Annotated in this window: 63 protein-coding genes and 2 pseudogenes (2 of these 65 cut by a window edge); 8 read left to right on the top strand and 57 right to left on the bottom strand. The window is 30.2% G+C overall.

Annotated elements, in window-relative coordinates; genetic code table 11:
• A protein-coding gene (locus L8U37_RS03910) for a tetratricopeptide repeat protein (RefSeq protein ID WP_263728643.1) crosses the window boundary here: on the bottom strand, positions 1-36 show its 5' end (the start). 693 nt of this gene lie to the left of the window's left edge; the window shows 36 of its 729 coding nt (coding positions 1-36); its start codon is at positions 34-36; its stop codon lies off the left edge, out of view.
• Between the two features lie 128 nt (positions 37-164).
• On the opposite strand from L8U37_RS03910, the gene L8U37_RS03915 reads away from it, so the two are divergent.
• Positions 165-1,433 (top strand): adenosylmethionine--8-amino-7-oxononanoate transaminase, encoded by a 1,269-nt coding sequence (locus tag L8U37_RS03915; protein WP_263666605.1) that lies wholly within the window; start codon positions 165-167, stop codon positions 1,431-1,433.
• On the opposite strand, the gene bioD is transcribed toward L8U37_RS03915, so the two are convergent.
• From bioD to L8U37_RS08210, 5 genes and pseudogenes are all read right to left on the bottom strand, one after another.
• Positions 1,407-1,979: a dethiobiotin synthase gene (gene bioD, locus L8U37_RS03920; protein ID WP_263728644.1), complete on the bottom strand. Its 573-nt coding sequence runs from the start codon at positions 1,977-1,979 to the stop codon at positions 1,407-1,409. The two genes, L8U37_RS03915 and bioD, sit on opposite strands and share 27 nt — an antisense overlap.
• Before the next feature lie 7 nt (positions 1,980-1,986).
• A complete protein-coding gene (locus L8U37_RS03925; RefSeq protein WP_087699706.1) occupies positions 1,987-2,301 on the bottom strand; it encodes a DMT family transporter in 315 nt (104 codons plus the stop codon).
• Complete coding sequence (locus L8U37_RS03930; protein WP_263666603.1) at positions 2,301-2,648, bottom strand: DMT family transporter; 348 nt, start codon at positions 2,646-2,648, stop codon at positions 2,301-2,303. The genes L8U37_RS03925 and L8U37_RS03930 overlap by 1 nt, the downstream gene beginning before the upstream one ends.
• A 63-nt stretch (positions 2,649-2,711) precedes the next feature.
• Positions 2,712-3,905 (bottom strand): methyl-accepting chemotaxis protein, encoded by a 1,194-nt coding sequence (locus L8U37_RS08205; RefSeq protein WP_404842198.1) that lies wholly within the window; start codon positions 3,903-3,905, stop codon positions 2,712-2,714.
• A gap of 21 nt (positions 3,906-3,926) precedes the next feature.
• A pseudogene (locus tag L8U37_RS08210) lies at positions 3,927-4,703 on the bottom strand (cache domain-containing protein); the annotation flags it as partial.
• A 189-nt stretch (positions 4,704-4,892) separates the two neighbouring features.
• Between L8U37_RS08210 and L8U37_RS03945 the strand changes: the two are divergent.
• The gene (locus L8U37_RS03945) at positions 4,893-5,927 is read left to right on the top strand and encodes an isoaspartyl peptidase/L-asparaginase family protein (protein ID WP_220566560.1); all 1,035 of its coding nucleotides are present in this window, start codon (positions 4,893-4,895) and stop codon (positions 5,925-5,927) included.
• Here L8U37_RS03945 and L8U37_RS03950 read toward each other — a convergent pair.
• The 11 genes and pseudogenes from L8U37_RS03950 to L8U37_RS04000 form a co-directional block, all read right to left on the bottom strand.
• Complete coding sequence (locus L8U37_RS03950; RefSeq protein WP_133319514.1) at positions 5,924-6,346, bottom strand: Sua5 YciO YrdC YwlC family protein; 423 nt, start codon at positions 6,344-6,346, stop codon at positions 5,924-5,926. The genes L8U37_RS03945 and L8U37_RS03950 overlap by 4 nt on opposite strands.
• On the bottom strand, positions 6,343-9,606 hold the full coding sequence (carB, locus tag L8U37_RS03955; RefSeq protein ID WP_263728645.1) for a carbamoyl-phosphate synthase large subunit: 3,264 nt from the start codon (positions 9,604-9,606) through the stop codon (positions 6,343-6,345). The genes L8U37_RS03950 and carB overlap by 4 nt, the downstream gene beginning before the upstream one ends.
• A 97-nt stretch (positions 9,607-9,703) precedes the next feature.
• A pseudogene (locus tag L8U37_RS03960) lies at positions 9,704-10,676 on the bottom strand (catalase).
• Between the two features lie 89 nt (positions 10,677-10,765).
• A complete protein-coding gene (gene mreC, locus L8U37_RS03965; RefSeq protein ID WP_133319511.1) occupies positions 10,766-11,509 on the bottom strand; it encodes a rod shape-determining protein MreC in 744 nt (247 codons plus the stop codon).
• Complete coding sequence (locus L8U37_RS03970) at positions 11,499-12,536, bottom strand: rod shape-determining protein (protein ID WP_012662095.1); 1,038 nt, start codon at positions 12,534-12,536, stop codon at positions 11,499-11,501. The genes mreC and L8U37_RS03970 overlap by 11 nt, the downstream gene beginning before the upstream one ends.
• A 2-nt stretch (positions 12,537-12,538) precedes the next feature.
• Positions 12,539-13,768, bottom strand: coding sequence for an ATP-dependent Clp protease ATP-binding subunit ClpX (gene clpX, locus L8U37_RS03975; protein ID WP_263728647.1), 1,230 nt, complete (start codon positions 13,766-13,768; stop codon positions 12,539-12,541).
• The gene (lpxA, locus tag L8U37_RS03980; protein ID WP_263728680.1) at positions 13,761-14,552 is read right to left on the bottom strand and encodes an acyl-ACP--UDP-N-acetylglucosamine O-acyltransferase; all 792 of its coding nucleotides are present in this window, start codon (positions 14,550-14,552) and stop codon (positions 13,761-13,763) included. Before lpxA ends, clpX begins: the two co-directional genes overlap by 8 nt.
• Positions 14,552-14,992 (bottom strand): 3-hydroxyacyl-ACP dehydratase FabZ, encoded by a 441-nt coding sequence (gene fabZ, locus L8U37_RS03985; RefSeq protein ID WP_263728649.1) that lies wholly within the window; start codon positions 14,990-14,992, stop codon positions 14,552-14,554. The genes lpxA and fabZ overlap by 1 nt, the downstream gene beginning before the upstream one ends.
• A gap of 68 nt (positions 14,993-15,060) precedes the next feature.
• The gene (locus L8U37_RS03990) at positions 15,061-16,134 is read right to left on the bottom strand and encodes an epoxyqueuosine reductase QueH (RefSeq protein ID WP_263728651.1); all 1,074 of its coding nucleotides are present in this window, start codon (positions 16,132-16,134) and stop codon (positions 15,061-15,063) included.
• On the bottom strand, positions 16,128-16,589 hold the full coding sequence (gene bcp, locus L8U37_RS03995; RefSeq protein ID WP_263728653.1) for a thioredoxin-dependent thiol peroxidase: 462 nt from the start codon (positions 16,587-16,589) through the stop codon (positions 16,128-16,130). Before bcp ends, L8U37_RS03990 begins: the two co-directional genes overlap by 7 nt.
• Positions 16,586-16,792: a tautomerase family protein gene (locus L8U37_RS04000; protein WP_133319508.1), complete on the bottom strand. Its 207-nt coding sequence runs from the start codon at positions 16,790-16,792 to the stop codon at positions 16,586-16,588. The genes bcp and L8U37_RS04000 overlap by 4 nt, the downstream gene beginning before the upstream one ends.
• Positions 16,793-16,892: 100 nt before the next feature.
• On the opposite strand from L8U37_RS04000, the gene ilvE reads away from it, so the two are divergent.
• Genes ilvE through L8U37_RS04020 form a run of 4 tightly spaced genes read left to right on the top strand, consistent with a single transcriptional unit; the run spans position 16,893 to position 19,974 of the window.
• Positions 16,893-17,807: a branched-chain-amino-acid transaminase gene (ilvE, locus tag L8U37_RS04005; protein ID WP_133319507.1), complete on the top strand. Its 915-nt coding sequence runs from the start codon at positions 16,893-16,895 to the stop codon at positions 17,805-17,807.
• 12 nt (positions 17,808-17,819) lie between these two features.
• On the top strand, positions 17,820-18,890 hold the full coding sequence (locus L8U37_RS04010; RefSeq protein ID WP_263709215.1) for a prohibitin family protein: 1,071 nt from the start codon (positions 17,820-17,822) through the stop codon (positions 18,888-18,890).
• A 17-nt stretch (positions 18,891-18,907) separates the two neighbouring features.
• Positions 18,908-19,444, top strand: a complete 537-nt coding sequence (locus L8U37_RS04015) for a DUF2393 family protein (protein WP_133319505.1) — start codon at positions 18,908-18,910, stop codon at positions 19,442-19,444.
• 41 nt (positions 19,445-19,485) lie between these two features.
• The gene (locus tag L8U37_RS04020; RefSeq protein WP_259443337.1) at positions 19,486-19,974 is read left to right on the top strand and encodes a DUF2393 domain-containing protein; all 489 of its coding nucleotides are present in this window, start codon (positions 19,486-19,488) and stop codon (positions 19,972-19,974) included.
• 3 nt (positions 19,975-19,977) lie between these two features.
• On the opposite strand, the gene purF is transcribed toward L8U37_RS04020, so the two are convergent.
• Both purF and dapB read right to left on the bottom strand, forming a co-directional pair.
• The gene (gene purF / locus L8U37_RS04025) at positions 19,978-21,318 is read right to left on the bottom strand and encodes an amidophosphoribosyltransferase (protein ID WP_133319503.1); all 1,341 of its coding nucleotides are present in this window, start codon (positions 21,316-21,318) and stop codon (positions 19,978-19,980) included.
• Complete coding sequence (gene dapB, locus L8U37_RS04030; RefSeq protein WP_263661500.1) at positions 21,319-22,047, bottom strand: 4-hydroxy-tetrahydrodipicolinate reductase; 729 nt, start codon at positions 22,045-22,047, stop codon at positions 21,319-21,321. It lies immediately after the preceding gene.
• Between the two features lie 135 nt (positions 22,048-22,182).
• On the opposite strand from dapB, the gene L8U37_RS04035 reads away from it, so the two are divergent.
• The gene (locus tag L8U37_RS04035) at positions 22,183-23,964 is read left to right on the top strand and encodes a PhoX family protein (protein ID WP_263728654.1); all 1,782 of its coding nucleotides are present in this window, start codon (positions 22,183-22,185) and stop codon (positions 23,962-23,964) included.
• Between the two features lie 19 nt (positions 23,965-23,983).
• Here the strand turns inward: L8U37_RS04035 and trxB are convergent, their stop codons facing one another.
• From trxB to mqnP, 19 genes are all read right to left on the bottom strand, one after another.
• On the bottom strand, positions 23,984-24,922 hold the full coding sequence (gene trxB / locus L8U37_RS04040) for a thioredoxin-disulfide reductase (protein ID WP_263728656.1): 939 nt from the start codon (positions 24,920-24,922) through the stop codon (positions 23,984-23,986).
• Positions 24,923-25,039: 117 nt separating this feature from the next.
• On the bottom strand, positions 25,040-25,354 hold the full coding sequence (gene trxA / locus L8U37_RS04045; protein WP_039619298.1) for a thioredoxin: 315 nt from the start codon (positions 25,352-25,354) through the stop codon (positions 25,040-25,042).
• 51 nt (positions 25,355-25,405) lie between these two features.
• Entirely contained in the window at positions 25,406-25,744 is a 339-nt protein-coding gene (locus L8U37_RS04050) for a YraN family protein (RefSeq protein ID WP_133319499.1), read from the bottom strand.
• The gene (locus L8U37_RS04055; RefSeq protein WP_220566551.1) at positions 25,744-26,997 is read right to left on the bottom strand and encodes a homoserine dehydrogenase; all 1,254 of its coding nucleotides are present in this window, start codon (positions 26,995-26,997) and stop codon (positions 25,744-25,746) included. Before L8U37_RS04055 ends, L8U37_RS04050 begins: the two co-directional genes overlap by 1 nt.
• Position 26,998: 1 nt before the next feature.
• Positions 26,999-28,201, bottom strand: a complete 1,203-nt coding sequence (locus tag L8U37_RS04060; protein ID WP_220566550.1) for an LL-diaminopimelate aminotransferase — start codon at positions 28,199-28,201, stop codon at positions 26,999-27,001.
• Between the two features lie 12 nt (positions 28,202-28,213).
• Positions 28,214-29,020, bottom strand: coding sequence for a hypothetical protein (locus L8U37_RS04065; protein ID WP_263659525.1), 807 nt, complete (start codon positions 29,018-29,020; stop codon positions 28,214-28,216).
• Positions 29,014-29,886, bottom strand: a complete 873-nt coding sequence (locus tag L8U37_RS04070) for a hypothetical protein (protein WP_133319495.1) — start codon at positions 29,884-29,886, stop codon at positions 29,014-29,016. Before L8U37_RS04070 ends, L8U37_RS04065 begins: the two co-directional genes overlap by 7 nt.
• Entirely contained in the window at positions 29,879-30,559 is a 681-nt protein-coding gene (gene rlmB / locus L8U37_RS04075; RefSeq protein ID WP_263709213.1) for a 23S rRNA (guanosine(2251)-2'-O)-methyltransferase RlmB, read from the bottom strand. The genes L8U37_RS04070 and rlmB overlap by 8 nt, the downstream gene beginning before the upstream one ends.
• 19 nt (positions 30,560-30,578) lie before the next feature.
• Complete coding sequence (gene rsmI, locus L8U37_RS04080; RefSeq protein WP_263709212.1) at positions 30,579-31,397, bottom strand: 16S rRNA (cytidine(1402)-2'-O)-methyltransferase; 819 nt, start codon at positions 31,395-31,397, stop codon at positions 30,579-30,581.
• Positions 31,397-31,597 (bottom strand): 50S ribosomal protein L31, encoded by a 201-nt coding sequence (gene rpmE / locus L8U37_RS04085; protein WP_039664588.1) that lies wholly within the window; start codon positions 31,595-31,597, stop codon positions 31,397-31,399. Before rpmE ends, rsmI begins: the two co-directional genes overlap by 1 nt.
• Positions 31,598-31,674: 77 nt before the next feature.
• Positions 31,675-32,337: a 16S rRNA (uracil(1498)-N(3))-methyltransferase gene (locus tag L8U37_RS04090; RefSeq protein WP_263728657.1), complete on the bottom strand. Its 663-nt coding sequence runs from the start codon at positions 32,335-32,337 to the stop codon at positions 31,675-31,677.
• A complete protein-coding gene (locus L8U37_RS04095) occupies positions 32,337-32,747 on the bottom strand; it encodes a hypothetical protein (RefSeq protein ID WP_220566545.1) in 411 nt (136 codons plus the stop codon). The genes L8U37_RS04090 and L8U37_RS04095 overlap by 1 nt, the downstream gene beginning before the upstream one ends.
• Entirely contained in the window at positions 32,747-32,947 is a 201-nt protein-coding gene (locus L8U37_RS04100; protein WP_133319490.1) for a cytochrome C, read from the bottom strand. Before L8U37_RS04100 ends, L8U37_RS04095 begins: the two co-directional genes overlap by 1 nt.
• Positions 32,947-33,531: a 6-pyruvoyl trahydropterin synthase family protein gene (locus L8U37_RS04105; protein ID WP_263728658.1), complete on the bottom strand. Its 585-nt coding sequence runs from the start codon at positions 33,529-33,531 to the stop codon at positions 32,947-32,949. Before L8U37_RS04105 ends, L8U37_RS04100 begins: the two co-directional genes overlap by 1 nt.
• Entirely contained in the window at positions 33,528-34,277 is a 750-nt protein-coding gene (locus L8U37_RS04110; RefSeq protein ID WP_263728660.1) for a 7-carboxy-7-deazaguanine synthase QueE, read from the bottom strand. Before L8U37_RS04110 ends, L8U37_RS04105 begins: the two co-directional genes overlap by 4 nt.
• Positions 34,277-35,245, bottom strand: a complete 969-nt coding sequence (moaA, locus tag L8U37_RS04115; RefSeq protein ID WP_263660453.1) for a GTP 3',8-cyclase MoaA — start codon at positions 35,243-35,245, stop codon at positions 34,277-34,279. The genes L8U37_RS04110 and moaA overlap by 1 nt, the downstream gene beginning before the upstream one ends.
• 9 nt (positions 35,246-35,254) lie before the next feature.
• Positions 35,255-35,776 carry a DUF6115 domain-containing protein gene (locus L8U37_RS04120; RefSeq protein WP_133319486.1) on the bottom strand — a complete coding sequence of 174 codons (522 nt, stop codon included), beginning with the start codon at positions 35,774-35,776 and terminating at the stop codon, positions 35,255-35,257.
• Positions 35,769-36,266 carry a hypothetical protein gene (locus tag L8U37_RS04125; protein WP_220566541.1) on the bottom strand — a complete coding sequence of 166 codons (498 nt, stop codon included), beginning with the start codon at positions 36,264-36,266 and terminating at the stop codon, positions 35,769-35,771. The genes L8U37_RS04120 and L8U37_RS04125 overlap by 8 nt, the downstream gene beginning before the upstream one ends.
• Positions 36,263-37,138 (bottom strand): menaquinone biosynthesis prenyltransferase MqnP, encoded by an 876-nt coding sequence (mqnP, locus tag L8U37_RS04130; protein ID WP_263660452.1) that lies wholly within the window; start codon positions 37,136-37,138, stop codon positions 36,263-36,265. The genes L8U37_RS04125 and mqnP overlap by 4 nt, the downstream gene beginning before the upstream one ends.
• A gap of 69 nt (positions 37,139-37,207) precedes the next feature.
• Between mqnP and miaA the strand changes: the two genes are divergently transcribed.
• A complete protein-coding gene (miaA, locus tag L8U37_RS04135) occupies positions 37,208-38,092 on the top strand; it encodes a tRNA (adenosine(37)-N6)-dimethylallyltransferase MiaA (protein ID WP_263728661.1) in 885 nt (294 codons plus the stop codon).
• Here miaA and L8U37_RS04140 read toward each other — a convergent pair.
• The 19 genes from L8U37_RS04140 to L8U37_RS04230 form a co-directional block, all read right to left on the bottom strand.
• Positions 38,075-40,438, bottom strand: coding sequence for a tetratricopeptide repeat protein (locus L8U37_RS04140; protein WP_263728663.1), 2,364 nt, complete (start codon positions 40,436-40,438; stop codon positions 38,075-38,077). The two genes, miaA and L8U37_RS04140, sit on opposite strands and share 18 nt — an antisense overlap.
• A 24-nt stretch (positions 40,439-40,462) precedes the next feature.
• Positions 40,463-41,860 (bottom strand): NADH-quinone oxidoreductase subunit N, encoded by a 1,398-nt coding sequence (locus tag L8U37_RS04145; RefSeq protein WP_263728664.1) that lies wholly within the window; start codon positions 41,858-41,860, stop codon positions 40,463-40,465.
• Complete coding sequence (locus L8U37_RS04150; protein ID WP_263728665.1) at positions 41,860-43,332, bottom strand: complex I subunit 4 family protein; 1,473 nt, start codon at positions 43,330-43,332, stop codon at positions 41,860-41,862. The genes L8U37_RS04145 and L8U37_RS04150 overlap by 1 nt, the downstream gene beginning before the upstream one ends.
• 1 nt (position 43,333) lies before the next feature.
• Positions 43,334-45,136, bottom strand: a complete 1,803-nt coding sequence (nuoL, locus tag L8U37_RS04155) for an NADH-quinone oxidoreductase subunit L (protein ID WP_263661509.1) — start codon at positions 45,134-45,136, stop codon at positions 43,334-43,336.
• The gene (nuoK, locus tag L8U37_RS04160; RefSeq protein WP_087699810.1) at positions 45,124-45,435 is read right to left on the bottom strand and encodes an NADH-quinone oxidoreductase subunit NuoK; all 312 of its coding nucleotides are present in this window, start codon (positions 45,433-45,435) and stop codon (positions 45,124-45,126) included. Before nuoK ends, nuoL begins: the two co-directional genes overlap by 13 nt.
• The gene (locus L8U37_RS04165; protein WP_263661510.1) at positions 45,435-45,941 is read right to left on the bottom strand and encodes an NADH-quinone oxidoreductase subunit J; all 507 of its coding nucleotides are present in this window, start codon (positions 45,939-45,941) and stop codon (positions 45,435-45,437) included. Before L8U37_RS04165 ends, nuoK begins: the two co-directional genes overlap by 1 nt.
• Positions 45,934-46,566, bottom strand: coding sequence for an NADH-quinone oxidoreductase subunit NuoI (nuoI, locus tag L8U37_RS04170; RefSeq protein WP_133319477.1), 633 nt, complete (start codon positions 46,564-46,566; stop codon positions 45,934-45,936). Before nuoI ends, L8U37_RS04165 begins: the two co-directional genes overlap by 8 nt.
• Before the next feature lie 9 nt (positions 46,567-46,575).
• Complete coding sequence (gene nuoH, locus L8U37_RS04175) at positions 46,576-47,574, bottom strand: NADH-quinone oxidoreductase subunit NuoH (RefSeq protein WP_133319476.1); 999 nt, start codon at positions 47,572-47,574, stop codon at positions 46,576-46,578.
• Positions 47,571-50,024: an NADH-quinone oxidoreductase subunit G gene (locus L8U37_RS04180; RefSeq protein ID WP_263728667.1), complete on the bottom strand. Its 2,454-nt coding sequence runs from the start codon at positions 50,022-50,024 to the stop codon at positions 47,571-47,573. Before L8U37_RS04180 ends, nuoH begins: the two co-directional genes overlap by 4 nt.
• A complete protein-coding gene (locus L8U37_RS04185; protein ID WP_263728668.1) occupies positions 50,021-50,737 on the bottom strand; it encodes a hypothetical protein in 717 nt (238 codons plus the stop codon). The genes L8U37_RS04180 and L8U37_RS04185 overlap by 4 nt, the downstream gene beginning before the upstream one ends.
• The gene (locus tag L8U37_RS04190; RefSeq protein ID WP_263661514.1) at positions 50,734-50,961 is read right to left on the bottom strand and encodes an NADH-ubiquinone oxidoreductase subunit E family protein; all 228 of its coding nucleotides are present in this window, start codon (positions 50,959-50,961) and stop codon (positions 50,734-50,736) included. Before L8U37_RS04190 ends, L8U37_RS04185 begins: the two co-directional genes overlap by 4 nt.
• Positions 50,958-52,184 carry an NADH dehydrogenase (quinone) subunit D gene (gene nuoD / locus L8U37_RS04195; RefSeq protein WP_263728669.1) on the bottom strand — a complete coding sequence of 409 codons (1,227 nt, stop codon included), beginning with the start codon at positions 52,182-52,184 and terminating at the stop codon, positions 50,958-50,960. Before nuoD ends, L8U37_RS04190 begins: the two co-directional genes overlap by 4 nt.
• A 1-nt stretch (position 52,185) precedes the next feature.
• Positions 52,186-52,977 carry an NADH-quinone oxidoreductase subunit C gene (locus L8U37_RS04200; RefSeq protein WP_263728670.1) on the bottom strand — a complete coding sequence of 264 codons (792 nt, stop codon included), beginning with the start codon at positions 52,975-52,977 and terminating at the stop codon, positions 52,186-52,188.
• Positions 52,977-53,474: a NuoB/complex I 20 kDa subunit family protein gene (locus L8U37_RS04205; RefSeq protein WP_039619352.1), complete on the bottom strand. Its 498-nt coding sequence runs from the start codon at positions 53,472-53,474 to the stop codon at positions 52,977-52,979. The genes L8U37_RS04200 and L8U37_RS04205 overlap by 1 nt, the downstream gene beginning before the upstream one ends.
• On the bottom strand, positions 53,453-53,872 hold the full coding sequence (locus L8U37_RS04210; RefSeq protein WP_220566531.1) for an NAD(P)H-quinone oxidoreductase subunit 3: 420 nt from the start codon (positions 53,870-53,872) through the stop codon (positions 53,453-53,455). Before L8U37_RS04210 ends, L8U37_RS04205 begins: the two co-directional genes overlap by 22 nt.
• A 118-nt stretch (positions 53,873-53,990) precedes the next feature.
• Positions 53,991-54,659: an ATP-binding cassette domain-containing protein gene (locus L8U37_RS04215; protein ID WP_263728671.1), complete on the bottom strand. Its 669-nt coding sequence runs from the start codon at positions 54,657-54,659 to the stop codon at positions 53,991-53,993.
• Entirely contained in the window at positions 54,643-55,416 is a 774-nt protein-coding gene (locus L8U37_RS04220; protein WP_133319468.1) for an ATP-binding cassette domain-containing protein, read from the bottom strand. Before L8U37_RS04220 ends, L8U37_RS04215 begins: the two co-directional genes overlap by 17 nt.
• Positions 55,413-56,189 (bottom strand): ABC transporter permease, encoded by a 777-nt coding sequence (locus L8U37_RS04225; protein WP_263662742.1) that lies wholly within the window; start codon positions 56,187-56,189, stop codon positions 55,413-55,415. The genes L8U37_RS04220 and L8U37_RS04225 overlap by 4 nt, the downstream gene beginning before the upstream one ends.
• Positions 56,182-56,783 carry the 3' portion of an ABC transporter permease gene (locus L8U37_RS04230; protein WP_318529650.1) on the bottom strand. It continues 337 nt past the right edge of the window, so the window shows 602 of its 939 coding nt (coding positions 338-939); its start codon lies beyond the right edge, outside the window; its stop codon occupies positions 56,182-56,184. The genes L8U37_RS04225 and L8U37_RS04230 overlap by 8 nt, the downstream gene beginning before the upstream one ends.

Raw genomic sequence — 56,783 nt, forward strand, 5'->3', positions numbered from 1 at the left:
AAATAAAATCGCTAAGATAATCAAAACTTTTTTCATACTTTACCTCTAAATTTAAGATAAAAGCTAATTATATAAATATTTTCTAAATAATCCTTTTTCATTTTAAGGCATAAATTTGAGTAAAAATTGTAGTATCATTAGTAATAAAAATCAAAGAAGTAAAAATGAATTTAAAAGAACTAGACTTAAAACACATTTGGCACCCTTGCACGCAAATGAGCGATCATGAGTTTTTGCCTTTAATACCTATAAAAAAGGCCAAAGGAGTGTATTTGTATGATTTTGATGAAAAATCATACATAGACTGCATTAGCTCTTGGTGGGTAAATATCTTTGGCCATTGTAATGAATATATCAATGAAAAAACCAAAGATCAACTTCAAAATTTAGAGCATGTCTTGCTTGCAGGCTTTTCACATGAGCCTATCATAAAGCTTTCACAAAGACTTTGTGAGCTTTTACCTTTTGATAAATGCTTTTTTGCAGACAATGGTAGTTCAGCCATAGAAGTGGCTTTAAAAATGAGTTTTCAATACCACCTAAACAATGGCTCTAAAAAGGATAAATTCTTATCGCTTAGCAATTCTTACCACGGAGAAACCTTAGGTGCATTAAGCGTTGGCGATGTAGCACTTTATAAAAAAACCTATGAGCCTTTACTTTTAAAAAGTATCACAACACCTGTGCCAACAAGCAAGGACTATACAAAAGAACTTGAAATTTTAGAAAGTATTTTAAAAAATCATCATCATGAAATTTGTGCTTTTATACTTGAGCCTTTACTTCAATGTGCGGGCAATATGCACATGTATGAGCTTGGGTATTTAGATGAGGCAGTTAAACTTGCTAAAGATTATGGCGTGCAAGTGATATTTGATGAGATAGCCACAGGTTTTGGACGCACAGGGGAAATGTTTGCGCTTGATTATTGCTCACAAAGCATTGATTATATATGTCTTTCTAAAGCTATTACGGGTGGGTATTTACCACTTTCAGTGGTGCTTACTAAAGATGAAATTTATGAGAAATTTTATGATAGCTATGAGAGCCAAAAGGCCTTTTTACACTCTCACTCTTACACGGGTAATGCCCTAGCTTGTGCGGCGGCTAATGCGACTTTGGATATTTTTGAAAAAGAAAATATCATCGCAAAAAATAAAATCAAAAGTACTTTTATAAAAACTCAATGGGAGAGTTTAAAAGAATTTGACTTTTTAGGAAATTTTAGAAATTTAGGTATGGTAAGTGCATTTGATATACAAAAAAGCAAATATCAAAGAGCAGGACTTGAAGTCTTTCAAAGAGCTTTAGAAAAAGGCTTGCTTTTAAGACCACTTGGAAATACAATTTATTTCATGCCACCATATGTTATAAATGAAGATGAGATTAATTATGTAGTGGAGTCTTTAAGAGAAATTTTCAAGGATTTTTGAAAGTTTTTCGCATACTTTATCATCAAATTCTATGATAGGAATTTTAGCGTAATTGCTTATAAAATCCTTGCTAAAAGTATCTTGAGTTTTTAAGATTAAAGCAAGGATTTTAATATCTCTTTGTTTTAGTGCTTCTATGCTTAAAAGCGTGTGATTGATACTTCCTAGATAGTCTTTTGCGACTAAAATCGTAGGGTACTTAAACGCACTCATATAATCAATCATTGTTTTTTCATCATCAAGGGGCGAAAAAAGCCCACCAGCTAGCTCGATAATGAGTTTTTCACTTTGTGGAATTTGTATATCAAAGGCTTTATAGTTTAAATTTTCTAAAATCCTACCTTTGTGCGGTGAAGCAGGGGTTTGTAAAAACACACCTTCTTTGAAAATCTTAGTTTTTGGGCTAAACTCAGCTACTACCTCACTATCTTTTGGCGTGCCTGCTTGGATAAGCTTAAAATAATCAAAACCCAATTCTTTACAAATTCTAGCACTTAGATAAGTTTTGCCAACATCTGTGTCTATACCGCTAATGTATATTTTCATTTTAAACCTATGAAAGTATTTTTAAACCCACGGTGCAAGCAATGATAAGAGCGATCAAAAAAAGCTTTAAAAAGCTTTTGCTTTCTTTATAAAAAAGCACCCCTATGATAACCCCGCCTGCAGTTCCAGCTCCTGTCCATATAGAATAAGCCACACTCATAGCAATACTTTGCATGCTAAGGCTTAAAAATCCAAATGAAAAAGCAAAACACACTATCAAAGCTAAAAGATAAAGCTTATTTTTAGTGCTTACAAGTTGTTTCATAATAATCACGCCAAAAATTTCAAAAGCAGTCGCCAAAAACAAAAAGAACCATTCCATTACTTAGCTTCCTTGCTAATGATTTTAAGACCTATGATACTTAAAAGCAAAATGGCTATTAAAGTAAGCTTGGCAATAGAGCTTGGCTCATTGAAAACAAACATCTCATTAAGCACCACTCCAACCGTGCCAATACCTACAAAAACACTATAAGCAATGCTTACTTCAAGTCTTTCACAAGCTTTTAAAAAACATGTAAAAGATATACAAACTCCAATGGCTGTTAAAGCATAATGCCAAATTTCAGTAGAGTATTTTAAACCACTTACCCAAAAACACTCAACCAAACCACCTAAAATTACCATAAACCAACCAAAATTAGAACTTATTTTTGTTCTTTCAATCATAATCTACCTTTTTTTAAAAGTGCAAATTATAACCAAAATTACAAAATAATAAGCTCCTTGGTATTAAATTTTCTTACTTTCTACCTCTTTTAATATATCTTGAGAAATATCCCCTACTTCTTTAGTAGTTTCATTAGTAAAATTAGCTATTTTTACATTTTCTTTTGTGACATCTTCTAGTTGAATTATCGCATCATTAATTTGTGAAATACTTTGAGTTTGTTCATGCATTGATATAGAAACATCATTAACACTTTGAACTAAAATATTTACATTAGCTTCTATCTCACCTAAACTTCTTTCTGTCTTTTCAGCCAAATGACGCACCTCATCAGCAACCACAGCAAAACCTCTGCCATGTTCACCCGCACGAGCAGCTTCTATGGCAGCATTTAATGCTAATAAATTTGTTTGTTCTGCTATGTCCTTGATCACATTTACTACTTCTTTAATATTTTCAGCTTGAGAAACAACCTCTGTAGTTTTACCTCCAACATTTTGCATAGAAATGTTTATTTGCTCTACTGCTTTTATGGATTTTTCCAAAGAATTTGATTGAGAATAAGTTCCATCAACAAGTTTTTGCATAAATTCTTCTAGTTTTTCACATTGTATAGTTAGTTTATGTGCAAATTTAGAAGAAGAAATCAACATCTTTTTGATTTCTGAACCTAAAACATTTGTTGTTATTTCTACACTTCCTTTTGCATTTTCAACCTGTGTTGAAAAATCTAAAGCCTTATAACTTTCAAGCACTCTATCAAGCTCGTTGATGTTTGATCCTATTTTCTCTTCTAAAATATCAAGCAATTCATTTAATACATTTTTTAACTCTATTAGTTGAGGATTTATAGGATCATTATCAATTCTAACAGATAAATCTCCAAGCTCTATCTCTTTCAACTTTTGAACACTTTCAAACACAGCCTTCTTGTCTTGCTTTAAATTCTTTTGGATATTTTTTATACCATTATTGATTTCTTTACCAATAATAGCAAATTCATCATTTCCTTTGATATTTAAATCTATATCTTTCATATCGCCTTTGTAGTTTAAACTTTCAAAAAAATCTTCTAAAGCTTCTTTAATAAATATAATTTTCTTAAGAAAATGCTCTATCATACCACCCAAAATAACGATAATAACAAGGACAAAAATCACACCAAATATAACTTGGGTAATTAAAAGTCCGTTTAAAACCTCATCATAATCACTCAAAGCATTAGAAGAACACAAAGTTAAAGAATTTTCTCCCATAATACACACAGCTAAGCGTTCTTGACCTTTAAGTTTATACAAAATCAAATCAGTAGTTTCATTTGGAGTTACACTTGCAACATTAACAAAATTTTTTAACACTTCTTTAACTTCATTGTCTTCATAAAAATCTATATTAGCAGAAGAATGAGCTATCATTTCCTTTCTTTCATTGATTAAAAACACATTATTACTTGCAGTAGTTTTTAATCTTCCAAAAGCATTGCGTATATCATCTAGAAAAAACTCACCTGCTAAAACTCCATAAAATTTCCCATCAATAACAATCGGAATTGACACTGACAAAGCTATTTTTTTAGTTACGACATCTAAAAAAGGTTCTGAAATGCTTACCTTATTTTTATTTTTTGCATTTTGATACCACACACGTTCTCTAGCATCAAAACCATCTTTTTCTTGATTTAAAATAAAATGTTTTCCTTTAGAATTAATATCTACATCAATCAAGCTACCATCTTTTTCATACCCAACATAAATAGCATTAAAAGAATAAAAACCAAACATCTTTTCTAAAAAAGAACCAATATATTCCTCACTTACATTTTTATGTTCAATAATATTTGCAGCGATTTTTTTAATATTCTCTATCTTAGTATTGAAGTATAAATCTGAAAAATTTTTTCCATTTTTAACACTTTCTTGCTTTCCACTTACAATACTTTGAAGAATATCCGTTTTAGACGAATAATAATTTAGTCCAACAAAAATACCAAATCCAACAACCAAAATCAAAGCTGTGAAAAATGATATTTTCTTAGCTACAATAGTTTTAAACATTAAAATACCTCCTAATTTTGCAATAAATATAAAAACATTTTAATTAATTTCTAAAAAATTTTTCAAAAATAACACCTATAAAAATAAAAAGTAGAATTTTTGTCCTAAAAATACTCATTTATTAATTAAATTTTAGTTATATTTAATTTTTATTAAATATAATAAATAATTTTAAAAAAGGAGTAAATAATGAAATTTTTAACCTGTAGTAAAAGAATTTTATTGACATTAACTAGTTTAATATTTTTACTAAGCAATAATGTCTTTGCAAAAGATTTTGAACCTATCATCGTTATACATGGTGGAACAAGTGGCTTAGGACTTACCAAAGAAGAATTTGCCAAAAGAGAAAAGGTAATGAAAGAATCTTTAAAAGCAGGTCAAAGCATACTTGAAAAAGGAGGAAGCTCGGTTGATGCAGTTATAGCCGCTATTAAAGTAATGGAAGATAGTCCTGAATTTAATGCTGGGAAAGGTGCTGTTTTTACCTCTGATGGATTTAATGAACTTGATGCATCTATAATGGATGGAAAAAATTTAAAAGCAGGTGCAGTTGCTATGGCTAGGACGATTAAAAACCCTATAGAAGCAGCAAGACTTGTTATGGAAAAAACACCCCATACTTTAATAGCGGGCGAGGGTGCTGATAAATTAGCCAAAAAACATGGCTTAGAAATAGTAGGACAAAAATACTTCTTTACAGAGTACAGATACAAACAACTTCAAGAAGCTAAAAAAAGTAAGGAAGTTTTATTAGATAGTGATAAGGCGAAAGCTCATCTTGGTGTAAGCACCGAGCCATATTTAGGCACAGTAGGTGCAATAGCTTTAGATAAAAACGGCAACCTAGCAGCAGGTACAAGCACAGGTGGCACTACAAATAAAATGACAGGACGCATTGGGGATTCTCCTATCATAGGAGCAGGAAATTATGCAAATAATGACTCAGTAGCAATTTCTTGCACAGGAACAGGTGACATTTACATAAGAGTAGCTGCAGCTCATGAAGTTGCGTCTTTATACAAATACAAAAAACTTTCAGTGCAAAAAGCAGCCCAAGAAACTATCAAACAAGTTGCAAAACTTGGTGGTACAGGCGGAATTATTTCAATAGATAAAAATGGAAAAGTTGGTTATGCTTGGACTAAAGATAAACTTGGAATGTATCATGGACAAGCAAAAATCGGCGAAGAGCCAAAAGTATTTTGGCCGCTTGGAAATTAACGCAGTTTAACTTTTTTAATGCCTCGAAGTTTAAAAATCTTTGAGGCTCCACTTTCAAAAAACTTTTCATCTACTATTTTATCTGCATTTTGCATAGCCCAATTTAGATCAAATTTTTTTCCATGAATGTTTGCAGAAGTAGAATAAAGCCAATCAAACTTTTTTAAAAATTCCTCATGAGTGCAATCTTTCACAACGCGTATTGCTTTAGAATTAGGATATAAAAAAGTAGTTTTTTTGGATTTTCTAATAGTATTTTTAAAATAATTTGGCACTCTTGTAAGTTTTTTAAGCTCACTAAATTTAGCCGTAGTAATTAAACAATCTTGCTTTAAGGGCCTTTTTTTTAAAGTATTAAGGGCTTTTAAGTCCTTACTTAAAAACCCTGCTGTTGTATCAGTTTGAGCAAGATAAATCATGTTTTTAAGTATTCTTGTAAGCTCTTTACTTCAAGACATGATTTATTTTGTATAGCTTTGATAGCTTTAATCCCCGCATAAGCTGCTCTTAGATTTGTAAAATATGGGATTTTAAAGCGTAAAATATTTGCTCTAATTTTTTTAGTGTCGCCTTTAAAACTATGCTCATCGCTAGTATTTATAGCAAGTTGAATTTGAGAATTTTTTAATTTATCCTCTACATTCGGGCGTCCTTCAGAAATTTTATGTACAAACTCACATTCCAAGCCCGCTTCTTGTAAAACTTTATAAGTTCCACTCGTAGCAATGATTTTAAATCCTAGCTTAATATACTCATTAGCTAAATCTACTGCATATTTTTTATCTTGCTCTCTTAACGATAAAAACACATTACCACTTTCTGGTAAGAAATTTGAAGAAGCAAGTTGGCTTTTTGCATAAGAGTTATCAAAATCTTTACTTACCCCCATGACTTCACCGGTTGAGCGCATTTCAGGTCCAAGCTCAAGATCGCTTCCGCTAAGTTTAGCAAAAGGAAATACCACTGATTTTACACTAATATGTTTTGGCTTTTTAGCTCTTAAAATTCCGTTTTTTTCCTCTACCACTTTAAAGGTGTCATAAAATTTCAAGCTTTCTCTTAAATTTCCTTGCCACATCACGCGCGTTGCAACCTTAGCTAAAGGAATTCCTGTGGCTTTGCTCACAAAAGGCACGGTTCTACTAGCTCTTGGATTTACTTCTATCATATAAAGTTTATTATCATAAATAGCAAATTGTATATTTAAAAGTCCTACTACACCTAAATTTAAAGCAATATCTTTTGTTTTTTGCTCAATCATTTCAAGCATAGCTTCATCAATATTTACAGCAGGTAAAGAGCAAGCGCTATCGCCTGAGTGAATTCCTGCTTCTTCAATATGCTCCATAATACCTGCTACATAAACTTCTTTTCCATCACTTATCGCATCTACATCAAGCTCAGTTGCATTATCTAAAAATTGATCGATTAATACCGGAGATTTATCACTCACATCTACTGCTTCTTGCATATAAAGTCTAAGCTCACTCTCATCATGCACTACACGCATTGCACGACCACCTAAAACATAACTTGGTCTAACAAGCACAGGATAACCTATCTCATTTGCTTTTATAATGGCTTCTTCTACACTTATGGCTGTGCCATTTTTAGGTTGATTTATACCTAGATCTTCAATAAATTTAGCAAATTTCTTTCTATCTTCAGCTAAATCTATTACCCTTGCACTTGTTCCTATAATCTTTGCCCCAAAAGCACTAAGGCGTTTTGCAAATTTAAGCGGAGTTTGACCACCAAAATGCACTATCACTCCATCGGGTCTTTCTCTATCAATAACCGCTCTTAAATGCTCAAAATCAATTGGCTCAAAATACAAAATATCGCTTGTATCATAATCTGTTGAAACCGTTTCTGGGTTACAATTATACATTATAGTTTTTACACCCATATCTTTTAGAGCAAAAGAAGCGTGCACGCAAGCATAATCAAACTCAATGCCTTGTCCTATGCGGTTTGGCCCACCACCTATAATCATCACTTTTTTATCTTTTTTATCTTTACTTTCTTTTACTTGTGTAGCTTCATTTGCATTAATACTTGAGTATAAATACGGGGTCAGTGCTTCAAATTCGCCCGCACAAGTATCTACTTCACTATATTGAGCGATGATTTTGTGTTTAATTCTTGCATAATAAATATCATTTTGGCTTAACTCAAGATTATCTTTTTGATTAATTAAGCTAGCAATTTTTTTATCTGAAAAACCTAAGGTTTTAGCTTTTCTTAATAGTTGCTTATTACTTAAAATATCCATATCTATTTGATTTTCAAATTCCACTATTTCTTTGATTTGGTTTAAAAACCAAGGATCTATTTTGCAAAGCTCAAAAAGCTCTTGTGTGCTAAAACCTTCTCTAAAAGCTTGTGCTATATAAAGCAAGCGTTTTTCATTAGCTTGGCGAATTTTTGCCAAAAGCTCATTTTTATCACATTCTATAGTATCAAACCCACTTAAATTTCTCTCAAGTGAGCAAAGTGCTTTTTGAATGCTTTCTTTAAAAGTTCTCCCTATAGCCATAACCTCACCCACGCTTTTCATAGCAGTGCCAAGCTCTGTGCTTGCATTTGGGAATTTTTCAAAAGTAAAACGAGGAATTTTAGTTACGATATAATCAATTACCGGTTCAAATGAAGCAGGAGTTCCTGTGATATCATTTTTAATCTCATCTAAACTAAATCCAACTGCTAAAAGCGTAGCTACCTTAGCTATAGGATAGCCCGTAGCTTTACTAGCTAGGGCTGAAGATCTTGAAACCCTAGGATTCATTTCAATAACTATCATTCTACCATTAGTTGGATTGATAGCAAATTGCACATTTGATCCACCTGTATCTACTCCAATTTCTCTTAAAATAGCAAAAGAAGCATTACGCATCGCTTGGTATTCTTTATCAGTCAAAGTTAAAGCAGGAGCTATAGTAATAGAATCGCCTGTATGAACCCCCATAGGATCGACATTTTCAATAGAGCAAACGATAATACAATTGTCATTTTTATCTCTAATGACCTCCATTTCATATTCTTTCCAACCAAGTAAGCTTTCTTCGATTAAAATTTCATGGATAGGGCTTAGCGCTAAAGCAGTATTTGCAAGTTCTGCAAACTCATCCATATTATATACCACGCCACTTCCTGCACCACCTAAGGTAAAAGAAGCTCTAATCATCAAAGGAAAACCAATCTCATCAACAGCTTTTAAAGCCTCTTCATAATTATACGCATACATAGATTTTGGTAAATCCATGCCAATTTTTTTCATGCATTCTTTAAAAACTTGTCTGTCTTCGCCTTTTTTAATCGCTTCAGGATTTGCACCTAAAAATTTTACATCTGCAAGCTCGCCACTTTCATAAACTTCCATAGCAACATTCAAAGCAACTTGGCCACCCATAGTAGGTAAAATCGCATCGATTTTTTCTTTTTTGATAATACTTAGAATACTTTCTTTGGTAATTGGTTCTATATAAGTTGCATCAGCAAATTCAGGATCTGTCATAATCGTAGCCGGATTAGAATTGATCAAAACTACTCTATAACCTAGCTCTTTTAAAGTTTTTGCCGCTTGAGTTCCTGAGTAATCAAACTCACAAGCTTGACCTATAACGATAGGCCCACTGCCTATTAATAATATATTTTTTATATCTGTTCTTTTTGGCATGTATTTTCCTAAGCTAAATTTTTAGCCAAATTATAACAAATATAAGTTTTTTAGAAGTTGAATTTAACAAAGAATTTAGCTCTTAAAGAGCTAAATTTTATTGACGCTTACCAAAAGTTATAGCATAAGCTTCATTTCTTACATCAAATAAAGGATCTTGTGGTGGATTAACCCCTTGAGGTACATCCGAAGGAAAATATACATCAAAATTACAATCTTCATCGCTCAAGGCATTAACCTTAAAAGTCCCAACTAGACTTTCTTTGTGCTTACCACTCCATAAAGCCGTTGTTTCATTGGTAATATCATTTTTATTTGCATATACTAAATACATTTTATACTCAACCGGCTTATTAGCTTTTACACGATTTTGGAAATCTTCTTTTAAAAAATCACTACTCGCACTTTTCATTTGTGCTTCATTTAAATATGCCACACCTTCACTTGGAACTAATTTCCATCTTGCTGGTAAATAGTTTTCTCCGTTTGCTTGTTTAAAATAAAAAGTATGAATACTAAAAAATGGAGTATTTGCTACACTTTTACTAATGCCAATTTTATCAGTATATGCAGCAAAATTTCTATAAGAATCAACCTCTTGCATCATCTTGCTTATTTTTTCTTGATCGACTTTACCATTTACAGGAAGTCTCATTTCAAAAAACTGACCGAATTCTTTAGGATTTTTTGCGAAATTTATTTCTGTATTTAGCATAACCATAGTCCAAGAAGCAGAATCTTTAGGATCAGTAATTCTAATAGCCATACCTCTTGTTTTGCTTTTATCATCTTTAAAAGCTCCACCCAAAGAATATCTTACTTGGATTGGCAAACTTTTTTGTGTTAACAAAGGCACATCAACTTCTTTATTGATAGACAAAGCTGGCTCAAAAGTTCCCATAGCACAAAAGCCTTTTGCATGATTAACTTTTGCTTTTGGATTTTTAGGATCAGCATTAAGTTGATAAAAAAATATCTGCTATTTTTTGTGCATCATATTCCACTTCATTTGCATAAATAGCACCACTTAAACAGCAAAAAGCTAAACAACTACTGATATATTTTTTCATTTAATCTCCTAAATTTTTAAAATTCGGAGATAATTCTAATATTTAATAGTAAATAATAATTTATATCAACTAAAATAAATAACTTTTTATTAAAAATTTTCTACCATATAAAAATAACTTGGTACTTTCATTTTTACATAAGGTTTAACATATGCATTTTGATAGGCGCCTTCTTCTTCTATTTTAAAAATTTCGCCTACTGGAATTCCTGAAAAGAAAATCTCATCTAAGCCACTTGTATAAACCTTATCGCCCATTTTAAGTTCAAGCCATTTAGGAATATATTTAACTAAAACATAATCATTTCTACCATGAGCTATACCTGGTGCTTGTTCCTTACCTATATATACGGAAAAAATACACTCTTCATCACCTTGTAAAAGTCCCAAAGCTCTACCATTTTTTTCTATAACTATGCCTGCTGTATAGCCATTATAAATTAAGCCTTTAATTTTTCCTTTATAATCCACATCAAGCCAAACCTTATGATAATCGCTAATTTGAGCATAAGAAGTTGCCTTAACTAAACTAACATTAGGATAATAAAAACTTGAATTTTTATCACTTAAAATATTGTTTAATTCATTGGCAAAGTTTTTCATATAGATATTGTTTTTTTCAAGCTCAGCATTTCTTTCTCTTAATTTTTTAATTTCTTGAGCTTGATTAAAATGCTCATTAAATTTATCTTTTAAAAGATTAATGCTTTGAGAAAACTGATTAACAATAGCAATATTTAAATCTAAAACATTTCGTTTTATTATATCTCCATAATAAAACGAAACAAACACTAAAAAAGATAAAATTAAAACACTAAGAATTTTACTCTTCATTCGTTAGTTGGTGCAATAAAGAAATTTCTTCCAAAGCTTTACCTGTGCCTTTTGCTACTGCTAAAAGTGGCTCATCAGCTACATATACTGGAAGTTTTACAATTTCAGATAAATATTTATCAAGACCGCGTATTAAAGCTCCGCCTCCTGTTAAAACAACACCATTTTCAACAATATCAGCTGCAAGATCAGGCGGCATCATTTCAAGAACGATTTTTAATGCATCAGCAATTTCTTTTAAATGCTCACGCATAGCCTCTCTTACATCTTCACTTGTTAACTCTATTCTATTTAACAATCCTGTTACTTGATCGCGTCCTTTAACTACCATAGAAAGCTCTTTTGGAAGCTGAACTGCTGAGCCTATTGCGATTTTGATTTCCTCGCCCGTTCTTTCACCTATGACAAGATTGTATTTTTCTTTTACATAATTTACTATACTAGTATCAAGCTTATCACCAGCTGTTCGGATAGATTTTGAAATCACAAGACCGCCCAAAGAAGTAACACCAATTTCAGTAGTACCACCGCCAATATCTACCACCAAGCTCCCTTGAGGCTCTCTAATTGGTAAATTTGCACCAATAGCTGCTGCCATAGGTTCTTCTATCAAAAATACTTCTCTAGCACCCGCACTTAACGCACTTTCTCTAACTGCCTTTCTTTCAACTTGAGTTAAACCATAAGGAACTGAAATGATAATTCTAGGTCTTAAAAAAGATTTTCTTCTATGAGTTTTTTCTATAAAATAACGGATCATTTTTTCAGTCATATCAAAATCAGCAATCACACCATCTTTCATAGGACGGATTGCTTCGATATTACCTGGGGTTTTTCCTACCATTTCCTTAGCTTCTTTTCCAACAGCTAAAATTTTAACCCTACCATATCTTTCACGCTCTACCGCAACAACCGAAGGTTCATCAATCACTATACCTTTATCTTTTACCAAAACTAAAGTATTTGCAGTACCTAAGTCAATCCCCATATCACTTGAAAAAAATCCAATTATTTGATCTAAAATCATTCTCAGCCTTTAACTTTTTTATTTTTTATAAATAAAGGTTTTGTACCTTCTTTGATCACTTCTTTAGTAATTGCTATGCTATATCCATTATACTCTGGCAAATCAAACATCAAATCTACCATCATTTCTTCAATAATACTTCTTAAACCTCTAGCGCCTGTTTTACGCTCTAGCGAAAGCTTAGCAATCTCTCTTAGTGCTTCATCTTCAAATTTTAATTCCACATTGTCAATAGCAAAAAGTTTTTGATATTGCTTAATAATGGCATTTTTTGGCTCAGTTAAAATACGCACCATGCTTTCCTCATCAAGCTCTTCTAAAGAAGCAAGCACATGCAATCTTCCTATAAGTTCAGGAATAAGCCCAAAATGCACCAAATCATCAGGCTCTAGTCTTTGAAGTAAAGCTTCTTTTTCATCTTTTTTATCATCAGTAAAAAAGCCCATGACATTATCGCCTAATTTTCTTTTAATAATATCACTAATACCATCAAAAGCCCCACCACACACAAATAAAATATTAGTTGTATCTATTTGTATAAAATCTTGATTTGGGTGTTTTCTACCGCCTTTTGGTGGGATATTTACCAAAGATCCTTCAATAATTTTGAGTAAGGCTTGTTGCACGCCCTCACCACTTACATCTCTTGTAATAGAGCGATTTTCGCCCATTCTTGCGATTTTGTCTATCTCATCGATAAATATAATCCCTTTTTGTGCTCTTTGCACATCTCCATCAGCAGCTTGTAAAAGACGAGTAAGGATATTTTCAACATCTTCTCCCACATAACCTGCTTCGGTTAAAGAAGTCGCATCGCAAATTGCAATAGGCACATCTAAAAATCTAGCTAAAGTTTGCGCCAACAAAGTTTTTCCACTTCCCGTTGGGCCTACTAATAAAATATTTGATTTTGCTAATTCTGTATCATCATCTTCTAATTCAGATCTAAAAAGCCTTTTGTAGTGATTATATACCCCTACACTAAAGATTTTTTTAGCTCTATCTTGCCCGATAACATATTTATCTAAATATGCTTTTAATTCCTTAGGAGTAATATCTTTAAAATTTTCTTTATCAACTTCTTTATTTTTTAATTCTTTTTCCTCTCCAAAGAAAATATTACAAGCACTTTCGGCACAATACTCACATATAAAGGCATTATTATAATCATTTACTAAAATTCTTCTTTCACTTGTTTCTATTTCATTGCAAAAACTACATCTTTTAACCATGACTTTTTTCCTTATATATAGGAATTCCTCTTTTTGTTTCTAAGATAAAATTACACATTTTTTTCACATTTTCACTAGAAGTATTTTCTAGCAAACTTAAAGCATTATCTTTTAAATTTCCTTGTCTGAATAAAAATTTAAAAGCCTTACTTAAAACATCCACTTCTTCTTTATCAAAGCGTCTTCTAATGCCTACTAAATTTAAACTTCTAATGCTTGCTCGATTTCCTTCAGCTAAGCAAAATGGCACCACATCTTGAGAAAGCGCACTAGCACCTGCTATCATACACCCCTCACCTACCTTAACAAACTGATGTATTGGAGTAAGTCCACCTACCACAGTATAATCTCCAAGTTCCACATGACCTGCTAAAGTAGCATTATTTGCTAAAATAATATTATCTCCAAGCAAACAATCATGTGCAATATGAGAATAAGCCATTATAAAAGCATTATCGCCTATTCTTGTAAAACCATCACCCTTAGCTGTACCTGAATTTATAGTAACAAATTCTCTAATAACTGCATTTTTTCCTATAATAACACCTGAATTTATCTCATCTTTATAAGATATATCTTGTGGAATATCTCCAACTATGGCATAAGAAAAAACTTTAGAATTTTCACCTATGCTTACATTAGGTAAAATTCTTGCACCTTGTTTGATGATAGTATTTGCACCTATATTGGCATTTTTTCCAACATAAGCATAGGCTTCTACTACAACACTATCTGCTATGATAGCTCCATCTTCTATAACAGCACTTGGATGAATTTTGCTCATCATTTATCTACTATCATAGCTTTAAGTTCAGCTTCTGCAACCAATTGTCCATCAACAAAAGCTTTTCCTTGAAAAATCCACATATTTCCACGATTTTTTACCACACTCATCTCATAATCAAGCCTATCACCTGGACGCACTGGATTTCTAAATTTAGCATTATCAATGCCTGTAAAATATACTACTTTAGTGCTTGGATCTACCTTATCATCCATACTTTCAAATGCCAAAACCCCTCCAGTTTGTGCCATACCTTCTAAAATTAACACACCCGGGTAAATTGGATGATCTGGAAAATGCCCCATAAAAACATGGTCGCTTATGCTAATATTTTTATAACCTCTAACAATTTCTTTATTTTTTAATTCTACGATTTTATCTACAAGTAAAAATGGATACCTATGTGGTAAAATTTTTTGAATTTGCATTACATCTATCATAAATTTAGCCTTAAAATATATTCAAAATTCAGATTTTACAAAAAAAATATTAACAAACTAGTTAAGTTTTATAACTTCACAATCTTTTCTTTACTATCAAAATAAATTTCACTTTTTGCTATAAATTCATAAGCGCCTTTAATAATATTTTCAACAATAATCACCGGCGAAAGATCATAAGCGCCAAAATGCTTTTGCCTTATTTTGATTTCTTGCTCTATTTTTAAAGGATTTTGTAAAAAATCTTCAAAACTTTTAAATCGCATTTTGCACAAACTATTTAAATAATCAAAACTCCATAAATTAATCTCATCCTTTACGCTTTTATAGCACTTTAAATCCTCTTCTAAAATACTAAATTTAGTGTAAGAATTTTTAAAATGAGAATAAAATAAAACATGAGTTTTTATGGCTTTTTTGTTTTCTTTTATCAAAGCTCTTAGTAAGCGATAATTTAAAAATTTCTCTCTTTGAATTTCAAATTTAACACCTTTTTTTTCTAAATTTTTTACTTGATTGTAAAATTTTATCTTTTCTTCTATGCTTGAAGGTAATATTTGTTTATTTATAGGACTCATAAGCTCATCTATAAAAGCTTTTTGGCCTTTTTGTTTAGAAAGTGCATAAATACACCCACAATAATTTTGATGATAAAGCATATCTTGCTTAGCTAAGGCAAATTGTCTTTGCGTGCCTCCATTTTTTCTAAAATCAGGTGCCAAAAACTCTATACCAAATTTATCGCATTCTTTTTGTAAAGCTAATTTTAACTGCTCTAAGTCTTTTTTAGGGGATGTTAAAAGGGTTGTTGTAAGTTTTTTTTCACCAATTTTTCGAGCAAATTCAACACTTTTATGCATTCTAAAATCAAAACAAATTTGACATCTTGCGCCTTTTTCAGGCTCGTCCTCATAACCCTTTACACTCTCAAGCCATTTTTCATACTCATATTCACCTTTATAAAGCTTAATACCCAATTTATCACAACTACGCTTAACATCTAAAAATCTAAGTTCATACTCACTATAAGGATGAATATTTGGATCATAAAAAAAACCTATAATTTTCTCATCAGGATAAGTTTTGCTTAATTCTTGTATAAAATAATGACTATCCACACTACAGCAAATATGCACTAGCATAATTCTTTTAATACCTTAAAAGCATGATCTTTAGCTTTTACATTTTTATAAATTTTTGAGATTTTTCCATTTTCATCAATCACAAAAGTGGATCTTATAAGCCCCTCATACTCTTTACCATAATTTTTCTTTAAACCCCAAGCACCATAAAGTTTACAAATTTCTTTTTCACTATCGCTTAATAAAGTGTGTTTTAAATCATATTTTTTTATGAAATTTTCATGCGATTTAACACTATCTGGACTAATACCTATAATCACAGTATTTTGCTCTAAAAAATCCTCATAACTTTGACTAAATTCACAAGCTTGTGTGGTACAACCTGGGGTGTTATCTTTTGGATAAAAATACAAAATAATTTTTTTACCCAAGAAATCACTTAAAGAAATTTTAACTCCATCTTGATTTAAAAGTTCAAACACAGGAGCTTTATCATCAATTTGCAATTCTTTCATTTTTTATCTTTCAATCTTAATTTTTCTACACTTTCGCCACCAAAAGCAATATTATATGGCTCAATATCTTCTAACATAATCACTATATTTTGCTTTGGCTTGTTGTATTTTGTATGTAAAAGTTCTGTAATATCTGCTATTAACTCTTCTTTTTGTGTTTTGCTAAATTCTGGTTTAGCTAATTTGATATTTATAATTGGCATGATTTTTCCTTGTTTCAAATATAATAATTTTACTATATTCTAGTAATTATTAGTATATTTTTGATAAAATTAGTTTTATTTTCAACAAAAAGGCTTAGTTATGATTAGGGCAAAAAAAATTTGGATGGATGGAAAAATCATTGATTTTGATGATGCAAAAATTCATGTTTTAACACATTCATTACATTATGCAAATGCAGTTTTTGAAGGAACAAGAGCTTATAAAACACAAAATGGTTTAGCAATTTTTAGATTAAAAGAACACACCAAAAGACTTTTAGAGTCTGCAAAAATTACTTTAATTAATTCTCCTTTTTCTCAAGAAGAACTTGAAAATGCACAAGTTGAACTTTTAAGAGCAAATGATTTTCAAAATAACACCTATTTGCGACCATTAATCTTTTTAGGTGATGGTACTATGGGAGTTTATCATGCTAAAGCTCCTGTTAGGGTAGCTATTGCTGCTTGGGAATGGGGTGCTTATTTAGGCGAAGAAGGCTTAGAAAAAGGTATTAAGGTTAAAATTTCTTCTTTTGCTAGAAATAGTGTAAAATCTAGCTTAGGTAAAGCAAAAGCAAGTGCAAATTATTTAAATTCTCAAATGGCTAAATATGAAGCTATAGAAGCAGGATATGAGGAAGCCTTAATGCTCGATGAAGAAGGTTTTGTAGCAGAAGGAACAGGTGAGTGTTTTTTTATGATTAAAGATAATAAGCTAATCACACCGCCAAATGATTTTTCATTAAAAAGTATCACTCAAGATACTGTTTTAAAAATTGCACATGATTTGGGCATAAGTGTAGTGCGTCAAAGAATTTCAAGAGATGAAGTTTATGTAGCTGATGAAGCATTTTTCACAGGAACTGCAGCAGAAATAACTCCGATAAATAATATTGATGCAAGAATTATAGGAGATGGAAAAAGAGGTGAGCTAACGACAAAGCTTCAAAATGCGTATTTTGATATAGTTTATGGACGCAATGAAAAATACGCTTCTATGCTAACTTATATTTAACAAAGGAACTAAATGCCAGCTGATTTGAATGATTATTTTAATAAAAAAAACAATCAAAACAACAATAAGCAAAATTTAAACTTCAAAACACCAGAATTTAATTTCAAAGGTTTTGGGAAATTTTCCCCATTAATTTATAGTGCAATTGCGATTATTTTAGTTTTTGCACTTTTTAAACCTTTTGCAATAGTAAATTCAGGGGAAATGGGGATCAAATCCACTACAGGTAAATACAGCCCCACCCCACTTGAACCAGGACTTCATTTTTTTATGCCTATACTGCAAAAAATCACTATCGTAGATACTAGAGTAAGACAAATCAACTATGCTTCAATCGAAGGAATAAATGAAAATTTACAAATAGGATCAGGCGTTGTTAATAAAAATAGTATTTCAGTGCTTGATTCAAGAGGCTTGCCTGTATCTATTGATGTAACCGTTCAATACAGATTAAATCCTTTACAAGTTCCTCAAACTATCGCAACATGGGGGCTTAATTGGGAAAATAAAATCATAGATCCAGTAGTAAGAGATGTTGTAAGAAATGTTGTAGGTCAATACACCGCAGAAGAGCTTCCAACAAATCGTAATACTATAGCGGTGCAAATTGATCAGGGTATTAGAAAAACTATTGAAAGCCAACCAAATGAGCCTGCTGAGCTTCAAGCAGTTCAGCTTAGAGAAATTATCTTACCTATAAAAGTAAAAGAACAAATCGAAAGAGTACAAATTGCTAAACAAGAAGCTGAAAGAACTAAATATGAAGTTGAAAGAGCTAACCAAGAAGCACTTAAAAAAGCGGCTTTAGCTGAAGGGGAGGCAAATGCAACTATTATTAGTGCTAAAGGTAGAGCAAGTGCCGTAAAAATTGAAGCTGATGCACAAGCATATTCAAATAGAGAAATAGCAAAAAGTTTAAATAATCCTTTACTTGATTTAAAACAAATTGAAACCCAAAAGCAATTTAATGAAGCACTTAAAGTCAATAAAGATGCTAAAATTTTCTTAACACCAGGCGGAGCTGTGCCAAATATTTGGGTTGATAGTAAAGATAATAAAAGAACAAGTTCAATAGCAAATTAAAAAATAAAGAAGTGATAATGAATGTTCAACATATCCGAGAGCAAATGATCTTTTATACAGCTCATTTGCACTTGATCGATTTTTTGTTAATGGCTTTAGTTGTATTCTTTTTCATTATCACTTTATTTATTGCTTTGATTGTTAGAAACAAACCTACTTTTGCTTTTATTATAATTTTTTTAGGAATTTTATGTTCACTTAGTATTGCGTATTTGGGATATTTTTTAATTGATACTAAAGTTAGATCCAGAATAGCTAGCTTAGATAATGCTCAATTTTTTGTATATGATAATTCTTTAAGTGTTGATTATAGCTTGACAAATACTTCTAAAAAAAGTTTTAAATTTTGCAAAATAAAAGTAGAAGTATTTAGAAAAAGCGATGAAAATAATACTTTTAAAAATTTAATACATTTATTAAAACCATTAAGAAGTAAATCTACCACTATCGAAAAAACAATAAGTCCCAACCAAACTATTAATCTAAAAACCAAATTTTCCGATTTTAATGAAGGTCAAGATTTTGATATTAAAATTAATTCAAAGTGTTTTTAATGGGATATTTTACTTTTTTTCATATTCTTATCATTTTTATTATGCTAGCTTCAACTTTCCTTACTTGGATTTTATTCTATTTAAAAATACAAAACAAAAAATATATGATAATTTTTTGCATAATAAGTTTTATATTAGCCTCAATCTTAACTATTTCTTTATTATTAACTATAGATCAATACACAAAAAAAGCTAGTTTGAGTAATTTTTCAACCTACAGACGCTTAGCTACAGAAAGTATTATTATAAAAGGTAGAGTAACCAACGATACTAATTTTAAAATTTCAGAATGCTTTTTAGAACTTAGAATTATTGATAATAATAAAAAGCATGAAATCAGTGGAGAAATTTTTAATCAACAAAATTTTGATAGTATAAAAAAAGCAAATCAACAACAAAGAGATGTTTCGTATAATATTAACATTGCAAATCAATTATCAGGTCATACCTACAAAGACTTTTCTTTTGAAGTAGGATTGCCACCTCATTTTCAAAGTTATAAAATTTTTAAACAATTAAAATGCAGATAAGGATTATTTAATAAAATAATCCCCATCAAAACTAATCAAAGAATATTTTCTTTCATTGCCTATGCTTGAAACTAGCTCATTAATATCTAAAAAAGTCAAACTATCTGCACCTGTATATTCTCTAACCTCTTCAATACTCTTATTAGCTGAAATTAACTCTTCAAAAGTTGGAGTGTCTATACCATAAATATCAGGAAATTTGATTTCTGGGCAAGCTATAGCCAAATGAATTTTTCTAGCACCTGCTTGTCTTAAAAGTGTGATGATTTTTTTAGAAGTTGTTCCTCTTACTACACTATCATCAATCACCACTATATCTTTGCCTTCTAAAACTTTCTTCATAGGATTTAATTTCAGTTTTACTTTTAAATTTCTCATTTCTTGAGTTGGTTCTATGAAAGTTCTTCCAACATAGTGATTTCTAACTATGGCCATTTCAAGTGGAATTTTTAAATATTGCGCAAAACCTATAGCAGCACTTACTCCACTATCAGGAACAGGCACTACAAAATCTACTTTTTCTTTAAATTTTTTAGCCAAGGCTTCACCCATTTTTTTACGCACTTCATATACACTTTTACCTTCTATAATACTATCAGGTCTAGCAAAATAAATATATTCAAATGCACAAATTCTTGGATCTGTTTTATCAAAAACTTGAATGCTTTCAAACTCATCACTACCTTGAGTAAAAACTAGCATTTCACCGGGCTTTATATCGCGGATAAATTCAGCTTCTATCAAATCAAAAGCACAAGTTTCACTCGCTACAATATATCCACCATCTTTTAATTTTCCCAAAGATAAAGGTCTAACCCCATAAGGATCTCTTACCACAAAAAGTTGATTTTTACTAGCTAACATAAAGCAATATGCACCCTTACTTTGCATTAGACTTTCTATAAACCTATCTTTTAAAGTTTCTTTTTTGCTTTTTGCTATTAAATGTACAACATTTTCCGTGTCCATATTAGAATGAAAAATAGCTCCATTATCAATTAACTCTTTTCTAACTTCTTCTTTATTAATCAAATTTCCATTATGCACTAAAGAAATATCACCCAAAGAACAAGTAGCTGCAACAGGCTGTGCATCATGCAAAGAAGAATTTCCGGCGGTAGAATAACGATTATGGCCTACAGCTATACTACCTTTTAAATCTGCTAAAATTTGAGTATTAAAAATTTGTCCTACTTCACCTTTAGCTTTATGAGTTTTGATATTTAAACCATCACTCACGCTAATTCCACTTGCTTCTTGGCCACGATGTTGCATAGCAAATAAAGCATAATAAGCCACCGTGCTTGCATTTTTTGAATTAATTACTCCAACTACCGCACACATTTAAATTCCTAAACAATCGTCTATATCATATAAGCCATTTTCTTGAGAAACCAGCCATTTAGCACATCTAATAGCCCCCATAGCAAAAGTAGCTCTTGAAGTAGCACTATGATTTAATTCTATAAATTCACCATCATTATAAAATCCAACTCTATGAGAACCCACTATATCACCACCTCTTAAGCTCATCACTGCGATTTCATCTTTACTTCTTTGACCAATAATCCCATCTCTACCACTTACTCTAACCTTTTCCAAATCTAAATTCCTAGCCTTAGCGACATTTTGTGCTAAAGTCATAGCTGTACCACTTGGAGCGTCTTTTTTCTTATTATGGTGCATTTCAAGTATTTCTATATCAAAATCCCTTAAAGCTTCACTTGCTAAACATGAAAGTTTTTTTAAAATAGCTACACCCAAAGACATATTGGTAGCATAAAGAATTGGCATAGTAATGCTTGCACTTTGCATTAACTCATTTTGCTTAGCATCTAATCCTGTAGTACCTATCACTAAAGGTTTAGGATTGCTTCTTGCGTATAACAACAAATCCTCACAACCTTTCGGGGAAGAAAAATCAATTATTACATCGCATTTGTTAAAAAATTCTTCATAGCTTGATCCTTGATAAAAAAATGCACTTGCTTTAACATCTTTTTGATCTTGTAAACAATTTTCAATTTGTTTACCCATGCGACCATTGCTCCCATGAATTCCTATACATATCATAAATTTATCCTTTATATTTGCAGTGAGAAATTGTATCACTAAGTTAATTAATACAATATTACATACCATGAGCAAAAGTTTCCAAAAAGTTTCCAAAAAACTTTAAATTTATAACACATTTTTAAAAGGAGTTTTATGAAAAGAAGAACATTTTTGAAAGGTTCAGCTTTGGGTTCTATGGTAGCATTTTTTGCTAGCTCAAATTTAAATGCAAGTTTATTAAAAGATAAAGATTTGCTAAATTTTAAAGAAATACCTGCTAGCACAGAAGATAAAGTTATCGTACCAGATGACTACAAAGCAGATATTTTAATCTCATGGGGCGATCCTCTTTTTGGCAAAGCATCTATTTATGATGAAGAAAAAAATATCGATAAAAAAGCTGTGGAAAATGCTAAATTAACTTTTGGAGACAATAACGATGGTATGAGTTTTTTTCCTCTTTCAAAAGATAGGGCTATACTAGCTATTAATAATGAATATATAAATCCTGAAATTATGTTTAAACATCAAGGTAAAAATCTTAACTTAGAAGATATTTTATATGAACAAGCAAATTTAGGAGTGAGCATTTTTGAAATAAAAAAAGAAAAAGATCAATGGTCTGTGGTGCTTGATTCTAAATACAATCGCAGAATCGATGCAAATACAAAAATGAGCATTAGTGGTCCAGCAAAACAACAAGTACTTCAAAATGAAAATTTTATATATGGAACTTTAAATAATTGTGCCAATGGAAAAACACCTTGGGGGACTTATCTTACTTGCGAAGAAAATATAAATGATTTTTTTGGAAGTTTAGATGAAAAAATTAAATTTTCAAAAGAGCAACTTAGATTTGGATTTAAAGCTCAAAGTCAATATGGGTGGGAAAAATTTGATGAAAGATTTGATTTAAGTAAAAATCCAAACGAGGCAAATAAATTTGGATGGGTTGTAGAAATTGATCCATTTGATCCAAACAGCATACCTATAAAAAGAACAGCTCTTGGAAGATTTAAACACGAAAATGCAGAATTAATTGTAGAAGATGATGGAACCGTTGTAATTTATATGGGAGATGATGAAGCCAATGAATTTATTTATAAATTTATAAGCAAACATAAATATAAAAAAGGTCTAGATACTAGCAAAATTTTAGATGAAGGAACCTTATATGTAGCACAATTTAATGGAAAAATAGGAGATTTTAGAGGGAGTGGAAAATGGATTGAGTTAGAATATGGTAAAAATAACCTTAATAAAGAAAATGGTTTTAACTCTCAAGCAGATGTGTTAATCAATGCTAGAATTGCTGGAACTATTGTAAATGCAACTCCTATGGATAGATGTGAATGGATAGCAAGCCATAAAGAAAGTGGCTCAAAAGAAGTATTTGCTACCTTAACAAACAATAAAAAAAATAATAACCCAAATCCAGCAAACCCAAGAACAAAAAATATTTATGGACAAATAATTAAATGGGAGCATAAAAATTCTCATAAAGATGATGAATTTACTTGGGAAATTTTTGCACTTGCAGGAAACCCTGATAATCAAACAAGTTTAAATAAAGGCTCAAACAACATTACAAGTAATAATAAATTTAATTCCCCCGATGGATTAAGTTTTGATAGAGATGGTCGCCTTTGGATACAAACTGATGGAAACTATTCTAATCAAGAAGAATTTGAAGGCATGGGAAATAATTGTATGTTAGCAGCTAATCCAAAAACAGGGGAAATAAAAAGATTTTTAACAGGACCAATAGCTTGCGAAATAACAGGAATTGCTTTTAGTCAAGATTATAAAACTATGTTTGTTGGAATTCAACATCCAGGAGAGAAATTAAAAGGCAGTCAATTTCCTTATGGCAAAACACCAAGATCAAGTATAATAGCAATAAGTAAAATTGATGGCGGAGTTATTGGAAGTTAATCAATTTACACTAGAAATTCTAGTGTAAATTTTCAATATAAGCTAAAGCGCTTAGCGCTGCAACCGCTCCATCACCTGCTGCACATATTACTTGTTTTGGAGCATCTTTTCTTAAATCACCTGCTGCAAATAACCCTGCTATATTGGTTTGCATTTTAAGATCAACACTAACTTGACCACCTTCTTCCATAGTACATAAAAATTCACCATTGTCTTGTTTTAAAATTTCATTTCTTACATTTAATCCAACAAAGGTAAAGATTCCAGGCACATCAAGCTCTCTTTTAGAACCATCATTAAATGCTATTTTAATTTTATTAACACCCATATTATCACCGCAAACCTCATCAACAACCGCATTTGTGATTAATTCTATTTTGTCATTATTTTTTACTTTTTCAACTGTTGAAGGTGCTGCTCTAAACTCATCTCTTCTGTGGATTAAATACACTTTCGAACAAATATTAGCTAGATACAAAGCTTCTTCTAAAGCAGTATCTCCCCCACCTAAAACAGCCACTTCTTTATTTTTATAAAAAAAGCCATCGCAAGTTGCACAAGTACTCACACCTTTACCAAAAAATTCATCCTCGCCTTTAAAACCAGCACGACACGGAGTAGAACCTGTGCAAACAATAACTGCTTTTGCTTGTTCGTTTTTACCGCCTTCCAATTTTATATTAAAACTTCCATCAGAATTTTTACTAATTTGCTCAACACCTACCATCTCATGTTTTAAACCAAAACGCATACATTGTTCATTCCAAGGAGCCATAAAAGAAATTCCATCTAAAACTTGAGCAACTCCAGGATAATTTTCTATCTCTGAACTCGAAGTAATCTGCCCACCAGGCATACCTTTTTCAAACATTACAACATTTTTTAATCCACCTCTTGTAGCATATAAACCTGCGCTCAAACCTGCAGGTCCACCACCTATAATAGCTAAATCTAACATGATATTTTCCTTATAGTTTTATTTATAAGTATTATACAAATTTTTCTTTAATTATAAATAATAAAAATTATTAAATAGTAAAAAATATGAAGAAAAGCCACAAAAAGTGGCTTAAGATTATAAAAGTGAGTTTAGTTTATCTGCTAAAGCTTGTTTTGATTGAGCACCAACTAGTTGATCAACCACTTCACCATCTTTAAAAAAAATGATAGTTGGGATAGATCTTACACCAAATTGTGCAGCCAAATCACCTTGCTCATCTGTATTTACTTTACAAATTTTAGCTTTACCATCAAAATCATTTGCAAGCTCATCAATTACCGGTGCAAGCATTCTGCAAGGTCCGCACCATGGAGCCCAAAAATCTACTAAAGCTACACCTTCTTTTGCTTGTGCAAAATTTTCTGTAGTTAAATCAATATATTTTCCCATTTTTTTCTCCTTTGTTTTTTCAAATTCTATTAAAATAGAATAAACATTCCCTTAATAACTAATGTTCTCTAAAAGTTTTATATCATCTTTATATACGCAAAGTAAATCTAGTTGATAATTTTCATCATTTTTATGTTTCATAAAGTAATATTCTATAGTCTTAATAATTTTATTATATTTTTTATTATCCAATCTATATTCTACCTCATAATCACCTTGCGTGCTTTTAACTTCAATAAAATGTAAAATTTTATCTTTTTTAGCAATAATATCAATTTCTCCAAATTTAGAATAAAAATTCCTTTTTAAAATTTCAAATCCTTGTGTTTTTAAAAATTCACACGCTAACTCTTCTCCTTTTTTACCAAAAAGATATTCAAATAATGCCATTACTCTTCTATTCTCATCATAAAAACATCATCTTTTACAAATTCTTGTTCTCTAAGCTTTTGAGTTAAAATTTGTATATTTTTTTCATAAGTTTGATGAGTGATGAAAAATAAAGTGCTATAATCTTGCTTTTCTTTTTTAGGCTTTTGCAAGAAAGTATCGATTGAAATTTGATGTTCACTCATTAATTGTGTGATTTTTGATAAAACTCCTATTTTATCTAATACCTTTAATCTTAAATAATATCTTGTATAAATTTCATCTTTACTTAAAAGTTTATAAGAAGTATCATTTAAATACCCAAAAATAGCACTATTTTTTTCTTTTCTTGCTATATCGATTAAATCAGCTATAACAGCACTTGCAGTTGCCCTGCCACCTGCTCCTGGGCCATAATATAAACTTTCACCCAATACATCTCCATCAATACTAATAGCATTCATTACCCCATCAACTTTTGCTAGTATTTTATCTTTGCTAAGCATGGTAGGATGAACTCTTAATTCTATTTTTTCATCTTTAATCTTAGCGATACCCAAGTGTTTTATGGTATATTCAAATTCTTTTGCAAAATAAATATCCTCATTACTTACTTTGCTAATACCCTCAATCAAAATATCTTCAGGTTTTACTCTTAATCCATAGGCAATATTTGCTAAAATCAAAAGTTTATGTGCTGCATCAAAACCCTCTATATCAAAAGTGGGGTTAGCTTCAGCATATCCTAAATCTTGTGCTTTTTTTAACACCTCTTGGAATTTGGTATTATCTTCGGTCATTTTACTTAAAATATAATTGCTTGTGCCATTTAAAATGCCTTTAATAGAAACAATATTATTAGCACTCAAGCCCTCTTTTAAAATTTTAATAATAGGAATTCCACCCGCCACACTCGCCTCATAACCAAAAGCTGTATCTTGTGCTAATTTTTCAAGCTCATAACGATGATAAGCAAGCAAAGCTTTATTAGCAGTTACCACTGCTTTTTTTCTTTTTAAAATTTTTGAAATTATCTCAAAGGGTAAATCAATACCACCCATTAACTCCACAAATACATCAATATCTTCACGCTCTAAAACCTCATCAATATCATTTACCACAGGAATTAACGCATTTGTTTTTGGATTTCTTGCCAAAGCAATTACTGGAATAATTTCTTCATCACATCTTGCTTTGATTAAATCTTGATTTTTTAACAAAGTTTCTACAACAGCACTTCCTACCGTACCATATCCCAAAATTGCGATTTTCATTTTATTCTCTTAAATATTTTTTTATATTTCTTGCTGCTTGACGAATGCGGTTTTCATTTTCTATTAAAGCTATTCTAACATACTCATTACCCGCTTCACCAAAACCAACTCCAGGACTTACCGCTACATTTGCTTTTTGCAAAAGCTGTTTAGAAAATTCCATACTTCCAAGGTGAGCTTTACTTTGAGGGAGTTTTGCCCAAACAAACATACTTGCATTTGGTTTTTTCAGCTCCCATCCTGCCTGAAAAAATGAATCAAGCAAGACTTCTAATCTTTTTGCATAAGTTGCCTTAATCTCTTCAACACAAGTTTGATCTCCATCTAAAGCTATAGTAGCAGCAACTTGTATAGGAGTATACATACCATAATCAAACCAAGACTTGATTTTTTTCAAAGCCGCAATTAAGCGTTTATTACCCACTACAAAACCTACACGCCAACCTGCCATATTGTAAGACTTTGAAAGTGTATAAGTTTCTACCGCTACATCTTTAGCACCTTCAACTTCAAAAATAGAAGGGGTTTTATAAGAACCAAAAGTCAAATCTGCATAAGCAATATCAGAAATAATATAAAATCTTTCTTTTTTTGCCATTGCAACTAATCTCTCATAAAAACTTCTTTCCACAGTGACTGTTGTAGGATTGTGCGGAAAATTTACTACTACATATTTTGGACGCGGAATACTTTCATGTAGTGTTTTTTGTAAATTTTCAAAAAAAGTATTTTCATTTAATTCATAATTTTCATTAAAATCAAAATTCATAGTTGCTACATTACCACCTGCTATGATAAAAGCTTGAGTGTGTATAGGGTAAGCGGGTGTAGGTACAATAGCTACATCTCCTGGATTAATAACGGCTCTTGCTAAATTTACAAAGCCTTCTTTAGAGCCCATCGTTGCAACTACTTCACTTTCAGGATCTAAATCAACATCGTATTTTCTTTTATACCAATTGCAAATTGCAAGTCTTAGTTTATAAATTCCACTCGAAGCAGAATAACCAGAAGTTTTTTCTTTATTTGCACTTTCGCAAAGTTTATCTATAATGTGTTGAGGAGTTTTACCATCAGGATTTCCCATAGAAAAATCTATTATATCCTCCCCTGCTCTTCTTGCTGCCATTTTAATCGCATTAACTTCAGCAAAAACATAATTTGGAAGTCTTTCTATGGTATTAAAATGAATTTCTTCAAACATTTTCCATCCTTTTTAGCGTCTTAAGTAAATCTTTAAACCCCTTTTTATGTTATCAAGGCTAAACATATCGCCAATGATAGCATATTTTGCACCCAATGGGATATTTATATTAATTTCATTTTGTTTGTGTGTGTTTTCTATACCTTGAATAAAATTTAAATTTTTATCTAAAAATTGAATTTTACAAAACCAAGAATCAAGATTGTGCGCACTAAGCTCTATGCTTTTTGCTCCTTGTAAATCAACAATATATTCCCTTAAAGGCTTATTTAATTGAGTGATGGTATTTAGTGGAATTTGAGTATTAACTTTAGGTTTTGCTTTTGAAAAATCTAGCTCATACTCATAATTTAATTCTGAAATTTTAGAAATATCTTTAATAAAAACAGAGCTTGATAACAAGGCTTTATAGAAAACTCCTGGATCAAGCATATATTGAGAATCTACAGCTAACTTATAGGTAATATAATTTTCCCTTAAAGTTAATTCAGTTGGTATAAAATACACATAGCCTAATTCGTTTAAAGTATCATTAATAGTTTTAAAAAATAAAACAGAATCAGCTTGAGCTTTAAAACTAAAAGTTAGAGTTTTTGGCTCATTTAATATAAAATTTGCCAAAGAATTAGTTTTTAAAATTTGAGAAATAGTGTAAATATCTACATTTCCGCGTTCATCTTTATAATCATTCCTTGCAAACAAGAGCTCTAATTTTGCATCTTTAGAATTATCATTAACAATATGTTTTGCAACTTCTAAAGCACTTAGTGCAAAAGCGTTAAGAGTAAAAAAAATGGAAAATATTAAAATTCTTACCATAATTTTCCTCTATTTTCTTTGATAAATTCAGCTTTTGTAATTTGTTTGATTTTACCATCTTTAATCATTAAAAATTTAGACACACCGTTTTTAAACTCTAAAGTATTATTATTTTCATCGTTTAAGCTAAAAGCAGCGTGGCCTGTGGTAATTAACATATCTTTATCCAAAGGTAAAACATAATCATTTTTAATAGTTAAAGAGCTCTTTCTAAAAGTTTTTAAATCCACCATACCAAGCCAAAGCTCTGCACTTGGTTTTATAATGCTTTCATTGAGTAAAATGATATTTTCTTCAGGCATATTTGAGCTAGCATTATCTTCTAATGTTTTTTCTGTATTATTGTTCTCGCTTATTGGTTCTAAAATAGTCGCGTTTGTTTCATTATTTTCCATAGCATCATCAGCAAAAAAATTAAGAACTGGTGTTTCATTTTCATCAACTTTTTCTTCTAAAACAACCTGCTCTTGATTTAATACATTGGTGGTATTTTCATCTAAAGTAGAACTTTGAAAAAATCTTGAAACACCCCAGGCCAAAGCTACTATCAAAAGTACTACTACTATAATCACAATATACCATACACTTGAGCTTTCTTTGGTATATGAGTTCATTCTAGGTGAAATATGCACATGATTTTTTTTCTCAATACCATTTTCTTCTAAATAGACATGATATTCTTCTAAAAAATTAGAAAAGTCAAGCTCATACTCTCTTTGTAAAATTTTAATAAAGCCATTTACATTAAAGCGAGATAAAGACTTAAAATCTTTCTTAATGATATATTCAAGACAAGCTATTTCTATTTGTGTTCTTTTTTGAACTTCTAACAAATTTAAATCTTCTAATTTTTTCCAACTATCCATTTTTCATCCTATCGCAAAGTATTGCAAATGCTGCACTAACATTTAAACTATCAAAATCATTGTGCATTTTTATACCTACGCACTCATCGCATTTTTTAAGTACCTTTGGCGCTATACCAAAACCTTCACTTCCCATAATCAAAACTTTTTTATCTTTGGCCTTGATAGTATGTATATCACTACCTCCGCTTGCACTAGCATAGATATAAAAACCTTTTTGTTTTAACTCATTTATCATGCTTAAAATATCATCATTTAAGACTATTTTCATATCTAAAGCTGCTCCACTACTTGCACGAATAACTCCATCCATAGCCACGCTTTTAGCTACCAAAATAACCCCATCAGCACCTAAAGCATAAGCACTACGCACGATAGCACCTATATTTCCAACATCGCTAATATTATATAAAATAACTATAAAATCTTTTTCTTTTAAACTCTCAAAAGAGTTAAATTCAAATTCATCAATTTCCATTAAAAAACCTTGATGATTTCCACCTCTTGCTAAGCTTTGTGCGGTTTTAAAATCAAGCTTTTTAATTTTTTTTGATGCCCTTGTTATTTTTGAAAAATCAGCTTTTTCACATTCTTTTGCCAAATAAATTTCTTTAATTTTTTCTTCATGCTTTTCTAAGATATAAAAAAACACTTGCTTACCATAAACTATCATTTTTAAATAATAACCAAATTCAACTTAAAAGCAGTTTTTGATAATTTTCTTTTGGAGATTTTGCATTGATTTTCGAAAGAAGTTTTGCCTTTGCCTTTAAAGATAAATCAAGCTCATAAATATCTTGCTCACACAAGGTGTTTTGATGAAATTGCTTTTCTTTAGCATTTACCACTGCACACCATTCACCGCGTAAATCCATTGTTTTTAATTTTTCCAAAACCTCTAAAGCTTCTGCTCTAAATTTAGTTTCAAATTTCTTTGTTGCTTCTTTTATGATAAAAATTTCTCTTAAAGGATCAATTTTACTAATTTCTTCTACTAAATTAAGTATTCTAGTGGGTGCTTCATAAACTATACTAGGATAAGGATTAAGCATTAAATTTTCAATATCTTTTTGTCTTTGAGGATTTTTATTGGCCAAAAAACCCATAAAAATAAATTCTTTTTTACAAAATGCACTTGAAACCAATGCAAGCAAAGCAGCATTTGATCCTGTTAAGACTTCATAGTCAATATTGTTTTTAATAGCATATTCGATTAAAAATTGCCCCGGATCGCTAATACCTGGCATACCTGCATCACTTAAATATGCAATATCTTGCTTAAAAAAATCCTCATCTATTTTTGTTAAAAAATCTTTTTCATTATGAGTATGTAAAGCTATATATTTATCAGGCTTTATTTCTAAATTAAATTTTTCATTAAGAAGATGAATTAAAGATTTGCAAACTCTTGTATCTTCACATAAAAAGAGCTTGCATTTTTGTAAAATTTCTAAAGAATGAAAAGAAATATCGTTTAAATTTCCTATGGGCGTAGGAATAAAATATAACATTATTGCATTGCGTATTTTTTCTTAAATTTCTCTACACGACCCGCAGCATCTACGATTTTTTCACTACCTGTAAAGAATGGGTGGCAGCTTGAACAAATATCAACTTTGATTTCTGATTTATTTGACTTAGTAGTAAAAGAATTTCCACAAGCACAACTAACTTTACACTCTACATATTCTGGATGAATTTCTTTCTTCATTGTTTATCCTTTTTCAAAACATTAAGGCGTAATTATATATATTTTTATATAAAAAATAGCTAAATTTAAGCATGCTTTTAAATTATAAATTTTGAAGCAACCCCTATAAGTGCTGTTTGTGCTTTAAGTATATAGTTGGCTTGTAATTTTGCTTTTTTTATATTTATCTCTCTTTCTTTTTGCGAAAATCCGCCTTCAGCGCCAACCAAAAATACATACCTACCGGGATCAAAATTCATCAAATCTTCACCTTCAAAATCTATCAAAACAATATTTTCATAAGCTTGCTGAAATTTTTTAAAGTCATCAAAACTTTCAAGTTCCATTAAAGAAGCACGACCGCATTGCTGGGATGATTCTATAAGAATTTTTTCCATTCTTTTAAAATTTAATTTAAAATTTTTTTGCGAGTATTCCATATACACAAAAGAAAGTTTTGCTACTCCAAGTTCATTTAAAAAAGGTAAAGTTTTTTCTATAACCTTTGGATCAATCACCGCCAAAGCTAAATGTATATATGTTTTTAATTCTTGTTTTTCTTCTTTTTTGTCAAGTAAATTTAATACGCAAGAGCGTCTAGAAAGCTCTATGCATTCATAAGTGTAAGTATAAAAATCTTTCAAATTCTTTAATATAATTTTATCACTCACTTTAATTCTTCGAGCCTTTAAGTGCAAAAAGGCTTCATTTTCTAGCTCTAAACTTGCAGTACCACTTTGTGGGTGATATAAAAATTGCATTAAAAATAAAACCTCTTAAGTAAATAAGGTACAAAAAGTAAGAATATACCTAAACACAAAATAAAAAAACTTAAAAATCTAAATTTAGCATAGCGTTTAAACAATCTTGCTTTTTTAAATAAAACAAATTGATAAATAGCCAAAGCAAAAATCAAAATCCAACAAAACCACATAGAAAGCACATAGAAATTAAATTCAAAATGCTTTAAAGCCCATAACAAACTTCCAGTAAAAAGTGTAATTGCTAAAAACAAATAATAAATTGGCAAAAATAGACGAATTCTTTTTATAAAGATAAATTCTTGTGAGAAGTTACTTTGAGTCAAATACAAATAAAACAACATTAAAAAACCATTTGTATATAAACTATACACATGCAATGCTAAAAAAAATTCATAACTTTGATCCATTATTGTCCTTGTGTATTATTTTCATCTTGTATATCATCATCAACAGGTATAGGAAGTGTTTCATCATCTATAATGACATTAGAATCACTTTGTTCAATCTGAACTTGCTCGGTTTGTATTTCTTTTTTTATATTTTTATTCTCTTGATTTGAACAAGCCATAAAAAGCAATATTGGCACAATCAATAAAATCTTTTTCATTACACCTCCTTTTGATTGATAAAAACAAAATTTACATCTTGAAGTTTTTCAAAAAAATCTTTATTTTTCCATTCATCTCTTATAGCTTGTGAAAAGTCAATATCTGCCAAATCAATCTTTGGTAAAAATTCACTATAAGCATCTTCTCTAAAACCTTGTGCATAACCTGTTCTTGTTTCATGCACAATAATGCTTTTTAAACTAACACCTTGCTCACCATTGACCATCTTAGTCTTTAAAAGCAAAGTATCAATCAGTACAAAAAATATGCGTACAAAATTTTCCGCACTTACATTCACAGGTAAACTCACCCATCTTTGCGAGTGCTTTTTCATATCTTCTAAATAAGCTTTATCATCATCTTTAAAAAGCGTAATAGCATGATCAAAACTATCAATAATTTGTTTTATCTCATCTTTTAACAAACCAAAATCATACACCATTCCAGCATTATCAAGGTATTTACTCTCAAGTAAAATTTCTACCTTATAAGAGTGGCCATGTATGCTTGTTTTACATCGCTTGGAGCTACAAAATCTAACAATATGAGCATTTTCAAATTCAAACATTTTTCTAATAATCATACGCCTTCTTTATCTCCCCAAATTCTAATATGCAATCTATCGGAGTAATTATATCCATTTTTTATACAAAATTCAGCAACACTTAAGGCGTTTTTGGAAATTTCTTCTTCATTTGACCCCATAGGCATACAAAAAACATCATTTTTACAAACTTGTAAAATTTCATTGATTTCTTTTAAGGCTTTATTTTCTTGTAAAAAATCCTTATCCAAAACAAATTTATAAAAACTTTCCTTAGCATAATTTTTAAAAGCTTTCAAAGCTTTTTCATTAATTCTTTTTTCTTTTTTTACACCACTATTGCTAAGCTTTACTCCTAAAGCAAAATAACATTTTTTATACAAAGGATATTTTTCAAAATCAATTTCAATACTTGCATTCGTTTCAAAATGCACCATAAAATCATTTTCTAAAAGTAAATTAATAAAACACAAAAAATCTTTATTTTGATAATTTAACAAAGGCTCACCACCTGTAATTACAACTATAACTTTGCGTGAATTTGCTAGCTTCAAAACCTCATCAAAAAGCTTTGTTGAAGTATATGTTTTATAACAAGTTTTAAATTCTTTAGTAAAAACAGCTCTTATAGTATCACAGCCCAAAAGTATTTTAGAATCTTTTTCTTTTTTTATTCCAAAGCCTGCGCAGTTAAAATTACACCCGGCAAATCTTACAAATATAGCCAAATTTCCACTATATTTTCCCTCACCTTGCAAGCTTAAAAAAGTTTCAACAACTTCCATTATCCACCTGTTTGATAAAAGGCTCTTGTAGAACTTTGATTGGCATCATTTTCTGCCCATCTATTTTTTTCTGATTTATTTTTTATCACGGTTTTTAAAACTTCACAAGCACTTGCTATGTCTTTATTGCGTATAGCTTTTTTAATGCTTAAAGCCTCATCATAATATAAACAAGGTATTAAAAGCCCTTCGGCTGAAAGCCTTATACGGTTACAACTATCACAAAAATCATGGCTATGTGGATCAATAATGCCAAACTCATACCCATCTTCAAGTTCATAAATAGTCGCAGGTGCATTTGGACTTTTTTGTCCTTGTTTAAAAGAATACTTTTGAGCAATGATATTTAAAATTTCTGTTGATTTTAAGCCTTTTAAATCTCCATAAGCATGATAATTTTCCATAAATTCTATAAAGCGAATTTGGCTTTTGCGTGCTTTGGCAAATTCTAAAAGATCGATAAATTCACTATCATTAATCCCTTTAAGCGCTACGGTGTTAAACTTAATATTAAAACCTAATTCTAAAGCCTCATTAATACCATTTAACACATCTTTGAGTATGTTTTTTTGAGCTAATTTAAAGGCCACTTCTTCTTTTAAAGTATCCAAAGAGATGTTAATTCTTTTTAAGCCCGCTTGTTTTAAATCCTTTGCTTGTTGTTTTAATAAAGAAGCATTAGTAGTAAGCGCTAGATCTATATCTTGCTTATACTCACTAATCATAGCAATAAATTTATGCAAATCTTTTCTTACTAAAGGCTCACCGCCTGTAATACGAATTTTCTTAACTCCTTCATCAATACAAACTTTAACAAACATAAAAAGTTCTTCAAATGATAAAAGATTTTCCTTAGCACTCCATTCAAATGGAGTTTTTGGCATACAATAAAGGCAACGAAAATTACATCTTTGTGTTACTGAAATTCTTAAATAATCAATCACTCTTCCATAGCTATCTACTAACATCAAAGGCCTTTATAATAATTTATTAAATTTTAAAATAAGCTCAACCCTGCCCATACCTATACGCAAATCTTTGGCAATTTGCTCTATGGATTTTTTTTGATTAAAAAGTTCGATAACTTTTTGCTCTTCATTATCATAGCTTGGGCTTAATTTTGTAATACTTTGGGTTTTTTGTTCTAAATTTAATAAACGATTTTTTTGCTCACTTTGAAATTCTTCAATTACTTCCTCTACTTCTTTTAAAGCACTTAAAATAGGAATAATATTTTGATTGATTTTTTGTTCTAGCACCTGCAAAAGTTCTTCTTTTAATTCTTCTCTTATGGCTTCAGTGTCTATTTCTTCTTTTTCTTGCTCTTGCTCATCTAAACTTTCTTTTTTTAAATAATGATATTGTTTATTTAAATCTTCTATCATTTTACCAAGCTCATTAATCTTAACAATACTTTCTTTTTCTTTAATCATCATATAAGCAAACATAGCAAAAATTAATAAAGCTACAACTAGCCACAATAATAAATCACTATCCATTTTCTTGCTCCTTTAAAATTTTAATCATTGCTCTTTGCATATTTGCTACAAAATTATCATACACGAGCTCATCTTCTGCTTTTATTTGCGTGATTTTTGCTTCATTCTCATTTAATGCTTTAAAAAAAATACTAATTTTTTGACCATTTAAATTAAATCTAGCATAATAATCTTCATCTTGCATTAAACACCTATCTTTAAATTGAATATGTGTAAAATTTACCCCAATCACAAAAGATTTATATTTTAAATTAACAAATAATTTTGTTTTATTAATATCATTTTTTATCAAATACAATTCTTGCTTTAAATCCATAAGCAAATCAAAAATCAACTGCTCACCCTCGCTAAATTCTACCCTTGAAGCAAGCTTTTTCCATTTGCTTAAATTGACATAATTATTACTTGAAACATATTCTTGCAAAAACTCTTCATATCTTTCTGTGCTCTCTTCAAATTCTAATTCCAAAGAACTTTTAAAAAATTTCATCTCCATAAAAGATCAACCCATATAAAAATAAAAAACACTATACTTAAATACCCATTTAAAGTAAAAAATGCTTTGTCAATTTTTGCAAAATTCTTTCTAACAATGCGGTGCTCAAAAAATAAAATAACAGCACTAACAATCACACCTAAAAATGCAATATTTCCTGTTGGAGCTACCCAAACAAATAAAAACCAAAAAAGCACTGCTAAAACATGACAAAATGCTGAGATAAATAAGGTTGCCTCAAGCCCAAATTTAGCAGGTATAGAGTGCAAGCCTGTCTTTTTATCATATTCCATATCTTGCAAAGCATAAAGTAAATCAAAACCAGCTGTCCAAAAAGTAACACCCAAACACAAAATAACACTATAAATTTCAATACTTCCCAAAACCACAATACTGCCTGCAATAGGAGCAAGTCCTAAGCAAAATCCTAATACTAAATGCGCTAGGGATGAAAATCTTTTAAAGGCTGAATAAATAGCTAAAATAAACAATACCGGCAAAGAAAGAGCAAAGGCTAGTTTGTTGATAAAATAACTTGCCAAAACAAAAATAATAGCATTTAAAATAATAAAAAGTAAAATGCTAGTTTTACCTATACGACCATCGATATTAGGTCTATTTGCACATCTTGGATTGTTTTTATCAATGTCCTCATCCATCAAACGATTGATTGCCATTGCAAAATTTCTTGCACTTACCGCGCAAATAACACCCAAAAACAAAGCTTTAAAACCAAACCAAGTGCTATCATTTAAAATAACAGAAGCTACAATCATAGAAACAAACAAAAATGGTAAAGCAAAAATAGAATGCTTAAAAACAATCAAGTCCAAAATATCTTTTAATTTTTCTTTTAATAAAGGCATTTTTTCTCTTTATAATATATTTTTGTTATGATTTTACTAAAATAATTTTAAATTTAGGATATTTTTACAATGTTTTTTGAATTTGCTCTTATTGGAACTACTGCAAGTGGCAAAACAGAACTTGCTAACAAACTAGCTTATGAATTTAATGCAAGTATTTTAAGCCTTGATAGTCTTTGTGTGTATAAACAAATCAACATCGCTTCAGCCAAAACAGAGCAAAAAACCTTAGATGAGCTTGATTATTTTGGCATAAATTTATTAAATGTCAATGAGCATTTTAACATCGCTTTGTTTTTTGAAGAATATAAAAAAGCAAAAGCTTTTGCACAAAAAAACGATCAAATGCTTATCATCACAGGTGGAACTAGTTTTTATTTAAAAGCTTTAATGGATGGCTTGAGTGAAAATTTCAAAGAAAGTCAAAGCACGCTAAGTAATGATGAAATTTATCATTTAATGATAAAAACTGATCCACATGCCAAAATAGAAAAAAACGACGCCTATCGCTTAAAAAAATGGCTTGGAATTTATGAGCAAACTAATAAAATCCCAAGCGAAGTTTTAAAAGAAACAAAACAAGAAGCTTTAATTAAAAAACTTGATATTTTTGAAATTTCTTGGCAAAAAGATCTTTTGGAAAAACGCATTATTAAACGCACTAAAAATATGCTTGATGAGGGTTTAATAGATGAAGCTAAAATGCTATATAGTAACTACGATCATCATTTAAAAGCACTAAATTCCATAGGCTTAAAAGAATGTAAAGATTTTTTAGATAAAAAAATAAATTTAAACGAGCTTGAAGAACTCATCATCATTCACACAAGACAACTTGCCAAAAGACAAAGAACTTTTAATAAAAAATTCAACAAAGAAATTTTAGTTTTTCAAAACGCTTATGAAAATTTAAAAGCTTATATTTTAAAAAAAACATCAAGGCTGAGTGTTTAAGACATTTAATTTATCTTTACATAAATTTTGCCAATTGCTTGTTGTGTTAATATCTATACAATTTTGCAAACTTTGCTTTTGATTTTGTACATCTTTTAAATCTTCATAAATATTACTTTGCATATAAAAAGCTCTTGCGCGCTCATCGTCTTTTAAAGGATTAGCAAGTAAATCTTTAAACAAAGTTAAGGCTTGTTGAGCTTGATTGTTTTGTTTTAAGGCTTTAATATAGATAAATTCTAAATCCGGACTAAAAAGATTTACTCCTTTTAAATTTTGGTAATCAATAGCCTTTGGAGCATAAGTTAAAATACTTGTTAGAAAATTATTTTTTTCACAATAACGCAAAAACTCATAATATAATTCCACCATACGATAATTCATAGGAAATTGCTCTAGTTTTTGCAAAGTTCTTATCATAGCATTATAATCTTGCAATTTAAGTTCAGCAAAAAATTTAATATAATTTGCTTCAAATTTTTCATCATCGCTAATAATAGTTCTTGTATTTAAAATATCATTAATTGTTTTTACAACAAAACGATAACGCTTATCTTTAAGCGCCAAATCTGCACTTTGGAGTTTATAAAAAATAATATCATCATTTTCATTTTCAACTATATATTTTTTAGCTTCTTCTATACGAGTAGTACGCTTAAAGCATTCAAGCATTTGTTTTTTATTTTGTATTTTATTTCCCACATCATATACCTTAAAATCATCATATATTTTAACAGCAGCTAAGCACTCATCATTTTTTAAATTTTGTTCTAAAACTAAAATAGCAGCTTGTTCTAAAAGATTTTTGATTTCTTTGTTGGAATATTTTTCTATGTCTTTTTGATAACTTACAACTTTTTCATAATTTTTTTCTTGAAAATATAATCTCACATTATCAAATAAAGCCATACTAGAAATTTCTCCAGCATACTTTTGCATGATCTCTTCATATCTTTGATGTAAAAAACTTGCATTATTATCTTTTAAATATAAGAAATTTTTATCTTGAGCTTCTTTTATTAAACTCACATATTCACCCAAAGGAAAATCTTCTGTGTAAAGATCTAAATACTTTTGAGCTTTAGTATGCTCATTTGCATTTAACAAAGCCAAAGAAAGATCTTTTAATACTCTTTCATATTCTTTATCGACTTTAGTCAAATGCGTAAAAATATACTCATAAATTTTAGAACTTAAATCATAAATTCTATGATTACTAAAAGCCTTAGCTAAGGATAAAGAATTTTCTAAATCACTCATAAAAAATTCAGGATTTGACTCTAAAATTTTACTTGCTAACTCCTTGGCTTCTTTTGTATTTTGCGATTCTAAATAATTTTTAGACAAAAATAAAGCAGCTCTACTAGCTAAATCTGCATTCGGAGTAGAATAATATACATCTTGATAAATATTATTTGCTATATTTTTTTTACCCAAATGATACAAATAATCTGCATAATCAAGTAAAGCAATTATGGTATATTTATCATCTTTATGCTCAGTACTTAAAGTATCAATAATATAATCGACATTAGATCTTTGAGATAAGCCCATATAAACTCTCATCATGATATACATTACTTCCGTATAATCTTTATCATTAATATAAGTTCTCACCCATCTTTTAGCATCATCTAGCATTTGCTCTAAAATTTGCTGATCTTTATCAAGCTCATAAGTGTAAAGCTTATTTTGCGCTCTTAATTTATAAAGCTCAAATTCATTCATAAATACACTACCTTGATAACGCTTAATAGCATTAACGGCATCTCGTAAAACTTGATCGTATTTTTTAGCTTCATATTCTTGTTTGATATTAAAATAAGCATTAAAATCTGCACTTTTTGAAGTTTCCATAGGATTAGAATTTAAATCCAATGCTCCAATATAAGGCATTAATGCATCATCAAAATAAATATCAAAATCAAGTCCATCGCTAGGTTTATAATACCTTAAATCCTTAGTAAAAATAAACACAAAATGTTTAGAAGTATCTCCATTTTGACTTTGAATTTCTTTAGCATTAAAAATATCTTGAGAATAATTAAACATTTTAGCTAAAATTTTAGGATATATTTTAATTGTCAAAAAAGTTTGGTGTTTTTCAAAATAAATTGTAAAATCATCAAATTCTTTATTTTGAAATTGCATATTACTAACGCCCAAAACATTACACTCAAAATGAGTTTTTTCAAATTCAAAAATACTCTTGCAAGTAAAATCTTTATTATCTTTTAAATGCAAAAGTGTAAAGGGACGATTTTGTTCTTCCCCTTTATTAACAATAACTTCAAAAGAAAATATATAATTTATGCTTAATAATAATAAAAATAAAATCCTTATCATGAGCGTGATTATAGCAATATTATTTCACAAAAGCAAAAACGCACATGATAAGCTTCCGATAAAACATAAACTTAAAATAATCTTTTGCTTAATATTTAAATTTATACTCTTTATAGATTGACTTTTTTTAAAAAAGATATAAATTAAAATTTTCAAATAAGCATAAAGCATGATCATGGAACTTAAAGCTATAGCAAATATAAGCACATAATAGCCTGAATTTAAAATAGAAGCTAAAATTAAAATTTTACCCCAAAAAATCCCAAAAGGTGGAATTCCTGCTATACATAAAATAAACATAGCTAATATTATAGATAATACGGGTCTTTGATCAAATAAGCCAGAAAAACTTTCAAATGAGCTTTTTTGAAATAAACTTAAGATTAAAAAAATTCCATAGTTTGCAAAAGCAAAAGAAACCCAATAAACGAACAAGGCAAAAATTGAAAGCAGGTAAGAAGTTCCATCTCCTTGAGAACTCACACTCATACTAGAAACAATAACAGCCAATATAAAAGAAGAATGAGTAATAGAGCTATATGCAAGCATTTTTTTTGCATCTTTTTGAATTAAAGCTACTATGCTTACAGCAAGCATAGAAAAAATTGCTAACGATGCGACTATGTATTCAAATTTTACTCCACCGCCTAAAGCAGAAAAAATTCTTAAAACTACTATTATCATAGCAATTTTTGGAACAATAGATATGAAAGCTATAAAATTTGTATGAACTCCACAATATACATCTTTTAGCCAAAAATGAAAAGGAGCGATAGAAAGTTTTACTCCAACAATAACCAAAAACATTACTCCAGCACATAATAATATAGGATCTGAAATATATTCAGAATGCAATAAATTATCCAAATCCAAAGACTTTGTTTTTAAATACACAAAAGCACAAGCAAAAACAAAAAATCCAGCCCCTACTGCAGCTAAGGCAAAATATTTTATGCTAGAACTAATAGCATTATGAGTTCCTCTTAATGCTATTAATGTATAAAGAGCTAAAGAAGATCCTTCTAAAGCTAGGAAAATCACAATCAAATTAGTACTTGAAACCATTAATATTAAGGAAGCAACCATAAACAAAAATAAAGAAAAAAATTCTGCTCTTTGTTCATCTTTGTCTATAAGCAAATAAAGCATAGAAAAAAACAAAATAATTATTTGCGCAAAAATTGCATAATTATCGCTTACAAATAAACCAAAAAAAGCATGGGAATTATCTAAAACAAAACCATTATAAAGCAATAAAAAACACAAAGTACTAAGCAAAGCTATAACACTTGCTCCTATATAAAAATTTCTAGAAAGTTTTTTAAATGCACTCAATAAAAGTAATGCAATAGCCCAAAAAAGCAATGACAACACAGGAAATAATAATACAAAATTTAATTTTTCTAAACTAAAACCACTCATTAAAAACCTCTTATACTATCTATGATTTTTTGATTTTCTATGGCGATATTTCTTGTTTGCATAACTTCAAGAATACTATTTACATTAGAAGCAATTTGATCTAGCATAGCACTTGGAGCTACCCCTAAATAAATTACTAATGCACTTAAAATACTTAAAACAAAAATTTCACCTTTTTTAAGCGTAAATTTACTGCACACTTCTTCTTCGCAAGTAGTAAAAAACATATTTCTATAAATATTTAGCATATAAATAGCTCCTAAAACGATTACACCGCCTGCAAATAATGCATACCATAAATTTACACTTGCCACACCTTGCAAGATCAAAAACTCACCTACAAAGGAAATAGTCAAAGGTAATGAAATAGATGAAAACAACAATACTGCAAAGAAAAAGCTAAATAATGGGGCTGTTTTAGCTAAATTTTTATAAAAGTCTAAATCAAAAGTATGATATCTTTTGTAAAGCATATAAGCGGCTAAAAATAAGCCACCTGTTACTATACCATGTGCAAACATATAAAATACAGAACCACTAACCCCATTATAAGTAAAAGTTACGATACCTAAAATTACCACACCCAAATGCGAAATTGAGCTATAAGCAATTAATTCTTTTAAATCCTTGGCTTTAAAAGCAATTAAGGCTGCATATAAAATTCCAACTATACACAAAATAGCAAGTAAAGAATAATAATGATTCAAAGTATCAGGCGCTAAAGGCAAAATAAATCTTAAAAACCCAAAAGGCGCCATTTTAAAGCTTACAAGCATTACAGATACTAAAGTCGGACTTTTGGTATAAACCTTTGGAGCCCAAGTATGAAAAGGAAATAAAGGACTTTTAATCGCAAAAGCAATAAAAAATCCTACAAATATTAGATTTTGTGCATTCTCAGGTATAAAAAATTCACTCTTATACCAAGCTAACAAATCAAAACTCCAATATCCAAAACTTTGATAATACAAAAATCCCACATAAATAATAGCTAAAAGCATAAGCATAGAACCGCAAAATGCATAAATGAAAAATTTAATCCCTGCCTTATAATTATCTGAATATCTACCTATTAAATAAATAAGCGGTATAAGAGAAAACTCCCAAAATACATAAAACAATAAAGCATCCAATGAAGCAAAAAGTCCTACAATGCAAAATTGTAATAAAAATATACTTATTACAACACTTTTATCTTGAATATCCAAACATATAAAAGATAAAAAAATCATAATAGAACAAAGTAATATTAAATAAAGCGCTATAGCATCTACACCTATGTGAAAATTAACTATCAAAGAATTTAAACTAAATTCATAAGCCATGCCACCATCGTAGTTAAATAACAAAAAAACATTAAAAACTAAAATCAAAAAACTAACTAAAACAGCAAAGGACTTGCTATCTTCTTTTTGTAAAAATAAAGCTATAAAAGCTGCAAAAAATGGAAATAACATTAATAAACCAAGCATATTACACCGCCAAAGCTAAACAAAATAAACACACAAAAGCCAAAACTACAATTCTTAAAGCCAAAGAATAATCCTTACCCATACTAAGAACCCTAGCAAATGTTTTAAGGAAAAATGCAATACTATCTACCAAAGCATCTAAAATTTCTTTATCAGCTTTTCTTAAAAATTCACAAAATAAAGCATACTTACTAACAATAAATTGATGATAAAATTTTGGTATATAGTATTCATTAAACAAAAGTTTGTAAATACTTGTTTTAGAAAGTGATGGTTTAAACCAATTTTTCCAATAAGCTATGATAGCTAAAAGCACTCCAAGTACCGCAGAAACACTTGCAAGTATCATAACTAAAGAATTTTGACCATCAATAAAAGCTAAATTTTTACTTACAAAATCCATAAAGCTATGCTCAAAAAATCCTGCTATAATAGCAAGTAAAGCCAAAGGACTCATCGCAAGCAAAGCTATTTTACTAGCTTCATGGGGATGTTCTTCATGTCTTTTTGGAGTAAAAAATACAAGCATTAAAAGTCTAAAGCTATAAAAAGCTGTCATAAAAGCTGCTATTAAAAGTACTAAAAAAATTCCATGATGATGGCTTATAAAAGAAAATCCTAAAATTAAATCTTTAGAGAAAAATCCTGCAAAAGGATAAATTCCTGCTAAAGCTAAAGAACCTATAAGCATTAAAATAGCACTAAAACGCATACTTTTATAAAGTCCACCCATTTTACTAATGTCAAGCTTATCATTCATAGCATGCATAACATTACCTGCACCTAAGAATAATAAAGATTTAAAAAATGCATGAGTTGCAAGATGAAATAAAGCTATTGCATAAGCTCCAAGACCTGCTGCTACAAACATATACCCAAGTTGAGAAAGCGTCGAATATGCAATAATTCTTTTTAAATCTTTAGCCACCATAGCCATAGAAGCAGCAAAAAGTGCTACAAAAGCTCCAAGTATAGCGATAAAATACCCTACTTCAGGAACTTGTAAATAAAGCTCCCCTGCGCGAATTACCAAATAAACTCCCGCAGTAACCATAGTAGCAGCATGGATTAGAGCTGAAACTGGCGTAGGTCCTGCCATAGCATCAGCAAGCCAAGTATGGAAAGGAAATTGTGCTGATTTACCCATAGCACCTACAAAAAGTAAAAGTGCTATTAAAATCAAAATCACATCATTTTCATGCCCTAAAGATAAAAGGGTAAAAAATTCATCATATTTTAAAGAGTTAAATTCTATATAAATTAAGAAAATTCCTAAAAGCAAAGCCAAATCTGCAATTCTATTCATGATAAATGCTTCATTAGCAGCAAAAGTGTATTTTTCATTATGATACCAAAAACCTATCAAAAGCCATGAGCAAAGTCCAACACCTTCCCAACCTATGAAAAGTCCTAAGAAATTATCACTCATAATCAAAAACATCATAGAAAAAACAAAAAGTCCTAAATAGCTAAAATAGCGATTAAACCCTTCATCATGCTCCATATAAAATATACTATATAAATGCACAAAAGTCGCTACTATACTTACCACATTCATCATAATCAAAGTAATAGAGTCTATTTTAAAACCAAAACTAACATCTACTAAAGATATCCAAGTACCAAGTTCAAAATTAAAATGTACTCCATTATTTAATAAAACAATTGAAGCAAAAGCTGAAAAAGCTATAAATAAAGAAGCTAAATAACCTAAAATAATTTTCTTAGCACTAAAAGCAAAAATACCTAAAATAACAGCTGAAGCCAAAGGAGAAAAAAGTGCAATTAAAGCTAAATTTTGCATTTTATCTCTCCTTTTTCAGCTAAAGAGCTAAGCTCTAGTGTTCCTGTTTTTCTATACCATAAAACACAAAGCGCTATCCCAACAGCTACTTCACAAGCTGCAACTCCCATTACAAATAAAGCAAAAATTTGACCTTCTATGTCTTTATGAGAAGCTCCTGCTGTAACTAAAGCCAAATTAGCAGCATTTAATAAAATTTCACTTGAAATAAAAAGCATAATTAAATTTTGGCGTTTTATGATACCTATTAGACCAATGATAAACATCAAAATAGCCACAATGTAGTATTTTTCTAACATCATTGTTCGTCCTTTTTTATATTTTTTTGAGTAAGTGCTATAGCACAAATTAAAGCTATTAAAAGTAAAATTGCCATAAATTCAAAAGCAAGCATATATTTTGTAAATAGAGCAAAGCCTATTTGCTGAGTAGAATCAAGACTATAAACTTCACTAGTTTCATTTAAACCAAACTCATATCCCATAATAATACTAACTAATAAAACAGCACTAAAAATCACAGCAAAAATGAAGATTCTTTTACCTTTTAAACTTTCTTTTACTTTTATAGAAGCATCAAAAAACATCATAGCAAAACTATAAAGACCTAAAATAGCTCCACTGTAAACAATTATTTGAATTGCTCCAATAAATTCAGCATTAAGTAAAAAATAAAATCCACTTAAAAAAACCATAGCCACAGCCAAAGAACTGATAGCATAAAGCACGCTAGTGCTTAAAACACTAATTAAAAAAAATCCCAACACCAAAACACTTAATAAACAAAAAGCTATCGTTTCAAACATTTTCTTCCTTTGGAGCATCTTGCTGTCTTTGCAAATCTATCTCATAATAATTTGGAGTTTTCTTTACTAAATCATCAGCATCTTTTCTTAAACTACCACTTCCTTCAAACACCACTTGATTTTTAAGCTCATCGATAGGGGTTAAAAAATCTTCCTTTTGACCAAAATAAGATCTTTGCTCTGCGGCATTTTCATATTCTTTACCATGCACAATGGCAAGTTCAGGACAAACATCAGCACAAAATCCACAATAAATACAACGCCCTAAATTAATACTATAATTTTCGACCTTTTTGCGTCCATCTTCACTTAAACTCGTTTCCATTCTTATACAATTACTAATGCAAATTTTTTCACACAAGCCACAACCAATACAACATTCATTTTCACTTTCAATAAAACGCATCAAACGATGAACTGCACGATATCTATCATCTAAAGCAACTTTTTCCATAGGATATTTAATCGTTGCACTATTGTTTTTTTTAAACATTTCTCTTAATACGACAAATAAACCTACAAAAAGCTCCGTATTTAAAGAACGCTTGATTACTTGTATGAATTTTTCATAAGTATTTTGAGGATTTTTACGCTCAAAATCTACTTTAAAATAACCTTTTTTCATTGTTTTTTCCTATATCACAAGCACTAAAGCACTAATTAATAAATTTAAAACCGCTAAAGGTATTAAAATCAAATAACACATTCTCATTACTTGATCAGGACGCAGTTGCGGAAAAGCACCTCTAGCCCAAAAATACCAAAAGAATACAAAAGACACTTTCAAAAGCATCATAATAGCCCCTGGTATAATCCAAAAATCATTAAATCCACCCAAAAATAAAAGCGATATCATAATCGCTCCGGTAATCATGGCTGTATATTCTCCGATAAAAAACATACCCCATCTAAGTCCGCTATATTCAGTGCCATAACCTGAAACAAGTTCGGTTTCGTTTTCACTTAAACAAAGTGGAGTTCTATTAGTTTCTATAAAAATAGCTATCACAAATAAAATAAAAGCTAAAGGTTGTTTAAAAATAAGCCAAGAAAGTATGCCATCACTTTGATAGTTATTAATATCTACTAAAGACAAAGATCCAACAAGCATTACAACACACACCAAAGAAAGTCCTGCAACGCTCTCATAAGAGATAATAGAAACAAGCCCTCTTGCCCCGCCTAGCAGCGACCATTTATTATTACTTGCTAAACCTCCTAAAAAAATCGCATAAAAACTAACTCCACCCATACCTACAACAAAAAGCAAGGCCACATTAATATCAGCGATAATAGGACGAATCACTCTACCAAATAAAGTAAATTCAGGAAAAATAGGTATAGCTGCAATTGCTACAAAAGCACAAATTGCTGCAATCAATGGAGCAATTAAAAATACCACTTTTTGAGCATAAGTTGGCACTATATCCTCTTTAGTAAAAAGTTTAATCATATCAGCAACTACTTGAAGCAAGCCAAAAGGGCCTACCATATCAGGTCCTAAACGACGATGAAATAAAGCCAAAGCCTTTCTTTCAAGATAAGTTGCCAAGCCTGCTAAAGTAGCAAAAATAGCTATAACAAGCACGCATTTTATAATTGTTTCTACAATAAAAAAAGTAATATCACTCATATTTTAGCTCCTGCTTTTTCAAGCCAAACTTTTACATATCGAGTATTATCAAATAAAGATTTATAATCAATCTTACTATCATAATCCCCTAAATACGCACCATTTTCTAAAGATTCATCACATTTTACACTTATAGCAATTTGAGTTTTTTCATTTTTTAAAATAACACTATCATCTTGGTTTAAATCAAATTTTTGCATTAAATCAGACGATAAAAATAAAGCTCCAACCTCATTAAAAGCTCTATTACTAAGCTTTGAAAACTGATGAATGCTATTTGCATGATATAAAGTTAAATTTCCTTCATTTTGCTCTTTAACTTCTTGAACACTTAATGTTTTTTCAAACTCAAAATGGGAAAAATCGAGCTCATAACCTCTATGATTTACCCCACCATTATCATAATGATTTTCTAACTCATCAAAGTCAATTACCCTAAAGCCTTTATTTTGTGGTAAAAATTTAGTATAGTTGATTGTAAATTCTTCATCAAAACCTAAGGCATTTGCCAAATCATTTAAAAAATAACCTTTAAATTCTAAAGCCGCATTTGTAGGAACTAATCTTTTATCATAATTTACAAAGCTACCTTCTTGTTGATTTAAACTAGAACTTGCAAGATCAAAATGCCCATCATAAGAAAAAGTAAAATCGCCTTTTTCGTTATAACCTAATGTTTTTCCTACTTGAAAATCTTGACTTAAATCACAAATTAAACTCACGCCTAAGGTATTAGTGCAAGTTGGATTTAAAAAGACTTTAAATTCAGTATATTTTTGCACCAAAGCACAAAGTTTTGCTAGCTTGGCACTTTGCTCATCATAGTAAAAATCACTTCCTATAATAAGTGTAAATTTTTGCTTTTTTGCGAGTAAAGTCTCTAAAATATCCTCATCTATGCCAAGATTTTTCGCATAATTTGATCTTTGTACCTCTATGCTTTTTTTAATTTTTTTAGGCACAAGTTTTTTAACTTCTTCTATAATAGTTTCGTCGTTTTCATTTTGCTTTTCTATCTTTTCAATAACTTCTTCATTAATAGTTTCTTCTATTTCTTTTGTATCTTGATAATACGCATTTTCTAATGTGTTTTTAAAATCCTGCGGAAGCTCTTTGGCAAATTTTTGCAAGATAAATAATAAAATACTTTCATTATCTTTAATATCATGATTAATCTGCAAGAAATTTTTAGAATATTTATCCACACCTTTATCTTTTATAGGGTGAAAATATAGCCCTGCACCTTTATTCATTACCAAAGCGTTATTAACTTTATATCCTAGCGTTGGCGCATCATAGCGTAAAAACGAACCTACGATGATTAAAAAATCACTTTGAGTGATATCGTCTGTATTTGCATTATACATTGCATTTGCATTTTGATAAAAACAAGCTAGGAAATCTTGGAATTTTTTAGCTTCATGATTTATAAGATTAAGATTAAATTTTTTACTTAAATTTTGCAAGATTAAAGCTTCTTCATTAGTAATAAAACTATTAAATAAAATATTTTTTATTTCATTATTTTTTATCATATTTACTAATTTTTCAAAGGCTTTTTCGTCTTTACCTTGAACTTCATTTTGGGTATTAAAACCATATCTTGCAGCTTTATTTAGCGTAGCAAAAGCAAAATCATTGCTCACTCTATAAATTTTTTCTTTTTGATTATTAATACTAGTTTGTTTAATATCATAATACATCAACTCACAATCACTTGAATGTGGATTACTAGCTGGAATTTTCTTTAACTCCCAAGCATTAGATGTATATTGAAAAGCCGAACCCACCAAAGCTCCCGTTGGACATACACTTGTACATTCTCCACAAAAAGAACAATCAAGTATATCGCCACCACTTGGCGCAATTAAACTCTTTTGAAATTTAGTCCAAATAGCTAGCGCATCTTTACTCATACTTTCTTTAAAGCTTGCATCGGGTGTATTTGCTCCTCTTGGAGTAGTTTTTAAAGCGCTTTCTCCTATTTTATCTTTACAAACTGTAATACATCTTTCACACACGATACATAAAGCTGGATCATAATTAATCTCGCCCCATTTTTTATGCTCTTTATGGGTATCTTTAATCCAATAATTTTGCACATTTACTCTTGCTTTGTGTGTAAAGTTTTGAAGCTCACACTCACCGGATTTATCACATACCCCACATTGCAAAGGGTGGTTGATGCAATATGCTTGCATGATAGCATTACGCTCATCCCATAAATTTGATAAATCACTTTCTACTACCATACCTTCTTTAACTTTAGTATTGCAAGAATAAACCTTTTTACCATCAGCTTCTACCATACACATACGACAAGCAAGTGTTGGAGAACAACCATTTAAATAACAAATTGCAGGAATGAAAATATCATTTTTTCTTGCGACATTTAAGATATACTCACCCTCATTTGCCTCACATTCTATACCATTAATGATAACTTTCATTTTATAACCTTAACTTGAGCTTTTGAAAAAGCAAAATCAGCGCTTTCATAATCAAACAAAGCCACCGTGCCTTTCAAGTCATGATTGATTTTTACTATAGTTGTAAATTCTTGAGTGTTTATTTTTAAATTAATTTTATCCTCATCCTTAACCTTAGCAATTAAAGCAAAGGAAGAAGAGCAATGCAAATTTTTGTCTCCCAAAGGTGCTTGCATGATAATAGTTCCATCAAAATTATCAAGTTCTAAAAGCTCACTAAAAGAATTTTGTATTGATAAATTTTCTTCATTTTCATTAGAGCAAATTAGCAAAAGATTAAATTTATGACAAAGTTTTTCTAAAAAATACTTAATATTTTCAAAATCTTTATGTTGATATAAATTTTCATCAAAAATAATACATTTTGCTTCTTTTAAAAACTCTAAAATCTCTAAAGCTTCTTCTTCACCAAAGCAAGATTCAGCGCTTAAATACCCCTCATCAAATTCGTTAAATTCAGTCTCCAAGCTCATCTTACAAAGCAAAGCAAGCACAAAAGGCGCACTTGCAATCTCACATTTATAAAAGTTTGCTTTTAAATTTTTATCCTCTAAACAAGAAATATTATAATTTTTACTTTTGTTAAGCTTAGCGCAAAGTGAAGGATTTTTTAAAGAAAGCAAATCCACAAAACACAAAGCATTTAAACCTTCTTGATATTTTGCTAATTTCATTGTCCTACCTTTTTAAAAACTATAGTCCAATCTACTTGATTAAATTTTAAAGAATTTAAAAGTTCACAATTTTGCTCTTTTATGAAAGCAAAACTTTTTTCTACACTAGAAAAATCTCCTATTTCAAATAAAACTACTAAAACTTCACCCATATAAGCATTTTGAATGATTTGCTCTAAATCCTTAAACAAATCTTGACTTTTTCTTAAATCCACGCGTCTCATCGGTCTATCTCGCCTAAAACTATATTAATACTTCCTAAAATTGCCACTGCATCAGCCAAATATGATCCAACAAGCATTTCTTCTAAAAATGCACAATGAAAAAAGCTTGGGGTTCTAGCTCTTAATCTATATGGCCTACCGCTACCATCTGAGTGGATAAAAAATCCAAGTTCGCCTTTTGGACTTTCAGTTGGCACATACGCCTCTCCTTTTGGTGGTTTTAAACCTTGGGTTACTAGGACAAAATGTTGCATAAGAGAATAATTTTGCGTCATGATTTGCTCTTTTGAAGCACTTACATATTCAGGATGATTGCATAAAATTTCAGGCGGAGTATCTTGATAAAGCTTAGCACATTGAACTAAAATTTTTAAACTTTCTCTAAATTCTTGCATATAAACCTTATATCTTGCATAAGAATCACCCATTTTGGCCACAGGCACGCCAAAATCTACCTCATCATAAAGCAAATAAGGCTCTTCTTTTCTAACATCATAAGCAATACCACTTCCTCTTAGCATAACCCCACTACAACCCCAACTTAGCGCTTGTTCTTTGCTTACAACTCCTACATTTTCAGTTCTTGCGCGCCAAATTCTATTATCATCAAGCAAAGCTTCATAATCTTTTATATCATTTGGAAATTTATTACAAAATACCAAAAGTTCATCTAAAAAACCTTCAGGTAAATCAAGCATTACCCCGCCTATTCTCATAGATGAATGCGTAAGTCTTGCCCCGCAATATTTTTCTATTAGATCAAGCACATACTCACGCTCTCTAAAGCAGTATAAAAATACTGTCATCGCACCAATATCAAGAGCATGTGTAGCAAGCCATAACAAATGTGAAGCAATGCGGTTTAACTCAAGTAAAATCATCCTTATTGCACTTGCTCTGCGTGGAATTTCTAAACCACAAAGTTTTTCCACAGCAGCTACATAGGCATAATTATTTGCACTAGCTGCGATATAATCCATTCTATCAGTAGTTGGGATAAACTCTTGATAGATCATATTTTCAGCCATTTTTTCCATACCACGATGCATATAACCTATACAAGGAGCAGCCTTAGTGATTTCTTCTCCATCAAGCTCTAAAATAAGGCGTAAATTTCCATGAGCACTTGGATGTTGAGGGCCAAGATTTACTATCATGGTGCCATCTTCACGCTCAAAGCTTATATTTTCATAATAAGGTTTTAATTTAGTAGAAATTTGCATTTTATCTTCTCTTATCTAAAATTTTTACTTGTGTTCTTTTGGCTTTTTTCACAAAAGGCACGCCACCTTCTTCTTGATATTCTTGTAGGTATTTATCCTCTCTTGGAGCTTCGCCTTTACCAACCTCATGATAAATTCTACTAAAGTTTAGCGTGTCTTTTTCATCTACAAAACCTGGATCTCTATTTTCCTCACCTACAACCTCACGGTATTCTTTTCCAAAAATTTTATCTATCTCATACCACTTAGCAAATTCATCACCATGCAAAGGATAGCTTTTTAAAAAAGGATGTCCATACCAATCATCAGGCATTAAAAGTCTTTTTAAATTTGGATGATTGATGATGAAAATTCCAAACATATCATATATTTCTCTCTCACACCAATTAGCACCCTTAAAAACGCTCATAACACTTTGAAGCCTTTCTTTTAAACCAACGAAAGTTTTTATTCTCACTCTTAAATTTTTCTCCATATTTAAAAGCTGATAATATACTTCAAAACCCTGTTTTTGAGCGACAAAATCAATCGCACTTGCGTCAGTAAAACAGCTATAACCTAAATTCTTAAGCTTATCAAGAATAGCAACATTATCATCTTTGTTTATCTCAATCACCCAAAAATCAAGCTCTATAAAAGAATTTTTTAACTCAAATTCTTGACTTAAAATTTGATGATCACTCTCAAAAACACTACCCTCTGTGCTTAATTTTTTAGTTATAGGTGCATGGTAAAATCTATCCTCATAATAATTTTTTAGTTGAGCATTTTTCTTATCGCTATATTTTCTCATCATATAAGCCTTTTTGGAGCTATTTTTCTGCTTGCTTTTTCTTTACGAATTCTTTTTTGCAAAATCATCAAAGCAAATTGAAAAGTTTCAGGACGCGGGGCACAGCCTGGTACATAAATATCAACAGGAATAATCCTATCCACTCCTTGGACAGTAGAATAGGTATTAAACATACCGCCGGTATTTGCACAAGAACCCATAGAAATAACCCATTTAGGATCAGGCATTTGATCATAAAGTCTTCTTGTAAATTCAGCATGTTTTTTACTTAAAGTACCCGCTATAATCATTACTTCAGATTGTCTTGGACTTGCTCTAAAAATTGTTCCAAATCTATCAAAATCATATCTTGCACCACCTGCTGCCATCATTTCAATAGCACAACAAGCAAGTCCATAAGATAGTGCCCATAAAGAATTACTTCTACCCCATTGCACTAACTTATCAACCGTAGTTAAAACAACTGGCGCATTACTCATTTTTTGATACTCTGCCATGCAAATGCTCCTTTTTTATAAGCATATAAAAAGCCTACTGCAAGTAATAAAATAAAAACAAACACTTCCACTAAGGCGAATAAAGATAAGCCATATTTTGAAAGTTCCGCGGTTAAATCTTTAAAAATCACCGCCCAAGGAAATAAAAACACCACTTCAATATCAAGCAAAATAAAAATCAAAGCAAAAACAAAAAATTGAGAATTGATTTTATTTGCTTGTTTAGAAGCCATAGGCCCACACTCATAAATTCCTAGTCCAAGTTTTTTTCTATTATGAGAGGCTAGCTTAGAGCCTATTTTAGAAGAAATATACACCAAAGTAAAAAATATAACACTTGCAATAACAAGCATTGCAAAGATGCCAAAGTATTGATGCTCTATAGTTGCGTGCGTCATAATAAACCTTTTATTTAAGCATAATTAAATTTATTTTACTTCAATTTAGCTATATAAAAACTTATTATCAAAAAAATAAATTTTTATGTATTTCAAAATGAAACAGTTTTTATCTTTATTATAAATACATTTTTTTATGGCAAATATTTTGTAAGATTTTTTCCTGATGAGAAATAAAAATATAAGTAATATCGTATTTTTTTTGAAAAGCATATAAATAATTTAGAATTTTACAAGTAGTTGGTATATCAAGTGCTGCTGTGATTTCATCTAAAATAAGCAATTTTGGTTTTAAAAGCAAAGCTCTAATCAAACCTAATCTTTGGCTTTGACCGCCACTTAATTTAGAAGGTTTTAAATTTAAAATATCTTTTTCAAGCTCAAAAGCATCAAAAAGTTTAAAAAGCTCTCCAAAATCGGGCTTAAGTTTAAAATTTTCATACACATCAATCAAAAGTCTTTTGGCACTTTTGTAAGGATTTAAAGCTAACTTTTGATCTTGGAAAATATATTGAATTTTTTGGCGTAATTTTCTTTGAGCGTTAAAATCTAAATTTAATATATTTTCATTTTCAAACAAAACTTCTCCAGTATTTGCACATTCAAGCATACAAAGAATTTTAGCTAAAGTGCTTTTACCACTACCACTTTCCCCACAAAGCAATAAATTTTCATTTTGATTTAAAGAAAAACTCACATCTTTAAAAACAAAAATTTCCTCTTCCTTTAAATACCAATGTTTTTTAAATTTATAAGATTTGCTTAAATTTTTAACTTCTAAAAACATTCTCATTCTCAAAATAATTTAACAATTCTTTAGCAAAAACACCTTTTGGATTGCTTAAAAACTCTTTCACGGGCATTTGATAAATCAAAGTTTTATCTTCTATGATAGCCACCTCATCACAAAGCTCTTTAGCTAAATTTATATCATGAGTAATGAAAATGAGATTTTTAAATTGTGTTTTTAACTCTTTTAAAATAGCGATGATTTTTTCTTCATTAGCTCTATCAAGTGAGCTTGTAATCTCATCACACAATAAATACTTAGCCTCGCTTAGTAAAGCTAGAGCTATTTGAATGCGTCTTGCCATACCACCACTTAACTGATATATAAAAGAATGCCATAAAAGATCATGATTTTTAAGCCCTAAACACTCAAAATAATAAAAGGCCTTTTCTTTAATCTCTTTTGTGCTTAAATTAGTATGAGTTTTTAAAACTATATTAAAATAACTCCCTATATCAACAAGAGGATAAAAACTCCCATAAACATCTTGAAAAAGTAAATTTACCTTAGTTCTTAAAATATTTAGCTCTTTTTCTTTTAAAATTAAAATATCTTTTTGATCTATCCTAAATTTTTGTGCATTGAGTTTATAGTGTTTATCAAAAAGCTTAATCATGCTTTTTAAAAGCAAGCTTTTTCCCGCTCCACTTTTACCCATGATAGCCAAAGCTTTACCATCTTCTAAATTAAGATTTATATCTTTTAATAAGATCTTATCTTTAAAGCTAAGATTTAAATTTGCAATTTCTATCATGCTTTAATCTCTTCTTGTAAGTCATTACCCAAAGCAAGCAAAGGTAGGATAAGCATAAGTATAAAGGCTACTGGAAAAACTATCATCCACCAAAATCCTAAAAACACAGCCTTACTTGCTTCATTTAACATATTTCCTAAACTTGGAGTCCAAAGCTCTACACCCAAGCCAAAAAAGCTTAAAGTAGCTTCACTTGTAATAGCATGGGCGATATTTAAAACAAAAAGCACAAAAAGCAAATTCCAACAAGCAGGTAAAAGCTCACTAAATAAAGCTTTCATCTTACTAGAGCCTAGAATGATAGCATTTTGATAAAACTCAAGTTTTTGAAATTTATTAAGCTGAGTATCAAGTACTTTTGCCACAAAAGCAAAATGCCCCAAAGCGATGATAAAAATCATACTCCACAAAGATCCCGCCAAAAAACTTTGAAAAAACATAATCACAAGTAAAGAAGGTAAAGCCAAAAGCATATCAAGCACTCTAGCAAAAAAAGCATAAGCAAAAAATCTTGTTAAAAACACATAAACACAAGCAAAAAGTACGCTAAAAAATGCCGCCATTACCCCTACAAATAAAGAAATACGCAAGGCATATAAAATACGCGTAAAAACATCTCTACCAAGTAAATCTGTGCCAAAAATATGACTTAAATTTGGGGCTATTTTAGCCTTGCTTAAATCCACTAAATTAGGATCATAAGAGCTTATTAAAGGTGCAAAAAGTGCTAAAATAAAACTTAGCAAAATCATCATCACATAAAACTTACGCATTAGCAAACCTTGGATTAATCATCTTGCAAATTATCTCTACGATAAAATTTACAAGCACTACCACTAAAATGCTAAAAATTACCACAGCTAGCACCACAGGATAGTCTTTAAACAATATACTTTTAATCACTAAATTTCCAACACCCTCGTAAGAAAACACACTTTCTACTATATAAGTTCCCATTAAAAAACTCACAAAGGAAGCACCAAAATACGCGAGTATAGAAGCAAAAGCATCTTTTAATACAAAATGCAAATAAATTCTTTTTTTACTAAGTCCTCTTGCAAAAGCACTTTCTATAAAGCCCTGATTTAAACTATCAATCAAACTTGTCCTTATAAAACGCACAAAAACAGCTAAATGTGAAAGCACTAAAGCACACACTGGTAAAAACAAATGCCACAAACGATTAAATATATCATCTTCAAAGCCAATATCAGCAATAGCCGAACTTGGAAAAAGCTTAAAAAATACAGCAAAAACTAAAATAAGCATTAGCGATAAAGAAAAAGTAGGCAATGCAAAAAAACTCATCGTTGAAAAGGTAATAATTTTATCCAAAAAACTATCTTTATAAAGAACGCAAAAAAGTG

Origin of the sequence: Campylobacter sp. RKI_CA19_01122, from assembly GCF_025771325.1 — a bacterium.
GTDB classification, from domain to species: Bacteria; Campylobacterota; Campylobacteria; order Campylobacterales; family Campylobacteraceae; genus Campylobacter_D; species Campylobacter_D lari_D.

Excerpts from the sequence above, each read along its gene's own strand:
- L8U37_RS04105 (WP_263728658.1), bottom strand. The coding sequence starts at position 33,531 with ATGATTATTAGAAAAATGTTTGAATTTGAAAATGCTCATATTGTTAGA.
- L8U37_RS04180 (WP_263728667.1), bottom strand. The coding sequence starts at position 50,024 with ATGAAAGTTATCATTAATGGTATAGAATGTGAGGCAAATGAGGGTGAG.
- nuoI (WP_133319477.1), bottom strand. The coding sequence starts at position 46,566 with ATGAAAAAAGGTTATTTTAAAGTAGATTTTGAGCGTAAAAATCCTCAA.
- bioD (WP_263728644.1), bottom strand. The coding sequence starts at position 1,979 with ATGAAAATATACATTAGCGGTATAGACACAGATGTTGGCAAAACTTAT.
- rlmB (WP_263709213.1), bottom strand. The coding sequence starts at position 30,559 with ATGATAGTTTATGGTAAGCAAGTGTTTTTTTATATCTTAGAAAAGCAT.
- L8U37_RS04225 (WP_263662742.1), bottom strand. The coding sequence starts at position 56,189 with ATGCGTAAGTTTTATGTGATGATGATTTTGCTAAGTTTTATTTTAGCA.
- L8U37_RS04210 (WP_220566531.1), bottom strand. The coding sequence starts at position 53,872 with ATGACGCACGCAACTATAGAGCATCAATACTTTGGCATCTTTGCAATG.
- L8U37_RS04200 (WP_263728670.1), bottom strand. The coding sequence starts at position 52,977 with ATGAGAAAATATAGCGATAAGAAAAATGCTCAACTAAAAAATTATTAT.
- trxB (WP_263728656.1), bottom strand. The coding sequence starts at position 24,922 with ATGTTAGATTTAGCTATTATAGGTGGTGGACCTGCAGGTTTGAGCGCA.
- trxA (WP_039619298.1), bottom strand. The coding sequence starts at position 25,354 with ATGGGAAAATATATTGATTTAACTACAGAAAATTTTGCACAAGCAAAA.
- L8U37_RS04165 (WP_263661510.1), bottom strand. The coding sequence starts at position 45,941 with ATGTTTGAAACGATAGCTTTTTGTTTATTAAGTGTTTTGGTGTTGGGA.
- L8U37_RS04185 (WP_263728668.1), bottom strand. The coding sequence starts at position 50,737 with ATGAAATTAGCAAAATATCAAGAAGGTTTAAATGCTTTGTGTTTTGTG.
- L8U37_RS04110 (WP_263728660.1), bottom strand. The coding sequence starts at position 34,277 with ATGGAAGTTGTTGAAACTTTTTTAAGCTTGCAAGGTGAGGGAAAATAT.
- nuoL (WP_263661509.1), bottom strand. The coding sequence starts at position 45,136 with ATGCAAAATTTAGCTTTAATTGCACTTTTTTCTCCTTTGGCTTCAGCT.
- clpX (WP_263728647.1), bottom strand. The coding sequence starts at position 13,768 with ATGGTTAAAAGATGTAGTTTTTGCAATGAAATAGAAACAAGTGAAAGA.
- L8U37_RS04035 (WP_263728654.1), top strand. The coding sequence starts at position 22,183 with ATGAAAAGAAGAACATTTTTGAAAGGTTCAGCTTTGGGTTCTATGGTA.
- L8U37_RS04070 (WP_133319495.1), bottom strand. The coding sequence starts at position 29,886 with ATGGATAGTTGGAAAAAATTAGAAGATTTAAATTTGTTAGAAGTTCAA.
- nuoK (WP_087699810.1), bottom strand. The coding sequence starts at position 45,435 with ATGTTAGAAAAATACTACATTGTGGCTATTTTGATGTTTATCATTGGT.
- L8U37_RS04125 (WP_220566541.1), bottom strand. The coding sequence starts at position 36,266 with ATGAAATTTTTTAAAAGTTCTTTGGAATTAGAATTTGAAGAGAGCACA.
- L8U37_RS04145 (WP_263728664.1), bottom strand. The coding sequence starts at position 41,860 with ATGAGTGGTTTTAGTTTAGAAAAATTAAATTTTGTATTATTATTTCCT.
- nuoH (WP_133319476.1), bottom strand. The coding sequence starts at position 47,574 with ATGAGTGATATTACTTTTTTTATTGTAGAAACAATTATAAAATGCGTG.
- L8U37_RS03945 (WP_220566560.1), top strand. The coding sequence starts at position 4,893 with ATGAAATTTTTAACCTGTAGTAAAAGAATTTTATTGACATTAACTAGT.
- rpmE (WP_039664588.1), bottom strand. The coding sequence starts at position 31,597 with ATGAAGAAAGAAATTCATCCAGAATATGTAGAGTGTAAAGTTAGTTGT.
- L8U37_RS04020 (WP_259443337.1), top strand. The coding sequence starts at position 19,486 with ATGCTAGCTTCAACTTTCCTTACTTGGATTTTATTCTATTTAAAAATA.
- nuoD (WP_263728669.1), bottom strand. The coding sequence starts at position 52,184 with ATGCAAATTTCTACTAAATTAAAACCTTATTATGAAAATATAAGCTTT.
- L8U37_RS03930 (WP_263666603.1), bottom strand. The coding sequence starts at position 2,648 with ATGATTGAAAGAACAAAAATAAGTTCTAATTTTGGTTGGTTTATGGTA.
- L8U37_RS04015 (WP_133319505.1), top strand. The coding sequence starts at position 18,908 with ATGAATGTTCAACATATCCGAGAGCAAATGATCTTTTATACAGCTCAT.
- L8U37_RS03970 (WP_012662095.1), bottom strand. The coding sequence starts at position 12,536 with ATGATTTTAGATCAAATAATTGGATTTTTTTCAAGTGATATGGGGATT.
- L8U37_RS04050 (WP_133319499.1), bottom strand. The coding sequence starts at position 25,744 with ATGGCATTATTTGAATATCTTTTTGGTAAAAAAGGAGAAGAGTTAGCG.
- mreC (WP_133319511.1), bottom strand. The coding sequence starts at position 11,509 with ATGAAGAGTAAAATTCTTAGTGTTTTAATTTTATCTTTTTTAGTGTTT.
- dapB (WP_263661500.1), bottom strand. The coding sequence starts at position 22,047 with ATGATATGTATAGGAATTCATGGGAGCAATGGTCGCATGGGTAAACAA.
- mqnP (WP_263660452.1), bottom strand. The coding sequence starts at position 37,138 with ATGCCTTTATTAAAAGAAAAATTAAAAGATATTTTGGACTTGATTGTT.
- L8U37_RS03950 (WP_133319514.1), bottom strand. The coding sequence starts at position 6,346 with ATGATTTATCTTGCTCAAACTGATACAACAGCAGGGTTTTTAAGTAAG.
- L8U37_RS03915 (WP_263666605.1), top strand. The coding sequence starts at position 165 with ATGAATTTAAAAGAACTAGACTTAAAACACATTTGGCACCCTTGCACG.
- fabZ (WP_263728649.1), bottom strand. The coding sequence starts at position 14,992 with ATGATAGATGTAATGCAAATTCAAAAAATTTTACCACATAGGTATCCA.
- L8U37_RS04060 (WP_220566550.1), bottom strand. The coding sequence starts at position 28,201 with ATGTTTGAAGAAATTCATTTTAATACCATAGAAAGACTTCCAAATTAT.
- lpxA (WP_263728680.1), bottom strand. The coding sequence starts at position 14,552 with ATGAGCAAAATTCATCCAAGTGCTGTTATAGAAGATGGAGCTATCATA.
- purF (WP_133319503.1), bottom strand. The coding sequence starts at position 21,318 with ATGTGTGCGGTAGTTGGAGTAATTAATTCAAAAAATGCAAGCACGGTG.
- L8U37_RS04140 (WP_263728663.1), bottom strand. The coding sequence starts at position 40,438 with ATGATAAGGATTTTATTTTTATTATTATTAAGCATAAATTATATATTT.
- L8U37_RS04065 (WP_263659525.1), bottom strand. The coding sequence starts at position 29,020 with ATGGTAAGAATTTTAATATTTTCCATTTTTTTTACTCTTAACGCTTTT.
- ilvE (WP_133319507.1), top strand. The coding sequence starts at position 16,893 with ATGATTAGGGCAAAAAAAATTTGGATGGATGGAAAAATCATTGATTTT.
- moaA (WP_263660453.1), bottom strand. The coding sequence starts at position 35,245 with ATGTTAGTAGATAGCTATGGAAGAGTGATTGATTATTTAAGAATTTCA.
- L8U37_RS04150 (WP_263728665.1), bottom strand. The coding sequence starts at position 43,332 with ATGCTTGGTTTATTAATGTTATTTCCATTTTTTGCAGCTTTTATAGCT.
- L8U37_RS04090 (WP_263728657.1), bottom strand. The coding sequence starts at position 32,337 with ATGCAATTTTTATATCACCCACAAAGTGGTACTGCAAGTTTAGAGCTA.
- L8U37_RS04055 (WP_220566551.1), bottom strand. The coding sequence starts at position 26,997 with ATGAAAATCGCAATTTTGGGATATGGTACGGTAGGAAGTGCTGTTGTA.
- L8U37_RS03925 (WP_087699706.1), bottom strand. The coding sequence starts at position 2,301 with ATGGAATGGTTCTTTTTGTTTTTGGCGACTGCTTTTGAAATTTTTGGC.
- L8U37_RS04000 (WP_133319508.1), bottom strand. The coding sequence starts at position 16,792 with ATGCCAATTATAAATATCAAATTAGCTAAACCAGAATTTAGCAAAACA.
- L8U37_RS04120 (WP_133319486.1), bottom strand. The coding sequence starts at position 35,776 with ATGGATAGTGATTTATTATTGTGGCTAGTTGTAGCTTTATTAATTTTT.
- L8U37_RS04095 (WP_220566545.1), bottom strand. The coding sequence starts at position 32,747 with ATGGATCAAAGTTATGAATTTTTTTTAGCATTGCATGTGTATAGTTTA.
- L8U37_RS04100 (WP_133319490.1), bottom strand. The coding sequence starts at position 32,947 with ATGAAAAAGATTTTATTGATTGTGCCAATATTGCTTTTTATGGCTTGT.
- L8U37_RS04205 (WP_039619352.1), bottom strand. The coding sequence starts at position 53,474 with ATGGCAGAGTATCAAAAAATGAGTAATGCGCCAGTTGTTTTAACTACG.
- carB (WP_263728645.1), bottom strand. The coding sequence starts at position 9,606 with ATGCCAAAAAGAACAGATATAAAAAATATATTATTAATAGGCAGTGGG.
- bcp (WP_263728653.1), bottom strand. The coding sequence starts at position 16,589 with ATGAAAGAATTGCAAATTGATGATAAAGCTCCTGTGTTTGAACTTTTA.
- L8U37_RS04215 (WP_263728671.1), bottom strand. The coding sequence starts at position 54,659 with ATGTTTTTAGAAGTTAAAAATTTAAGCAAATCTTATAAATTTAAAAAA.
- miaA (WP_263728661.1), top strand. The coding sequence starts at position 37,208 with ATGTTTTTTGAATTTGCTCTTATTGGAACTACTGCAAGTGGCAAAACA.
- L8U37_RS04220 (WP_133319468.1), bottom strand. The coding sequence starts at position 55,416 with ATGATAGAAATTGCAAATTTAAATCTTAGCTTTAAAGATAAGATCTTA.
- L8U37_RS08205 (WP_404842198.1), bottom strand. The coding sequence starts at position 3,905 with ATGGGAGAAAATTCTTTAACTTTGTGTTCTTCTAATGCTTTGAGTGAT.
- L8U37_RS04010 (WP_263709215.1), top strand. The coding sequence starts at position 17,820 with ATGCCAGCTGATTTGAATGATTATTTTAATAAAAAAAACAATCAAAAC.
- L8U37_RS04190 (WP_263661514.1), bottom strand. The coding sequence starts at position 50,961 with ATGAGACGCGTGGATTTAAGAAAAAGTCAAGATTTGTTTAAGGATTTA.
- rsmI (WP_263709212.1), bottom strand. The coding sequence starts at position 31,397 with ATGTTATATTTTATTCCTACGCCCATAGGAAATTTAAACGATATTTCT.
- L8U37_RS03990 (WP_263728651.1), bottom strand. The coding sequence starts at position 16,134 with ATGCTAGTGCATATTTGCTGTAGTGTGGATAGTCATTATTTTATACAA.